This window comes from Streptomyces sp. WAC 06738, from assembly GCF_003945505.1.
In the GTDB taxonomy this organism is placed as follows: domain Bacteria; phylum Actinomycetota; class Actinomycetes; order Streptomycetales; family Streptomycetaceae; genus Streptomyces.
Genome location: NZ_CP029618.1, coordinates 5567809 through 5624094, shown reverse-complemented (window position 1 = coordinate 5624094; position 56286 = coordinate 5567809). Strand labels below are relative to the sequence as shown.

Below are 56286 nucleotides of genomic sequence, written 5' to 3'. Positions count from 1 at the left end.
CTCGCGACCGCGCACCCAAGGCAGCACCCCGGGACGGCGCGGCGCCGAGGCGGGAAGGGGCCCCTACCGCCGCCCGCCGCCGCCTCCGCCCGCGTTCAGCTCGTTGAACCGTCCCAGCAGCCGGGCGAGTTCCGCGACCTCGGCCGGGTCCCAGCCGGCGAGCTGCTGGACGTACTCCGCGTGCCGCGCCCGCCGTACGCTCAGCACCCGCCGCCGCCCTTCCTCCGTGAGCCGCACGAGCGCCGCCCGGCCGTCGGCGGGGTCGGGTTCGCGGTCGACGAGGCCCAGTTCTTCGAGGGCGTGGAGTTGCCGGCTGATGGTCGCCTTGCCGATGTTGAAGTAGCCGGCGAGTTCGGAGGCGCGCCGTCCGCCGCCCTCGAGTTGGGCGAGCAGGGCGTACGCGCCGGGTTCGAGCCCGGGATCGACCTGGCGGGCCATGTCCGCCGCGATGCCGCGGGCCCGGCGGTAGAAGACGGCGAGTTCCCGTTCCAGATCGAGGAAGACGTGGTCCACACCATTTTCCTCGTCCGGCTGTTCGCCTCCGGGGGTTTCGGCCTTGTGCACGTCAGGGGCCCTTCTGGCTTTCCACGAGCTGAAAGTTTTCTTCAGAAGCGACAGAAGCCGCAGCTCCCCCAGTATTTCGCAGGAGTAGACCAAAGGCACCCGCCGGGCCCTCTTTCGCTCCCGCGCGCACAGCGCTTACCTTCGGCGCAGCACGTAGTGACATGGCCACACCAAGGGCCGGGCCCAGGCCCCGCAGGCGTACGAGGACGGGCCACTGCCGCCCCGCCGCTCCCGCCACACCCCAGAGCCGGCCGCACCACACGCCCGGCACCTCCGCCCCTCCGCCTACCGGCACCACCGGAATCACGGCTTACCGGAACCACGGCACCACCGGTACCACCGGCAAAACCGGCACCACCGAGGAACCCCCACACCCGGAGGAACGCATGTCATCCGCAGTCCGCACCCGCCGGCGCATCGGGCGCCGCTCCCTCGCCGCCGCCACCGCCGTCGCGGCCACCTCGCTCTCCCTCGTCGCCGGCCTGACGAGCCCCGCCGCCGCGGCGGGCGACCGGCTCAACCCCAACCCCCGCGACCTGGAGCGCGGCGAGGCGTACATGGGCGCCGGCATCCGCCTCCACGAAGGCACCGGCGCCCCCGCGGGGTCGGCCGGCGCGGCCGGCCAGGAGGCGGGCCCGCTGGCGACCGTCGAGGGCGTCGACGTCTCCAGCCACCAGGGCAACGTCAACTGGTCCACGCTCTGGAACGCCGGCAACCGCTTCGCGTACGTCAAGGCCACCGAGGGCACGAGCTACAAGAACCCGTACTTCACCCAGCAGTACAACGGCTCGTACAACGTCGGGATGATCCGCGGCGCGTACCACTTCGCCCTCCCGAACGGCGCGAGCGGTGCCGCCCAGGCCGACTACTTCGCGAGCAACGGCGGCGGCTGGTCCCGCGACGGCAAGACGCTGCCGGGTGTGCTGGACATCGAGTACAACCCCTACGGCGCCACGTGCTACGGCCTCAGCCAGGCGTCGATGCGGAGCTGGATCAGCTCCTTCCTGACGCGCTACCGCGAGCGCACGGGCCGGTACGCGGTGATCTACACGAACACCAACTGGTGGACCCAGTGCACGGGCAACTACAGCGGCTACGCGGGCAACCACCCGCTGTGGATCGCCCGTTACGCCTCCTCGCCGGGGACGCTGCCGGCGGGCTGGGGCTTCTACACCTTCTGGCAGTACACCTCGACGGGCCCGACGGTGGGCGACCACAACAAGTTCAACGGCGCCTACGACCGGCTCCAGGCCCTGGCCAACGGCTGACCCGCCCCTCGACCCCCGCCGGTCCCTCCGGAGCTGCTCCTCCGGAGAGACCGGCGGTCACCCGTTCCCGGCGGGCAGACACCCGGCGTCCACGAGAGCCTCCCGCAGATCGGCCACCATGCCGGGCGTGACGTCCGCGACGGGGAGCGGAAACCAGAGCAACGCGCCGCCGGCACGCGCGGCGGCCTGGACGCCGTGGGGGAGTTCGGCGCGCTCGATGCCGTCGATGTACGGGGGCCCGAGGTAGGTGATCCACCCGACCTTGGGACTGACCTTCATCCGGTCGCCCTGGGCGTCGCGTTGCGCACGGGTTGCACACAACGCATGTTCCGGCAGCCAGATCCGGGCAAGCCGATGGACCGCATAGCGGAGGCCACGGTCGTCGTAGAGCCCGCTCGGAGCGTCCGCCGGCAAGGGCAGCGGGAGGGACACCGCGTTCCCCAGACGCGGGATCGCACTCTCGCCTGCCCGAAATCTCAGCTTCGACATGCCGTCCGGGCCGGGTCCACTGTGATAGTCGGGGTACTGCTTGCTGTGGAAGCCGATGGAGTAGCCGATGCCCTCCGCTGACGCGTCGTCGGAGTGTCCACGCCGGGCCGCGATGACCGTGTCACGGAACCATGGCGAGCCGGGATCGACGGGCTCCGTGCGGTCTTCCCACCACCAGGATCCGAGCGCCGGATGAACGTCGCCCAACGCCCGCATGGTCTCGCCGATACGCGCGATGACCTGCTCCGCGCTCTCCTGCCGTGCGCCCCAGTACGCCCCGCAGTGGAGGGGGCCGGGTTCTGGTGTCGTCAAGAAGGCACGCCCTTCTCAGGTTTGGTGGACAACGCCGATCGGGAGGCCGTTTTCCCTTGAACAGTTCTCGGTACGTCTGGAAGGCCACCCTGCCCGTGACAACGTAGCGGACCGGCTCCGCACCGGCCGCTTCGAGCGCTTCCTCCGCCTTCGCCACAGCACGCCGAACGGCCCCTCCCGGGTGGGTGGTCGGGAGGGGCCGTGCCTAGGGGCGGGGGGTAGCGGACAGGCTGGCCGAGCCTCAGGCCGCCACCGGGACCTCCGGCTGGGCCGTGGCGGCGGCCGGGGTCAGGGCCAGGTCCAGGACGTGGCGGACGTCGGAGACCGGGTGGACCTCCAGCTTCTCCAGCACCTCCGCCGGGACGTCGTCCAGGTCGGGCTCGTTCCGCTTCGGGATGATCACCGTGGTGACCCCCGCCCGGTGCGCCGCCAGCAGCTTCTGCTTCACGCCGCCGATCGGCAGCACCCGGCCCGTCAGCGACACCTCACCGGTCATCGCCACGTCCGTGCGCACCTGCCGGCCGCTCAGCAGCGACGCCAGCGCCGTCGTCATCGTGATGCCCGCGCTCGGGCCGTCCTTCGGGACCGCGCCCGCCGGCACGTGCAGGTGGATGCCCCGGTCCTTCAGGTCGGCCACCGGCAGTTCCAGCTCCGCGCCGCGCGAGCGCAGGAAGGAGAGCGCGATGTGCGCCGACTCCTTCATCACGTCGCCGAGCTGGCCCGTCAGGGTCAGGCCCGACGCGCCCGACTCGGGGTCGGCCAGCGACGCCTCGATGTAGAGGACGTCGCCGCCCGCGCCCGTCACCGCCAGGCCCGTCGCCACGCCCGGGACCGCCGTGCGGCGCTCCGCGGGGTCGGTGGCGGACTCCGGGGTGTGGTGCGGCCGTCCGATGAGCGGGCGGAGCGCGTCGACGCCGACCGTGTACGGCAGCTTCGCGTCGCCCAGTTCGTGCTGCGCCGCGATCTTGCGGAGCAGCCGGGCGAGGGCGCGTTCCAGGTTCCGTACGCCCGCCTCGCGGGTGTACTCGCCCGCCAGCTTCCGCAGCGCGTCGTCGTCGACGGCGACCTCGCCGGCCTCCAGGCCCGCGCGCTCCAGTTGCCGGGGCAGCAGGTGGTCGCGGGCGATGGTGACCTTCTCGTCCTCGGTGTAGCCGTCGAGGCGGACCAGTTCCATCCGGTCCAGCAGCGCCTCGGGGATGGCTTCGAGGACGTTCGCGGTGGCCAGGAAGACGACGTCGGACAGGTCCAGCTCGACTTCCAGGTAGTGGTCGCGGAACGTGTGGTTCTGCGCCGGGTCCAGGACTTCGAGCAGGGCCGCGGCCGGGTCGCCGCGGAAGTCGGAGCCGACCTTGTCGATCTCGTCGAGGAGGACGACCGGGTTCATCGAGCCGGCCTCCTTGATGGCGCGGACGACGCGGCCGGGCAGCGCGCCGACGTACGTGCGCCGGTGGCCGCGGATCTCCGCCTCGTCGCGGACGCCGCCGAGGGCGACCCGGACGAACGTGCGGCCCATGGCCCGCGCCACGGACTCGCCCAGGGACGTCTTGCCGACGCCGGGCGGGCCGACGAGCGCGAGCACGGCGCCGCCGCGGCGGCCGCCGACGAGGCCCAGGCCCCGGTCCGCGCGGCGCTTGCGCACCGCCAGGTACTCGGTGATGCGTTCCTTGACGTCCTCCAGGCCCGCGTGGTCGGCGTCCAGGATCTCCTTGGCGCCGGTGATGTCGTACGCGTCCTGGGTACGCTCGCTCCACGGCATCTCCAGGACGGTGTCGAGCCACGTCCTGATCCAGCCGCCCTCGGGCGAGGCGTCGGAGCTGCGCTCCAGCTTGCCGACTTCCTTCAGGGCCGCTTCGCGGACCTTCTCGGGCAGGTCGGCGGCCTCGACGCGGGCGCGGTAGTCGTCGGACTCCTCGCCCTCGGGCTCGCCGTTCAGCTCGCGCAGTTCCTTGCGCACGGCTTCGAGCTGGCGCCGCAGCAGGAACTCGCGCTGCTGCTTGTCGACGCCCTCCTGGACGTCCTTGGCGATGGATTCGGCGACGTCCTGCTCCGCCAGGTGCTCCTTCAGCCACTGGGTGGCGAGCTTGAGGCGGGCCACCGGGTCGGCGGTCTCCAGCAGTTCCACGCGCTGCTCGATGGTGAGGAACGGCGAGTATCCGGAGTTGTCGGCGAGCTGGCCGACGTCGTCGATCTGCTGCACGCGGTCGACGACCTGCCAGGCGCCGCGCTTGCGCAGCCAGTCGGTCGCGACCGCCTTGTACTCCTTCGTCAGTTCGGTGACGGCGCCGGGGACGGGGTCGGGGACGGATTCCTCGATCTCGGTGCCCTCCACCCACAGCGCGGCCCCGGGGCCGGTGGTGCCGGCGCCGATACGGATCCGGGCGACGCCGCGGATCAGCGCACCGGGGTCGCCGTCGGCGAGGCGGCCGACCTGCTCGACGCGGCCGAGGACACCGGTGCCCACGTAGGTGCCGTCGACCCGCGGGACGAGCAGGACCCGGGGTTTGCGTCCGCTGCCGCGCGCCGCGGCCTGGGCGGCCTCGACCGCGGCCCGCACCTCGCCGTCGGAGAGGTCGAGCGGCACGACCATGCCGGGGAGCACGACCTCGTCATCGAGCGGCAGGACGGGCAGGGCCAGCGGCGTGCTGGAACCGGACTCAGTAGCCATTGATCTCCCCTTCGGCATGCAAGTTGAGTTACATGCGCTCAACCCGGAGGGGCGCCGGGATGTTCCCGGCGGTCTGTTCGCTGTCAGCGATCGGGCAGGATGGGGGCCATGAGCAGCGAGAACGACGCGGCGGGCGCGGTGACGCTCGACCGCAGGTCCGGCCCGTACGGGGAGGTCGTGCTCCGCCGGCGCGGTCCGCACCACGAGATCATCGCGAACGGCGTCTTCCTCATGGACACCTTCGACGGCCGCTCCGAGCGGCTGCTGATCCGGGCCGCGGCCGGGGCGCTGGACCCGGCGGCGGCGGCGCCCGCGGTGCTGATCGGCGGTCTCGGCGTGGGCTTCTCGCTCGCCGAGGCGGCGGCGGACCCGCGCTGGGGGCGGATCACGGTGGTCGAGCACGAGCCGGCGGTCATCGAGTGGCACACCGGGTCCACTGCCGGCCGGGTGCCCGCGGCCGGCCCGGAGTCCGGGGCCCCGCCCCTCGCGCACCTCAGCGGCGCGGCCCTCGCCGACCGTCGCGTCTCACTCGTCGAGGCCGACCTCCTCGACCACCTCGCCACCGCCTCCTACCGCTACGACGCGGTCTGCCTGGACATCGACAACGGACCCGACTGGACCGTCACCGAGGGCAACTCCGGCCTGTACGCACCCGCCGGCCTCGCCGCCTGCCGGGACCGCCTCACCCCCGGCGGCGTCCTCGCCGTCTGGTCGGCCCGCCCCTCTCCCGCCTTCGAGGCCGCCCTCCGCACCGCCGGCTTCACGGCCGTACGCACCGAGGAGATCCCGGTACGCCGCGGCGCCCCCGACGCCGTCCACCTCGCCGTCCGCCCGCCGGACGGCGAGGTGGAGGACGAGCCGGGCGGCGAGCCGGACCGCGGGGTGGGCGGCGCGTAGGGAACCCCGGGCGGGGGCTCTCCGTTCCGTAGCCGAGGCGTGTCACCTCCCCATACGCTGCTAGCTGAACCGGAGGGCCTACGGGGAAGAGACGGCGAGGGCCACGAACACATGGCAGACAGACAGGGCCTGAACGGCCGCGCCGACCACGCGGCCGCAGTGACGCCCGGTGCCCAGCGCAGGGTGCTGGTCGTGGAGGACGACCCGACCATCGGGCAGGCGATATCGGCGCGGCTGCGCGCCGAGGGCTTCCAGGTGCGTACGGCAGGGGACGGCCCGGCCGCGGTGGCGACCGCCGCGGAGTGGGCGCCCGACCTGCTCGTACTCGACGTGATGCTGCCCGGCTTCGACGGGCTGGAGGTGTGCCGCCGGGTGCAGGCCCAGCGGCTCGTGCCGGTGCTGATGCTGACCGCGCGCGACGACGAGACGGACATGCTCGTCGGCCTCGGCGTCGGCGCCGACGACTACATGACCAAGCCCTTCTCCATGCGCGAGCTGGCCGCGCGGGTGCACGTGCTGCTGCGCCGCGTGGAGCGGGCCACGCTGGCGGCGGGCGCGGCGCGGGACGACACGCTGCGCCTGGGCGAGCTGGAGATCGACCACACCGAGCGGCGGGTGCGGGTCGGCGGGGACGACGTGCATCTGACGCCGACGGAGTTCGAGCTGCTGGCGTGCCTGGCCAACCAGCCGCGGGCGGTGCTCTCCCGCGAGCAGCTCCTGGTGGAGGTCTGGGAGTGGGAGGACGCGTCGGGGACGCGGACGGTCGACAGCCACATCAAGGCGCTGCGCCGCAAGATAGGCGCGGAGCGGATCCGTACGGTGCACGGCGTGGGGTACGCGCTGGAGACCCCCGTCACATGACGGTGCCGGACGGCGGCGGGGAGCCGGGCTTCTGGCGCCGGGTGTGGGACGCGCTGCGCCCGCTGGACCCGGTGCGGTCGGTGAACGCGGCGCTGGGCGCGCTGGTCATCGGCTCGGTCGTGATCGCCACCGGGCTGGTGTGGGTGGCGATCCGCTCCTCCACCGAGGTCCGGCTCATCACGGTCTTCTCGCTCATCGCCTCGCTGCTGATCACCCAGTTCGTGGGCCAGCGGCTGACGTCGCCGCTGGTGCAGATGACCGCGGTCACCCGGGCCATGGCGCACGGCGACTACACCGCCCGGCTGGCGACCCGCCGCCGGGACGAGTTCGGCGAGCTGGCGCAGACGTTCAACCGGATGGCGGCCGACCTGCAGTCCGTCGACCGGCACCGCAAGGAGCTGGTCGCCAACGTCTCGCACGAGCTGCGCACCCCGATCGCCGCGCTGCGCGCGGTGCTGGAGAACGTGGTCGACGGCGTCTCCGAGGCCGATCCGGACACGATGCGCACCGCGCTGCGCCAGACGGAGCGGCTGGGCCGGCTGGTGGAGCAGTTGCTGGACCTGTCGCGGATCGACAGCGGGGTGGTGCCGCTGCGGCTGCGGCGGTTCGCGGTGGAGCCGTATCTCGCGGCCGTGCTGAAGGAGGCGCACTTCGGCACCGGCGCGCACGGCACGGCGGGCGCGCCGGAGGGGGACGGCGACCTCCCCGGCCCCCGCGGGCGGGGCGACGTCCGGCTGCACCTGGACGTCTCGCCGCCGGAGCTGTCCGTACGGGCCGACCCGGAGCGGCTGCACCAGGTGATGGCGAACCTGATCGACAACGCCGTGAAGCACAGCCCGCCCGGCGGCCGGGTCACCGTGCGCGCCCGCGCCGGGGCGCAGCCGGACGCGCTGGAGGTGGAGGTGCTCGACGAGGGCCCGGGCATCCCCGCGGCCGAGCGGCACCGGGTCTTCGAACGCTTCAACCGCGGCCGGGAGAACGGGGTGCTCGGCGGCCACGGGGCGGACGGCGGCGGCACGGGGCTGGGGCTGGCCATCGCGCGGTGGGCGGTGGATCTGCACGGCGGCCGGATCGGGGTGGCCGAATCACCCCGTGGCTGCCGCATCAAGCTCACTCTTCCGGGTTAACGCTCGTTCGGCACTTGACCTACACTTGACCTTGGCCGGGCGCGGTAACGGATCCGCAACGGCGGCGGAGCAGCCGGTGAACGGCCCGGTACGAGGACGGGACGCGGCGCCAGCACCTCGATGCCCCCATGCCGCACGCAGGCAAACTTCCAGTATTTCCCGCCAAATCCGGGGCCCAAACCACGTTCGCATTGTGACTTACGCGACCTCCGGCGGGTGCGGCCTGCACGTTCCTGCTCCAGGGGCGTAGCCTTGTTTTCCGCTGTCCATCACCTTGTGAAGCGGAAGAGGGCGGTTGCCGCCGTGTCGTCACAGTCCCCTAAGAGCAGCTCGTCGAGCGTCCGTACCGAAGAGCCCAGCCAGGGCCGGGACCCTGCTGCCGCCTTCGGTCCCAACGAGTGGCTCGTCGACGAGATCTACCAGCAGTACCTCCAGGACCCCAACTCGGTGGACCGGGCCTGGTGGGACTTCTTCGCCGACTACAAGCCGGGCACCGCCGGCGGGAACCAGGGGGCGGCGACGCAGACGGCGCAGCCCCCGCCCGCCGCACCCCCGGCCCCCGCCCAGGCGGCTCCTGCGGCCCAAGCGGCTCCGGCCCAGGCCCCCGCCGCGCCGCCGCAGCAGGCCCCCGCGCCCGCCGCGCCGCCGGCCGTCGACGGCCGGCCCGTGGCCCGGCCGCCGGCCAGGCCCGCGGCCGCCGCGCCCGCGAAGCCGGCCGCCGAGCCCGCGGCCAAGCCGGCGAAGCCCGCCACCCCGGCGCCCGCCGCCGCGCCCGAGGGCCCCGAGCTGGTCACCCTCCGGGGCCCCGCCGCCGCCGTCGCCAAGAACATGAACGCCTCCCTGGAGCTGCCGACGGCCACCTCGGTCCGCGCGGTCCCGGTGAAGCTCCTCTTCGACAACCGCATCGTCATCAACAACCACCTGAAGCGCGCCCGCGGCGGGAAGGTCTCCTTCACGCACCTCATCGGGTACGCGATGGTCCAGGCGATGAAGCTGATGCCGTCGATGAACCACTCCTTCGCGGAGAAGGACGGCAAGCCCACCCTGGTCAAGCCCGAGCACGTCAACCTCGGCCTCGCCATCGACCTGGTGAAGCCCAACGGCGACCGCCAGCTCGTCGTCGCGGCCATCAGGAAGGCCGAGACGCTCAACTTCTTCGAGTTCTGGCAGGCGTACGAGGACATCGTCCGCCGCGCCCGGTCCAACAAGCTCACCATGGACGACTTCACCGGGGTGACGTGCTCGCTCACCAACCCCGGCGGCATCGGCACCGTGCACTCCGTGCCCCGGCTGATGCCCGGCCAGTCCATGATCCTCGGCGTCGGCGCGATGGACTACCCCGCCGAGTTCCAGGGCACCTCCCAGGACACGCTCAACAAGCTGGGCGTCTCCAAGGTCATGACGCTCACCTCGACGTACGACCACCGCGTGATCCAGGGCGCCGCCTCCGGCGAGTTCCTGCGGATCATGCACCAGTTGCTGCTGGGCGAGAACGACTTCTACGACGAGGTCTTCAAGTCCCTGCGCATCCCGTACGAGCCCGTGCGCTGGCTCCGCGACATCGACGCCAGCCACGACGACGACGTCACCAAGGCCGCCCGGGTCTTCGACCTGATCCACTCCTACCGGGTCCGCGGCCACGTCATGGCCGACACCGACCCGCTGGAGTACAAGCAGCGCAAGCACCCCGACCTCGACGTCACCGAGCACGGCCTGACGCTCTGGGACCTGGAGCGGGAGTTCGCCGTCGGCGGCTTCGCCGGCAAGTCGATGATGAAGCTGCGCGACATCCTCGGCGTACTGCGGGACTCGTACTGCCGCACCACCGGCATCGAGTACATGCACATCCAGGATCCGAAGGAGCGCAAGTGGATCCAGGAGCGCGTGGAGCGCCCGCATGACACCCCGGAGCGCGAGGAGCAACTGCGCATCCTGCGGCGGCTGAACGCCGCGGAGGCGTTCGAGACGTTCCTGCAGACGAAGTACGTCGGCCAGAAGCGCTTCTCGCTGGAGGGCGGCGAGTCCGTCATCCCGCTGCTGGACGCGGTCATCGACGCCGCCGCCGAGTCCCGCCTCGACGAGGTGGTCATCGGCATGGCGCACCGCGGCCGGCTCAACGTGCTGGCGAACATCGTCGGCAAGTCGTACGCGCAGATCTTCCGCGAGTTCGAGGGCAACCTCGACCCGAAGTCGATGCACGGCTCCGGCGACGTGAAGTACCACCTGGGCACGGAGGGCACGTTCACCGGCCTGGACGGCGAGCAGATCAAGGTCTCGCTCACCGCCAACCCGTCCCACCTGGAGGCCGTCGACCCGGTCCTGGAAGGCGTGGTCCGCGCCAAGCAGGACATCATCGGCAAGGGCGGCACCGACTTCACCGTGCTGCCGCTCGCGCTCCACGGCGACGCCGCGTTCGCCGGCCAGGGTGTGGTGGCCGAGACGCTCAACATGTCGCAGCTGCGCGGCTACCGCTGCGGCGGCACCGTGCACGTCGTCATCAACAACCAGGTCGGCTTCACCGCCCCGCCGGAGTCCGCGCGTTCGTCGATGTACGCCACGGACGTGGCCCGCATGATCGAGGCGCCGATCTTCCACGTCAACGGCGACGACCCCGAGGCCGTCGTGCGCGTCGCGCGGCTGGCCTTCGAGTACCGCCAGGCGTTCAACAAGGACGTGGTCATCGACCTCATCTGCTACCGCCGCCGCGGGCACAACGAGGGCGACAACCCGCAGTTCACCAACCCGCAGATGGTCGAGCTGATCGACAAGAAGCGCTCGGTGCGCAAGCTCTACACCGAGTCGCTCATCGGCCGCGGCGACATCACCATGGAAGAGGCCGAGCAGGCGCTGCAGGACTTCCAGGGCCAGTTGGAGAAGGTCTTCACCGAGGTACGGGACGCCACCGAGACGCCCGCGCCGGCCGAGGTGCCGCCGCACGCGCTGCCCGGCTTCCCGGTCGCCGTGGAGACGGCCGTCTCCGAGGAGGTCGTCAAGCGGATCGCCGACTCCCAGGTCAGCCTCCCCGACCAGGTGTCGGTGCACCCGCGGCTGCTGCCGCAGTTGCAGCGCCGGGTGTCGATGGTCGAGGACAACACGATCGACTGGGGCATGGGCGAGACGCTGGCGTTCGGCTCGCTGCTGATGGAGGGCACCCCGGTCCGGCTCGCCGGCCAGGACTCCCGCCGCGGCACGTTCGGCCAGCGGCACGCGGTGCTCGTCGACCAGAAGACCGGCGAGGACTACACCCCGCTCAACTACCTCGCCCCCGACCAGGCCCGCTACAACGTCTACGACTCGCTGCTCAGCGAGTACGCGGCGATGGGCTTCGAGTACGGCTACTCGCTGGCCCGCCCGGACTCCCTGGTGCTCTGGGAGGCGCAGTTCGGCGACTTCGTCAACGGCGCCCAGACCGTCGTCGACGAGTTCATCTCCTCCGCCGAGCAGAAGTGGGGCCAGTCCTCCGGCGTCGTGCTGCTGCTGCCGCACGGCTACGAGGGCCAGGGCCCGGACCACTCCTCGGCCCGTATCGAGCGGTTCCTGCAGCTCTCCGCGCAGAACAACATGACCGTCGCGATGCCCACCCTGCCGTCGAACTACTTCCACCTGCTGCGCTGGCAGGTCCACAACCCGCACCACAAGCCGCTGGTGGTCTTCACCCCGAAGTCCATGCTGCGGATGAAGGCGGCGGCGTCGCGGACGGACGAGTTCACCTCCGGCGGCTTCCGGCCGGTCATCGGCGACGACTCGGTCGAGCCGGCGGCGGTCCGCAAGGTCGTCTTCTGCTCCGGCAAGGTCTACTACGACCTCGACGCCGAGCGGCAGAAGCGCGGCGCCCAGGACACCGCGATCGTCCGGCTGGAGCGGCTGTACCCGCTGCCCGGCGCGGAGATCCAGGCGGAGCTGGCGCGCTACAGCGGCGCTTCGACGTTCGTCTGGGCCCAGGAGGAGCCGGCCAACCAGGGGGCGTGGCCGTTCATCGCGCTCAACCTGGTCGACCACCTGGACCTGATCATCGGCTCCGGCCCGGTGCCGAACGCCGACCGGCTGCGCCGGGTCTCGCGCCCGTCGTCGTCGTCCCCGGCGGTCGGCTCGGCCAAGCGCCACCAGGCGGAGCACGCCCAGTTGATGGCCGAGGTCTTCGACCTCTGAGTCCCCGCGGTGGTACGGGCCGGGCGGCCCCGGTCCGTACCACCGCGCAGAAGGGCCCCGCGCGCGCTGCGCGGGGCCCTTCTCGTCTGCCCGGATCCGCCTGCTTGCACCCCACGCGCAGGGCGGATGCGGGAACCCCGGCAGGTCACACGAGCGGACCAATCCGCCGGGCCACGCGCCCGGCGGCAGCGGCGGTGCCTGCGGGCCCGCGTACGTTCGCCCCATGGCCCCCTTTTCGCCCCGCGAAGCGCACGTGAACGGAGAGGTCGTCGAGTACGTGCGGTCCGGCGACGGACCGACGCTGGTGCTGCTCCACGGCTACCCCCAGACCTGGTACGAGTACCGGGCGGTCATCCCCGGGCTCGCGGAACACTTCACCGTGATCGTGCCGTCGTTGCGTGGCGCGGGAGGTTCGAGTGCGCCATCGGACGGCTACGACAAGAGGACGATGGCCCAGGACCTGCGTGCCCTCCTCACCGACCTCGGCCTGGAGCAGGAGATCAGGCTGGTCGGTCATGACATCGGCAGCATGGTGGCCTACGCCTACGCGGCGCAGTACCGCGACGGCGTGGCCGCACTGGTGCTGAGTGAGGCGCCGATCCCCGACCCGGGCATCTACGAGTTCCCGTCGCTCACCCCGGCCGGACCCGGCCTGTGGAACTTCGGGTTCTTCAGCCTTGCCAACGGACTGCCGGAAGCGATGGTCCAGGGCCGTGAGCAGGTGTGGGTGGAGAGGTTCATCGGCGCGATGGCGGTCCGCCACGAACGGGCCGCCGACCCCGGCGCCGTACGTGAGTACGCCCGGCACCTCGCGGACCCGGACCATCTGCGGGCCAGCTTCGAGTGGTTCAGGACCCTGGCCCAGGACGTGGCCGACAACCGCGCCTTCGCCGAACGGCCACTGTCCATGCCGGTGCTCGCCGTCGGCGCCGAGCAGAGCCTCGGCCAGGCCGTATCCGACCAGGTACGCCGGTACGCGACCGACGTCAGGGGCGAGGTCGTCGCGGACAGCGGCCACTGGATCTTCGAGGAGCGTCCCGAGGAGATGACCCGCCTGCTGCTGGACTTCCTGCGCTGAGCGGGCCGGTACTCCCTGTCCTACGTGGGCTGCGGCTCGAAGTCCCAGTACGGGCGCTCCCGGCGGCGCGACGCCAGGGTGTGCGGGTGGTCGACGCCGAGCGTGTCGCTGAGGTTCTGCATCGCCTCCCGCTCCACCTTCTTCGCCTCCTGCGAGCGGCGCAGCGACCGCAGGTCGTCCGCGAGCGCCATCATCGCCGACAGCGCCATGGGGTGCCGGGCGCCGAGGACCTCCTTGACGGTGTCGACCGTCTGCCGGCTCAGCTCCTCGGCGTGGTCCGGGGCGTCGAGCCGGTTGCGGGCGGCGGCCGCGTTCAGCGCGCAGCCCAGCGTCCACGGGTGCGCGGGGCCGACGGCGGCGGTCATCCGGGTGAGCGCCAGCTCGGCGATCTCGGAGGCCTCCTGCCAGTCGCCGGTGGGCCAGAGGGCCAGCCCGACGTTGCCGAGGGTGCCGGCGGTGTACGGGTGCTGCTCGCCGAGCATCGCCTCGTACCGCCGGTTGACGGACTCGGCCAGCTCCCGGGCCCGGTGCAGGTCGCGGTGCTCGCGCAGGAAGGTGGCGTAGTCGGCCTCGACCATCAGGGTCTCCGGGTGCCGGGGGCCCTGGACCTGGGTGAAGCGCTCGACCACGGACTCCATGGCGCGGTCGGCCTCGGCGAGCTTGCCGAGGCGGCGCAGGCAGAGCGCGAGGTTGTGCTCGGCGCGCAGCGTCTGCGGGTTGTGCTCGCCCATGATCTGGCGGTGCAGCGCGGCGTTGCGCTGCTGCCGGGAGTGGGCCTCCTCGTAGTGGCCGAGGAGGCGGAGCATCCAGGCGTAGCGGGTGCCGGAGGCCATCGTCTGGTGGTGGCGCGTGCGGAGCCGCCGCTCCCGCTCGACCAGCAGGACGCGGTAGATCTCCAGCGCGTCCTCGTACCGGCCGAGCAGGGCGAGGGCGGAGGCGAGGTTGCTCCGCAGCGACATGGTGCGGGGATGGTCGGCGCCGAGGAGGCCGGCGTACTTCTGCCGGACGTCGTCGAAGATCTCACGCGCCGTCTGGTACTCGCCCAGGCCCAGCAGCGCGCCGCCGAGGCCGTTCCTGGCGGACAGCAGGTCGGGGTCCTCCACGTCGCGGACCGGGCTGAGCACGTCCACCAGCCGGCGGCCGACGGCCTCGGACTCGCGGTAGCGCCCGAGGTTGCGCAGCGCCTCGGCGTGCGAGTGCACGAGCGTGATCATCGAGCGGTGCGTGGGTTCGAGCCGGATGGTCCACGGGGCGAGCGTCAGCTCGCACATCTTCAGCGCGGCGCGGTACTCGCCGCGCTGGAGCAGGTAGTTGATGCAGTGCAGGACCAGCTCCTGCACCGCGGGGTCGGCGCTCTCCATCGCGCCGGCCGGCTCCAGATGCGGCAGCAGCTCGGCATACCTCGCCCACTCCCGCGTGTCCGTGGGACGGCGGGGGTCGGCCGCCGCGAGGATCCGGCAGGCGGTCGCCGACATCGCCTCCCGCTCGTCCTCGGGGAGATCACTCCGCAGGAAGCGGTGGTAGAGACGGTGCATTTGAACCTTTTCGACCTCGGTCTCCGGCGAAGGCTCGGTGAGGTAGTCGATCGTCACCGCGGTGGATTCCGACAGGCGGCGCAGGGCGGAGTGCCAGCTGATGGGATCGCCGGCCAGCTCCGCCAGATGGCTCGGCAACTGGTCGCTGCGCTCGACGATGCGGGACACCGGAATGCTGTCCGGGGAGAAGCACGCGAAGAGGTTGAGCATCGCCGCCGCGGCCGGCGTCTTCTCGCGCATCCCGTTCAGCGTTATCGACCAGCTCGTCAGGAAGCCCATGGGGTAGTCGGAGCCGATGCTGATGCCGAACTTGCCGGGCTCCTTCTCGCGCAGCAGCTCGATGTAGTCGGCCGGGGCCATCGTGCTGGAGTCGAGCCACGCCGCCGTCTGGCTCAGCACCAGCGGCAGGTCCTGGACGGCCTCGGCCAGTCCGTCCGCCTCGGTCTCGGTGAGCCGGGGGGCGCGGCGGCGCGCGAAGGCGGTGCTCTCCGCCCGGGTGAAGTGCGGGACCTCGATCTCCTCGGCGCCGCCGCTGACGGCCCAGTCCCGGGTGCGGGTCGTGATGAGCACGTGCCCGTCGCCCTCGGGGATGATGTCGTCGATCAGCTCCATCTCGTCGGCGCTGTCGAAGACCACCAGCCAGCGGCGGTACGGGCGGCCGGAGCGCAGTGCGTCGCGGACCCGGCGGAGCCGGTCGCCGATGTTGCTGCCGACCGGGAGGTTCAGCCGTACGGAGAGGTCGGCGAGCTGCTCGCGGGCGGTCATGCGGTAGCTGGCGTTGACGAACCAGACGACGTCGTAGTCGTTGCCGAACCGGTGGGTGTACTCGACGGCGATCTGGCTCTTGCCGACGCCGGAGATGCCGGACAGCGCGATCCTGGCGCCCTGGCCGGCGGCGGAGAGCGTGCCGTGGAGCTGTTCCAGGATGTCGTCGCGGCCGGTGAAGCGGTAGTTGCGGCGGGGGGTGTTGAAGACCACGGGCGGGTCGTTGGGGAACCGCGGGGCACGCTCGGGCTCGCGGTCGGGGCGCACCGGCGCGTCCGGGTCGATGCCGAGCCGGGTGAGGACGCGGCGCCGGGCTTCGACGGTGCCGAGATCGCGGAGGTCCACGGGCGCCAGTGCCGCGGCGGCGACCGGCATGTCGGTGGCCACGCTGGCGGCGGCGAACCGGTGCCCGTGCTGGGGGATGATCGTCCGCAGCGCTTCGTTCCACTCGTCCTCGCCGCGCGGGCCGAGGCCGAAGAACCAGTCGTCGAGCACGAGCAGGATGCGGTCGGGCGCCGCCAATAACCCCGCCAGCTCGTCGGTGAGGGGGCGCCCGGCCTCCGGACTCCAGCGCAGCATCGAGGTGGGCTGTCCGAGCAACTCCAGCTGATGGGCGATCCAGGCCGCCCAGGGCCGGTTGAAGCCCGCGTAACTGATGCTGATGGGCTTGGCCATACGACCGTCTCCCTCCCGTGCCGAGGCAGGCCGTCCTCGTGGCACAGTACCCCATCTGGTGGCCCGTCAGCTCACGCACGGCGGGCCCGCCGTCACCTTCCGCTGCCCCTCGACCGCGGCCGCCAGACGCTGGGCGACGTGCCTGATGAGCCGCTCCAGATCGGCGCAGTACACGGAGGGGTTGCGGAACCCCTCGCCGGCCCGGAAGCGGTGCGCGTAGTTGCCCCCGCCGCACACCCCGACGACCGCGCAGCTCCGGCACTGCGCGGACAGCGCCCGCAGGCCCAGTTGCCGGGCGGCGATGCCCGGGTGGTTGAGCGCCTCGTCGAAGGAGTTGCGGAAGACGTCGAGACCGGTGCCGGCCGCGTCCTCGTATACGGACTTGAGCGAGTCGATCTGCTCGATGGCGCCGTCGGTCTCGACCACGAGCGCCGTGACCGGCGAGAGGCCCACGGACTCGGTGCCGCTCGGCCGGCCCAGCAGCAGCCCGAGGATCTCGGTGAACATCCGCACCCGGGGCGACGGCCGGGGCAGGTTCCACCACAGGTCGAAGACCTCGCAGAGCCAGTCGCCGTACGGGGTGGGGCCGCGGCCCGGCACCGGGGCGGGCGGCGCCGACCAGTTGGCGTGCGGAAGCAGAAAGTCGATGACCGGCGGCTCCAGGGCGCACAACGAGTCCAGCACCGCGCGCGGGGAGGCGGTGACGTCGACCGTGCACAGGATGCCGCCGTAGCTCTCGGGATGCCGGCGCAGGAGCCGGGCCGCCCGCTCCAGGGCGGGCCAGGCGGGCCGCCCGGCGTGGTCGACGCGGCGGCTGTTCAGCTCGGGCGTACCGCCGTCGGCGCTGAGGCCGACGCGGATGCCGCCGGCGGCGAGCGTCTCCAGCGCGGACTCGGTGAGCAGCGTGCCGTTGGTCTGCACGCCGGCGACGACGGCGCATCCGGCCGGCAGCGCCGCGCGCACCGTCGTCGTCTGCCGGACCAGCGAGGCGGCGCCCGCGAGCAGGGGTTCGCCGCCGTGCAGCTCGACGCGGATACGTTTCAGCTTGTGGGTGCGTACGTGCTCCGCGATGCGCTGGGCGGTGCGGCGGGCGGTCGCCTCCGGCATCATGGCGGGCCGGCCGCGCCAGCCGCTGTCGGCGCCGTGGTAGACGTAGCAGTAGGTGCAGGAGAGGTTGCACCGGCTGTGCACCTTCAGGATGAACTGCCGGAACGGCACCGCCGGAACCCCGGCGGCGCGCAGCCGGTCGATGTCCAGCAGCCGACCGGGCCAGGGCGCCTCCTCCGCGCCCGTATCTCCGTAGTCCATGCGGCTCCCCGGCTCCCCCGAGTCCGGGCGGTGACGAACCACCGCCCCTGAATGCATGGCGCACAAGTCACATGGGTGAAACCAGACAGAAGCCCAACTGACTGTTTCTGTACGGAATCTGCCGCAATCCGGCCGCCCGGCTTCGTCGGCGGGCTTGAGGTGGTGTCGGCCGGAGCGTGCGCCCTGATGTGGTCGGCCGGCGGCTCAGTTGCCGCCGGTAACGGGCTGGCCGGCGTCGGGGGGCCCGTTCTCGAAGCAGGCCCCGGCATCGTTGTCGGAAGGCCAGTTGCGGAGCAGGTGGGCGACGGCTCCCGCGAGTACCGGCGGCTCGCCTCGGGCGGCCACCGCGTACACGTCGACGTCGCTGAAGTCGGGCAGACGGACGGCCGAGCCTGCGGCTGACGGTATCCCGTCCGGCTTCGCCGACAGGGGGTTCTCCACGCTGTTCTCCTCCGGAAGGGTGTGAGAGTCCTTCCCCGAACAGTCGTGCAGCAAAACGGAGGCGGGTCAGCCGCCGGCTTCGAGGGCGCGGATCTGCTCACGGGTCACCAGCGCCCCCTCGCTCTCCGTCTGCTCCGCGCGGCTCCACTGCTCCCAGGCGTCCCGGTACGCCCTGAGCGCCACCGCGCGCCCCGCGGTCGGCTCCAGCATCTGCCCGCGCCGGTGGTGCGCGCGGGCGGCTTCCGCCGCGTCGCCGGCCTCCTCGGCCAGCAGCGCCGCGCGCCGGTAGCAGTCCGCCGCCCGCTCCTGCCGCTGCCGGAACTCGGTCCTTATGTCGATGAGGAGCTGCACGTCACCCAGCTCCAGCCACGCCTGCGCCCGCACCCGTGCGGGCGCGTCGTCCTCCCGCGCGGCCCGGTCGAGCACCCACTCCGCCTCGTACAGGTCGGTGCGGGTGCCGGACGCCTCGTAGCGCAGGCGCAGGGCCCGGCCGAAGAGCAACTGCCGCCGCGGCAGGTCCGGATGGCGCTGCGGCGTCTCGGCCAGCACCTCGCGCAGCACCGGCACCGCCCGGCCGCGCAGCCCGGCGTCCTCCGGCGCCAGCCGGCCGCGGCGCAGCAGCAGCTCGCCGTGCTCGGTCAGGACCTCGCCGTAGAGCGCCGCGCCGGGCGGCAGCAGCGCCAGCGCGTCCGTCAGCCAGCCGTCGGCCTCGACCAGCAGCTCGGCGGCGCCGCCGCGGGTGAACTCCGCGATCCGCACCCGGGCCTTGCGGCGCAGGCTCTCGGCCTGGAGCCGGTAGTCGTCGAGCGCGGCGGCCAGCCGCCCGGCGCGGTCGAGCGCGGCGAGCGCGCGGGCGGCGCCCGCGTCGCCGGCCGCGGTGGTGTTCGCCTCCGCCAGGTCGAGCAGCGCCTCGCACTCCTGGCGCCGCAGCTCCGGGCCGCCCTCCATGCGCAGCAGGTCGACGCCGGTACGCAGATCGGCCGCGGCGCGCAGCCCGTACGCCCGGGTCTCGTCCACCGTGTGCTCCGCCTGGGCGCGGCCCAGGGTGACCCGGCCGCGGGCGAGGAAGAGCCGCGCGGGCACCAGCTCTTCGTCGGGCCAGCCGGCCAGCAGCTCGTCTATCGTCTCCTCGGCCTCGTGCAGCGCCGCGCCGTCGCCGGTGAGGGAGTGCAGCCGGCGCAGCACCTCGGCGAGGAGGCCGCCGCGCTCGCGCCGGGCGGCGTGGGTGGTGGCCAGGGCGCGGCTGTCGCGCAGTTGGGCGGCGGAGGCGCGGAGCGCCGCGACGGCCTGTTCGTGCTCGCCGTCGGCCACGCGCTCGCGGGCCACCTCCCACATCACCTCGGCGTACGTGAGCCGCTCGCGCAGCGGCGGCGCCCCCGCCGCCGGCACGCCTCCGCCTGCCGGCGCTCCCGGGCCGTCCGCGGCCAGGGCGCTACGGGCCCACTCCTCGGCCTCCGCCAGCGCGTCCGGCTCGCGCAGCCGCTGCCAGTGCAGTAGCAGCGCCCGGGCCAGCAGCCCCTGCTGCGCGGTGTCGCGGTCCTCGACGACGGCGCGGCGCAGGGCCCGTACGGCGTCCAGCAGGTCGCGGACGCTGCGGGTCTCCTCGTACTGCCGCAGCAGCTCCGCGCCGCCGGCCGCGGCCGGGCCGCGGTAGGCGGGCTGGAAGGCGCGCAGCACCTGCTCGGAGACGCGCGCGAACTGGTCGGGGACCTTGGCGCCGCCGAGGTCGGGCTCGCGGTCCTCGCCGGAGAGGTACGCGACCGCGACGGCGGGGAAGTTGCGCGCGCCCTGCCCGAAGGTCCGCTCGATGTAGAGCGAGCAGTGCTTGAGCACGAGCGCCGCCTCGCCGTGGCTGAGCCGGCGCAGCAGCAGTTCGCGCACGCCGGGGCGGAAGTCGAACCACGGGTCGTCGCCCACGGGTTCGCGCGCCGGCTCACGCCCCGCTCCACGCGCCGGGTCGCGCGCCACGACCAGCTCGCTGAGGAGGATCTCGGCGGTCTCCGCGGGCCCGGTGTCGGGGAACAGCGCGCGCTGCACCAGCCGGATGACAGGCAGGACGAGCGGCACGGCGGCCAGGTGGATGGCCAGCAGCCGGGCCGCGGGCGAGGCCGTCGCGTCGAACGCGGCGAGCGTGGCCGCCGGATCGGGGCGTACGTCCGCGGGGCGGGCCACCGCGGCCGGGGCGGCGGTGTGGTCGCGGCGCACCCAGCCGGCGGCGCCGGGCAGCGACAGCCCCTCGCCGGCGGCCAGCAGCCGGGCCCAGGTGCCGACGGCGGCGGGCTCGGGCGCGAGCACGGGCAGCGCGCGGGCGCCGGCCGGGGGCACGTCGCCGCGGGTGCCGGGGCGGAACTCCAGCGTCGGGTACGGTCCCGGGTGCCGGACGAGGAGCCCGGGCAGCGCGGCGAACGGCATCTCCCGCCACCGCCGGTGCGGCAGCGGCTGGACGACGGCGACGGGGGCGGTGCCGAGCCAGCCGTGCAGCATCCGCTGCATCCGGCCGTCGTGCCACATCGGGCCCGCGCAGTCGCTGAGCACGAGCGTCAGCCGGCGCCCGCCGGGGTCGTGCAACTGGCCGGCGTCCTGGAGCATCGAAGGCCGCCCCGCCTCGCCCGTGCAGCCGACGCCGCCGTCCGGCAGCGGATGCAGGCGGTGCACGGTGACGTCACGGAACGCACCGGAGCGCTCGGCGACCGTACGCAGGTCCTCCAGCAGCCGGCTCCACACCTCCATGGCGGGCGAGGCGTCCATGAGCAGTTGGAGGGTGGCGCGCCGCCGGGGCGTCCGCAGCACGGGGATGACCAGGTCGGCCCGCGCGCTCAGCTCCGCGGTCTCCTCCTCGTCCAGTTCGCCGGGCGCCACGGCCGCGACCCGCGGCTGGTAGCGCCGCAGCGGGCGCAGCGCGCGCTGCAGGGGCACCAGGGCGGGCAGCGCCGCGGGCTCCGGCACGCCGACGCGGCCGACCTGCCGGTAGGCGGGGGTGTCCACGGCGTCGGGCACGGGCGTACGCGGCAGCAGTCCCGGCCCGGCCGCCAGTCCCACGCGCCGCTCGGGCGCGGCCTGCGCCCCCGCGCCCGTCCCGTCGGTGCCGTCGCCCTCGGCGGGCGCGGAACCGGGGTCCTCTGCAGCGTCGGCGGCTTCGGGAAAAGTGGCTGATTTCATGCGGTTCGCCGGCCCCGGCGCGTCGGCGCGCGCCTCGGCGCCGCCGGCCGCCTCCGCGCTGCGCGCGAGCTCCTCCGCGAACCACAGGACGTCGGCGAGGCCGCGGGCGTCCGGCGGCAGACCGGCCGCCAGGAGCCGGCCCACCAGCTCCTCGGCCTTCCCCTGCCCGCCCGCAGCAGCCCCGCGCCCGGCCATCGTGCTCACCGCGGCCTGTTGATGGGCCGCATCAGCTCCTCGGTCACGCGCCGGGCGGAGCCGTCCGCCTGGTCCCAATCGGCCTGCCGGGTCAGCTCGATGGCGTTCAGCAGTTGATCCACGGCCCGTACGTCGCCGGGGCCCGCGGCCAGGAAGCGGTCGATCAGCTCCGTGAACCGCTCGTCGTCGCCCTCGGGGAAGTGCGCCCGGACCATCCCCGTCAGCCGCGCCCGGTCCGGCACCGGCAGTTGCAGCTCGATGCAGCGGCGGCGCAGCGGCGCCGGGAACTCGCGCTCGCCGTTGCTGGTGAGCACGATGAACGGGAAGGCGCCGCAGCGGACCCGGCCGCCGCGCACGGGCACTTTCGTACCGTCGTCGCTGAGCACCTCGACGACCGGCGCACGGTCGGCGATCCGCTCCAGCTCGGGGATCGTGAACTCGCCCTCCTCCAGCACGTGGAGGAGGTCGTTCGGCAGGTCGATGTCGCTCTTGTCCAGCTCGTCGACGAGCAGCACGCGCGGGCGCGCGGAGGGCAGCAGCGCGGTGCCCAGCGGCCCGAGGCGGATGTAGCGCCCGATGCCGCCGCCGGGCTCCTCGGCGGCACCCTCCGTGCCCGGGGAGCCGGCGCTGTCGGCCCGGCGGGCGGCGCGGTCGAGCTGGGCGTCCTGGAGGCGGCCGATGGCGTCGTAGGCGTACAGGCCGTCGCGCAGGGTGCTGCGGCTGACGATGGGCCAGGTCAGGACCCGGCCGAGGCCCAGCTCGTACGCCACGGAATGCGCGAGCGTGCTCTTGCCGCTGCCTGCCTGCCCGGTGACGAGCAGCGGGCGGCGCAGGTAGAGCGCGGCGTTGACCATCTCGCACTCGCGGGTGCTGGGCCGGTGGTGGCTGGCCTCGCGGCGCCGCTGGCCGAGTCTGCGCTCGGAGGAGGGCTCCAGCGCGGCCGGCGGAGGCACCGGTGGACCGCCGTCGAATTCTCGCCACGGAGGCGGTGCCGGCAGTCTCTCCATGCCTTCGTGGGGGGCGCCGGTGCCTCGGTAGATGAGCCACTCGCTCACGTCGTAACCCCTTTGTCGCCGACCGGGCAGCGGGCTTGCCCCACTGTCTGCCCGGCGACGGACGAGGGCAACCCTCACGGGGGTAAGAGGCTAGCCAAGAGCGCTGACGCCCGGTGCCGAATCGGCCAATCCGCGTGGTGGCGGGCCCGTTTCGTCCAACTGCGCAACCGGTGCGCGAGGTTCGTCCGGGACGCCCCCGGACGCCCGCGCACCGTTCACCCGTTCACCGGCCCGCTCACCCATTCACCACCACCCGTACGCCGTTCACGCCCCCTGCGGCAGGGCGCACCGGCGTGCTGGTCCGGGCCCGCGTACGTCGCACCACGCGCCACACCGGTCACGACGGCACCCGAGAGGCGCCGATCCGTCGTCCGCGTACCCGCGCCGACTCGGCCACATCGCGCCGAGCCCCGCGACCGACCGCTCCTCCACCGCCGCTCAACCACCCGCGCCGATCGTGTCGTCCGCGTCGTCGTAGAAGAGGATCACGTCCGCCGCGCACCCGCGCCCGGCCTCCAGCGCCTCCCGGCGTACCTCGTGCAGCCGCTCCGGCAGATCGCGCACGACCGTTCCTGCACCGTCCGCCAGCAGCGCCGCCAGCTCCTCGTGGTACGCCGCGCACTCCTCGCCGCACTCCTCGCCCTGGTGGCCCCCCGCGCGCCACAGCGCGACCGCCGTGCCCTCGTCGAGCAACTGCCCCACGACCGCCGCCCGCCCGCTGCCGTCGCCCAGCGCGTGGCAGAAGACCGGCACCCCGCCGTCGCCCGCCCCGCGCCCCCAGCCCGGCGGCGCGGCCCGTACCAGCCGCTGCCGCGGCGCCCTGCTCATCCGCCGCCACCGGTCGCGCCACAGCGGCTCCGGCTCGGGACCGGCGCGCGCCGCGTCCCGGTGCACCACCGGCCGCACCGTGCCCGCCGGCGGCCGGGCCGCGGTCGCCCGGCCGGACGCCGGCAGCTCCCAGCGGTACGTGGGGTGGGCCTGCCGCTCCTCCGGCAGCGCCACCTCCAGCCGCACCCGCGTCTGCGCCTCCGCGTCGGCCCCGAGCAACTGCGGCGCCAGCGCCTGGAGCACCTGCGCCTCCGCCTCCTCGAACGAGCCCCCGGCGTACGACTGGTCGAGCGCGACGTGCTCCCACTCCCCCTTGCCGTAGCCGCGCCGCACGGTCCAGTTGTAGCGGGGCACGGATCCCGCGGCGGGGTCGAGGAACGGCAGCTTGTCGAACGTGACGAGGACGCTCACCGGCGCCCGCCGCACCGCGCGGATCTCCTGCCGCTGGCGCGGCGGCAGCTCGCCGGCGCGCTCCGCGACCCACGCTTCGAGGGACTCGACGGCCGTACGCGCCCCCGCGCCCTCGCCCGCGTCGGGTCCCGCGCCGATCCCGGCGGCGGCCTCGCGGGCCACGAGCTTCAGGTACAGCAGCATGTCGCGCAGCGCGCGCTCCGGCGCGGCGTGCCGGTGCAGCAGCCCGTGGCCGTCGCGCCAGTCGCGCAGCCGCCGGGCGCCCAGCGGGCGGCCCTGGATGTCGAGCACCTGGTGCACCAGCCGCTCGACGACCTCGGGGTCGCGCGGCGCGGGCAGGTCGGCGAGGCGCCACAGCGCGCTCAGCCGGTCGAGCGCGCCCCAGGCGCCGAACCGCGCGGGGCCCAGCGCGCGCTGGAGGTCGGTCCAGGAGGTGCGTTCGTCGTCGATGCCGTGGTGGCGGTGCCAGTGCCAGGCGTCGTGCAGCCGCATCAGCTCGCGGTACGGCTCGGGGCCCAGGCCCGTCGCGCCGGGCAGCAGGTGCTCGGGCGAGAGCGCGTGGAGTTCGTCGAGGGACACGGCGGTGCCGCCGCCGGTGCCGCTGCGGTAGCGGGCCTTGACGACGCCGACGACCTCGCCGCGGCCCAGGTGCAGTACGGGCCCGCCGGAGGCGCCCCGGCGGATCGGGGTGGGGGTGCCGAGCAGGATCTGCTGCCCGTTGCGCCCGGCGAACTCGGCGCTGAGCAGCGCCGCGTCGACGTCCTCGCCGCTCCCGGCGGCGGCCCGCCCGTGGGCGCTGAGGAGGACGGCCTGGTCGAGGAAGTCGTCGTAGCGGTCGCCGAGCCAGACGGGCTCGCTGCCCGCCGGGGGCCGGGCGGGGTGCCCGCGGTCGGCCACGGGCTGCGCGCCGGAGCGGGCGCCGGGCAGGGCGCCGGGCTGACCACCCGGCTGAACGCCCGTCTGCGCACCGGACAGGGCCGCGTACGGGAGCCCGTACCGTGCTTCGCCGCCCGGGGCACCCGTGTCCGCCCCTTCGGTCCGCAGCGGCAACAGCCGCACCAGGGCCAGATCCGGCCCCACCTGCATCACCGCTTCCGCGAACGTCTCGTCCCGTACCTCCGGGTCGCGGCCCATCCGCGCGGCGGTGCCGTCCGGCGACGGCATGCTGTACTCCACCCGCCCCGGCACCGTACGCCCGCCCACGACCACGCCGATCAGCTCGCCCGGCGCCGTACCGCGCCGCCAGCCGTCGGGGTGGACGAAGACGTGCGCGCAGGTGAGCACCCACTCCGGCGCGACGAGGAACCCGCTGCCCCACAGCGACCCGTCGTCGGCACCGGGCGCCGCCCGGATGTCGACCGTCGCCGCGGCGGCCAGTTTGCAGAGCTGGTAACGCGCGTAGTCCGCGGCCTCGCTGCTCTCGATCGGAACCCTCATACCGGTGCAGACGCAGTGGAAGACGTGCCGGATGCACCAGATGCAGCCGTATCGGACGAGGCGGTCGATGCGGCGGGGGGCTCGGCTCCGGAGGGGCCGGCCGGGCGCGAACCGGGCTGCCAGGTCAGGGTGACGGAGAGCTGGGCCGTGGTGTTCGCGTCGGCGAGCAGCGCGATCGCCTTCCCCGTCCCCGCGGAGATCTCGACGCCGAACGTCACGCTCACCTCGTCCGGCGCGGCGGCCGCGGCGGCGGCCCGTACGGAGGCGGCCACTCCGCCGACGAGGGGCGTGAGCCCGGCGACCCGGGAGGCCAGCCGGCCCCAGTCGGCGACGGGTTCGAGGTCGGCATCGTCGTCGCCGTCCGCGATGCCCCCGCCGGCGTCCCCACCGCCACCGGGTCCGCCGTCCGGCCCGGCACCGCGGCCGGCACCCGCGGGCGCCGGCACCCGCGTCCCCGCCGCGACCCGCTCGTCGAGCGGCGTCGCCCGGACCCACACCTCGGTGCCGTCCGGCAGAGTCACGCGCTGCGGCAGGTTGCTGCTCATCCGGTTCCCCCGACTACGCTCGGTGCCCAATGCACCGACATTAGTCCGCGGACCGCCGCCCCGCGACGGTATCCGCGGCTGTCCGCCGGTCATCGGCCGCGGTGAGCGATACTGAACCGGTCACTTCCCCCTTCCGGAGCACCCACCATGTACTTCACCGACCGCGGCATCGAGGAGCTGGAGAAGCGGCGCGGCGAGGAGGAGGTCACCTTCGAGTGGCTGTCCGAGCAGTTGCGCACCTTCGTCGACCTGAACCCGGAATTCGAGATCCCGGTCGAACGCCTGGCCACCTGGCTGGCCCGCCTCGACGACGAGGACGAGGAGTAGGCCCAGCAGCAGCCCCCACCCTCACCACCCGCCGCACGCACCCCCTGCCACGTCCACCCGCTTCCCGGGGTTCACGCTTGACTTCCGCGTGCCGCGATATATCGTGTCTTGGCAGAGACGCGATATGTTGCGTTGGGTGTGAGCGCTCGCCAGAGCCCGAGTCAGGAGGCCGTGGATGTCGGTGCAGCTTGTGGCCGATCCCCAGACCCTCGCTTTCGAGGAGCCGGTCACGGCCCTGAAGGTGCGGATCGTCAACGGAGCCGTGCACGTCGTCGGGACCCACGACGACGCCGGCCTGCCGGGTGCGCGCCTGGAGGTCAGTGAGATCGAGGGCCCGCCGCTGCGCGTCTCGCTGGAGAACGGCGAGCTGACGGTCGCGTACGAGGACCTGCCCTGGCGCGGCTTCCTGAAGTGGCTCGACCGCAAGGGCTGGCGCCGCCGCGTCGTCGTCTCCCTCGCCGTGCCGGCCACCGCCCGCGTCGAGGTCGGCGTCGTCGGCGCCGACGCCGTCGTCTCCGGCATCGCGGGCCGTACGGACGTACGCGGCGTCAGCGGCGGCGCCACCCTCGTCGGGCTCACCGGGCCGGTCCGCGCCGACACGGTCTCGGGGGAGCTGGAGGCCCAGGCCCTCGAGGGCGACCTGCGCTACAACTCCGTCTCCGGCCCCCTCACCCTCATCGACGGCGCCGGCGGCAGCGTCCAGGCCGACACCGTCAGCGGCGACATGGTCATCGACCTCTCCCCCGCCGCCCGCGCCGCGGACGTGCGGGTCAACACGGTCTCCGGCGAGATCGCCGTACGGCTGCCCGAGGAGCCGGACGTCGAGGTGCACGCGAGCACGACGAGCGGTGCCGTCTCCAACGCCTTCCCGGCGCTGGACGTCAGCGGCCAGTGGGGCGCGAAGTCCGTCGACGGCCGCCTGGGGGCGGGCAAGGGCTCGCTGAAGGCGACCACCGTCTCGGGCGGCCTCGCCCTGCTCCGCCGCCCGGAGGGTGTGGACGACGAACCGGAGGACGCGCCGCCGGGCGCGGGTCCGGCCGGCTCCGCCGGCCCGTCCGACAAGAAGGTGCTCTGACATGCCCCCCGTCTTCGCCCACGGCCGGCTCCGGCTCTACCTGCTCAAGCTGCTCGACGAGGCCCCCCGCCACGGCTACGAGGTGATCCGCCTCCTCGAGGAGCGCTTCCAGGGCCTGTACGCCCCCTCCGCCGGCACCGTCTACCCCCGGCTCGCCAAGCTGGAGACCGAGGGCCTGGTCACGCACACCTCCGAGGGCGGCCGGAAGGTCTACGCCATCACCGAGGCCGGCCGCGCCGAACTCGCCGCCCGCCAGGCGGAGCTGGCGGAACTGGAGCTGGAGATCCGCGAGTCCGTCGCCGAACTCGCCGCCGAGATCCAGGCCGACGTCAGCGGCACGGCCAGTGATCTGCGCCGCGAGATGCGCCAGGCCGCCAAGGAGGCCCGCACGTCGGGCGGCGCGAGCGCCGGCGAGAAGGAGTCCTGGCGGCAGGCGAAGGAGGACTTCAAGCGGGCGAAGCAGGAGTTCAAGGAGCAGGCGAGGCGCGCGAAGGACGAGACGCGGCGGGCCCGGCAGGACGCGGAGCAGGCGCGCAAGCACGCGCGTGAGACGCAGGAACGGGTGCGCAGCGAGGCGGAGCGGATCGCGCGGCAGGTGCAGGAGCAGGTGCAGACGCGGGTCCGTACGGGCGACTGGCAGGGCGGCCTCATGGACGGCCTGGCGGAGCTGACGCGGGAGTTGGGCAACCTGGGCGGCTTCGGCGGCCGCGGCGCGGGCACGGAGACGGAGACGCAGGCGGGGACGGGGAAGAAGGCGGGCGCCGGGACGGGGGCGGAAGCGGGCGCCGGGCCGGAACCCGCGTCTCCGTCCGACACGATCGCCGACGCGGCCACCGCTCCCGCCCCGCCCCCCGCCGGGATGCACACCGCCGCGGGAACCGCCGGGATGGGCGGCGTCAGGACACCCTGGCCGTCGTACATCAAGCCGGACCCCGCCGACACCCCGGAGTGGGCCGACGAGGACACCCCGCAGGACGCCACCCCCGCCGAGCTGGCCCGCGAACTGGAGCGCCTGCTCGACCGGTTCCGCGACGACGTCCGCGACGCCGCCCGCGACAACGGCGTCTCGCCGGACCAGCTCCGCGAGGCCCGCCGCCATCTCTCCACGGCGGCGGCACACCTCACGGCGCTGCTGCGCATCGGCGGCGGGAGCGGCGGCAGGGGCGGCAGGGACAGCGACGGAGGCGGCGCGGAGGACTGAACTGCGGGGCGCTGCCGACGTCTTGAAATGTACGCGGTGAGTGTGCGAAAAAGGTCTGGACCTTTGCTTCGCACGATGAGAGGCGTCCCTGTGAGGCCCACCCCCACGCTCGCCGCGCTGAGCACCACCGCCGCCTGCCTCCTGGCGCTGACCGCCACCTCCTGCGGCTCGGACGGCGAAGCCGCCGCCGAACCGCCGGAGACCCCCACCGTGCCGACCGGCGTGACCGTCTACACGAGCACGTCCACGTCCGTGCACGTCATGTGGAACAAGGCGGCGGAGGCGGAGAACGTCCGGCGCTACGAGGTGTATCGCAACGGCAAGAAGATCCAGAACGTGCCGGCCGAGAAGCACATGATCGACATCACCGGCCTCAAGCCGTCGTCCTCGTACACCTTCGCCGTACGGGCACGGGACGCCGACGGCAAGCTCTCGGGCCCCGGTCAGGCGCCCGCGGTCACGACTCCGTCGGCGGACGCCGACGACAGCAAGCCGCCCACGCGGCCGGAGAGCCTCAAGGCTCGTGCGGACGGCCCGCGTTCGGCGACGCTGACCTGGACGAGGTCGGAGGACGACAAGGAGGTCACGTCCTACGACATCTACCAGGAGGGCACCAAGATCCACAGCGTCGGCGGCACGGAGACCACCGCCTCGGTCACCACCCTGCGCCCCGACACCCCCTACACCTTCACGGTCAAGGCCCGCGACGCCGCCGGCAACTCCGGCCCGGCCAGCCCGTCCGCGAGCGTCACAACGGAGCCCGAACCGGGCGGCAAGGCAGGCGCGGAGATCCCGACGGACCTCCAGGCGACGGCCCGCAAGGACGCGGGCGCGTGGAACCTCGACCTGGTGTGGAATGCCCCGAAGGCGGGCGGGGACATCACGGAGTACGAGGTGTACGTGGACGGGAAGTTCGCCTCGAAGCTGGTCCTGGGCGAGTCGGCGCCGAAGGACACGGGGCGGATCAGCCTGCCGCTGGAGAAGTCGGGGAAGGCGACGTACGCGGTGAAGGTACGGGCGAAGCTCCCGGACGGGAAGTGGGGCCCGTTCACCAAGGACGTGACGGTGCGGGCGGGCGGATAGCGCCCGCACGCCCGCAGCCCCCTCACCCCGCCAGGTCCCTCGCCGCCAGTGCCGCCTGGACCCTGTTCGCCACCCCCAGCTCCGCCAGAATCCTGCTCACGTGCGCCTTCACCGTCGACTCCCGCAGCCCCAGCATCGCCCCGATCTCCGCGTTCGTCATCCCGTCCGCCACCGCCGACAGCACCTGCCGCTCCCGCGGTGTCAGGCGTGCCGCCGCCTCCCGCGCCGCCTGGCTGCGGGCGGCCTCCGGGTGGTGGAAGCGGCTGATGACCGTGCGGGTGACCGTCGGGGAGAGCATCGCGGCGCCCGCCGCGACCACGTGGATCGCCTGGAGGATGGCGTCCGGCGGGGTGTCCTTGAGGAGGAAGCCCGCCGCGCCCGCCGCCAGCGCGCCGTAGACGTACTCGTCCAGGTCGAACGTCGTGAGCACGATGACCGCCGGCGGGTCCGGCAGCCGGCAGAGCGCGGCGGTGGCGGCTATGCCGTCCATGCCCGGCATGCGGATGTCCACCAGGGCCACGTCGACCCGCCGGCCGCGCGCCGCCGCCACCGCCGCGGCGCCCTCCGCCGCCTCCCCGGCGAGTTCCAGCCCGTCGTCCGTGGCGATGAGGTCCCGCAACCCCGCGCGCACGAAGGCGTCGTCGTCGACGACCAGGACGCGGATCACCGCGCCACCGCCGCGCTCAGCGCGGGCGGTTCCTCCACCGGATGTACGGGCACGGGCAGGTCCGCGGTGAGCACGAACCTGCCGTCCCCCGTACGCCCCGTGGTGAGTTCGCCGTGCAGGGCGGCCACCCGCTCGGCTATGCCCACCAGGCCGTAGCCGCGCGACGGGCCGTCCCGCGGCTCCGGCGCCGCCCCGCACTCGTTCTCCGCGCGTATCGCCACCCGCGTCCTCGTCACCGTCACCGTGAGGTCGACCGGCGTGCCGGGCGCGTGCTTGCGGGCGTTCGTGAGGGCCTCCTGCACGATGCGGTGGGCGGCGAGGCGGACGGCGGCGGGCAGGCCCGCGAGGTCGTCGGTGCGGGCGCGGACCCGGGTGCCGGCGCGCTCGGACTCGGCGATGAGGGCGGGCAGGTCGTCGGCGGTGGGGGCGAGCGGGACCGGGCCCTCGTGGTCGCGGAGCGCGCCCAGCAGGTCCCGCAGGTCGTCGAGGGCGTGGGCGCTCGTCGTACGGAGGAGGTCGAGGCGTTCGCGTACGGGCTCGGGGACCGTGTCGCCGCGGCGCTGGAGGACGCCGGTGTGCAGGACGAGCAGGCTGAGCCGGTGGGCGAGCACGTCGTGCATCTCGCGGGCGATCCGCGCCCGTTCGGCCATCCGCACCTGCTCGTCGCGCAGCCGGTTCGCCGCCTCCAGGTGCTCCAACTGCCGCGCAAGCGAGCCGGCCAGGTCGCGCTGGCCGCGCACGGCCAGGCCGACGGCCAGCGGCACGGCGAGGATCGCGCAGGGGAAGAGCACGACCTGCGGCATGTTCACCAGCTCGCGGAACGGGCCGAACGCAGCCGGTACGAAGACGGCGCCGGTCAGCGCTATCGCCGTGCCCCGCGGCCGCCACAGCGTCACCCCGTAGAGCGCGAGGAAGACCGGCCAGACCTGGCTCTCCAGCAGAAACCCGGCGCCGGTCACCGCCGCCACGGCCACCGGCATCCGGCGGCAGAGCGGCAGCACCGCGCAGAGCGCACCGGCCACGACGGCGCTCGCCGCCGGCGACGTGAGGAGGCCCGCCTGCTCGGTGAGCGCCGCGCGCAGCGACTTGAACACGACGAAGACGAACCCGGCCGCCAGCAGCAGCCGGAGCTGCGGGGGCGTCAGCAGTGCGCGGCGCACGAACCGTTCGGCGGTGGACATACCGGCATCGTAAACAGCCCGGCTGACACGCACATTCGACGAAAGTCGGGGGTCGGCCCCGGCCCGCCACCGCCGTTGGTCGGTGCGCGCCGTCGCCGGGCGGCGGATGCGGAGCGCGGCGTACGGGCCGGAGGGTGGAGCCGTACCGCAGGTTGAGGAGGGACAGCACATGCAGGACGGCAGCAGCGGGTCGGTGGGACGGCGGCACGTACTGGGCGGGGCGGCAGCGGCGATGGCCGCCGCGGGGGTGGGCCTCGGGGCCGGCGCCCGGACGGCGTCGGCGCAGGAACAGGGGCAGCGGGCGAAGGGCGGGAGGTACGCCGGGAAGACGGTCCTCGTCACCGGCGCCACCTCGGGCATCGGGCGGGCCGCGGCGATCGCGTTCGCCGCGGAGGGCGCGCGGGTCGGTTTCTGCGGGCGGCGCCGGGACCTGGGGCAGGACGTGGAGCGGCAGATCCGCCGGGCGGGCGGGGAGGCGACGTACCTCAGGGCGGACGTGCGCAGGCCGGAGGAGGTGCGGGGGTTCGTCGACGCGGTGGCGCAGAAGTACGGCGGCCTCGACATCGCCCTCAACAACGCGGGGATCCAGAAGCCGTTCACCGACCTGCACGAGGTCTCGGTGGCGGACTGGGACGACGTCACGCTCACCAACACCCGCGGCATCTTCCTGGCGATGAAGTACGAGATCCCCCACCTGCGGGCGCGCGGCGGCGGCGTCATCCTCGTCACCGGATCGTCCAACCAGTACGCGACGCGCCCGGGCCTCGGCTCGTACACGGCGAGCAAGAACGGCGTCACGGGCCTGGTGCAGGCGGCGGCGATCGAGAACGGCACGCACGGCATCCGCGTGGTGGCGCTGGCGCCGGGGATGACGGACACGCCGATGCTGGACGTGCACCGGCCGCCGGGCGACACGGACGAGCAGTGGGCGGCGCGGAAGGCGGAGTTCGGCCGGCAGGGGATCGACGCCTTCAAGCGGATGGCGACGCCGGAGGAGATGGCGTCGGCGGCGCTGGCGCTGGCGTCGGACGACATGGGGTTCCAGACGGGTACGACGGTGGTGGTCGACGGCGGGCAGTTGGCGGGCATGTGACCGCCCGGCGGGGCGGGTGACCGCGGGTGACCGCGTACGGAACGGGTAGCGCGGGCCCGGCGCACACGGCCGGACCCGCGCTACCCGCGCACGCCGGTCAGCCGAACGCACCCATCAGCGCCACGACATACGCATCCAGCCGCCCCTCCACCGCTCGGGTCGTCAGCTCCGTCCGCCCCGCCTGCCGCCACGGCTCCGACACCACCTCGACTTCCTCCGAGAACGACAGCGCGTCCCGCACCAGCCAGTACCGCCGCGCACTCCGCTCGGCGGCCGGCGTCCCGCCCGCCTCCTCGTACGCCCCGGCGAACCGCAGCCCCCACTCGGGGCCGTGCAGCAGCGCGAGATTGGCGGCGCAGTGCGCCACATCGAGGTCCGCGGGCCCCCAGGAGGGCTGCGCCCAGTCGACGACGCCGGTGATCCGGACGGGGCCGGGGCCGCCGGGCGTTGCATCGAACAGCACGTTGCCGGGCTGGAAGTCCCGGTGCAGGAAGCGCCCTTCGCCGGGCGGCGGGGGTTCGCGGATCACGTCGATCGCCGCGGCCCAGGCCGCTCTGTCGGCGCCGTCCGGCACGACGACGGTCTCGGCGGTCGTCGACGTCTCGTACGCCACGGGCCGCTCGGCGGGCCGCAGCGCGTGGATCGCCACGAGCTGGCGGGCGAGCAACGGAACGCGCGCCTCGAGCCCTTCGTCGTCCAGGGCCGTGCGGCCCGGCAGATGCGTCATCAGCAGCGACGGGTGCTCGCAGTGCGCGGCTGCCGGATCCACCGCGACCAGCCGGGGAGCCGGCACACCGGTCCCCGCGAGCAGGGTCAGGGCGGCGGCCTCCCGGACCAGCCACTCGGGGGCGCGCTCCCGGCCGGCGAAGGTCCGCAGCACGAGGTCGCGGGTGCCGCCGCCGGCCGTGGCGATGGTCAGCCGCCGCACCTCGGCGCTGATGCCGCCGTGCAGCGCCTCGGTACGGACGATCCGTTCCCCCGCGGCGAGGTGCCCGCGCACCCAGGCGAGGGTGGACGGCCGGACGGCGGTGTCGTGGTGGTCGGTCATCGCGCCAGCTCACCACCGGCGCGGCGGCGGGCGCAAAGGAGATTGCGGCGAGAGGGCGGTGCTGCCGCCCCCTACCCCGCGCGCTGTACGGCCGGCAGGGCGGCCTCGATGGCGGCGTACGTGGCGCCGTGGTCGGCCAGGACCTCGGCGGGTATGCCGGGGGTGGCGGCGAGGGCGAGCAGGATGTGCTCGTCGCCGATGGCCTTGTCGCCGCGGACCAGGGCGATCCTGAGGGACCGTTCGAGCACGGCCTTGGCGCCGGCGTCGAACCTGGTACGTCCCCGCCGCCACGCGCGCCGCCGGGCGAGGGCGCCGGGGCCGTGGGCGGACTCGACGCGGTCGACGACGGCGGCGACGTCGATGCCGATGCCGGCCAGCGCCTCGGCGTCGGACTTGGTGAGCCCGCCCCGCCGCCGCGCCTCGTCCAGCCCCCGGAGGACCCCGGCCCGCCGCGCCTCGCCGTCGACCCCGGCGGCGGCCAGCGCGACCGCCCCGGCGGTCCCGGACCCGGCGAGGAGCTGCCGGAGCAGGTGCTCGGGGGCGACGTGGGAGTCGCCGTCCCGCTCCGCGCGCTCGGCCGCACCGCGGACGAGTTCCCTGGCGGCCTGGGTGAACCGTTCGAACATCAGCGCCTCCCGTGCTTCTTGTGTACCGCCTGCCTGCTGACCCCGAGCTCGGCCGCGACCTCCTGCCACGACCAGCCCTGATTCCGCGCGCTCCGCACCTGCACGGCCTCCAACTGCTCCAACAGCCGCCGCAACGCGGCCACGGCCCGCAACCCCTCCCGGGGATCGGCACCTCCGGCCCGCTCGGCAAGCTCGGTCGCCTCACTCATGACGTCAACCTACGTTGACATCCGAGAGATGTCAACCAAAGTTGACGTGGGCGAGCTCGCTTCGAGTGGACTTCGGAACGTATTCCGAAGTATCCTGCCGACATGTCTGCCCCCACCGTGTCCTTCTCGGAGCTGTCCAAGAACTCGAAGCAGGTCGCGCAGACCGTGGACCAGGCCAGGCGGGTGCACGTGACGCGGCGCGACGGGGAGGACATGTACCTCGTCGCCGCCCGGCACGATCAGCAGCGCGAGGAGACGGCGGACATCACCGCCCGTCTCCTCACCGCGCTCATCGGCACCCGGGACGGCAGCAGAGCCATACGGCACGCACTGCCGAGCGTCTTCCCCTGGGTACGGCACCTGTCCGCCGACGAGGTCGGGGAGTTCGTCGGGGACCTGGTCGCCGCCACCCACGACGCGGCCGAGCTCGACGTGCACGCCAACCTCCACCGCGTACTCGTCGAGTGGCGCGCCACCGCGCGCATCCTGGCCGACCCCGAGCTCACCGCGCAGCTCACCCGGCCCCTTCCGGACGAGGACCACGGCGAGGTGACCGCGCCGTGACGCCCAAGCGCGGCGACGAGGTGGCGCCCCCCGCCGCCGGCGAGGAGTGGTGCCTGCGATTCGCGACCAACGAGGCGGCCAAGGGCTGGGGCGAACTGTGCGCGGCGGCGCCGGCCAACACCCGTCGCTGCTACGAGGCCCTGCGCAGCGCCCCCGTGTCCCTGCGCCACCCCGACCGGCAGCACCGCCTGCGCGGGCGGCTGGCGGAAGGCGTCCTCGGCGGGACCGCGTACCCGCAGTGGGAGTACGAAGTCACGTCGGGCGGACGCGTCCGCTACCTGGTCGACGAAGCGCGTCGCACGGTCCACTTCGTGTACGCCTCACCGCGCCACCCCAAGGACACGGACGTCTAGCCGGCCCCGCGCGGAGCGCGGTCAGCGGGTGAGGACCACCTTGCCGAACAGGTCGCCCGTCGCCATCTTCGCGAAGCCCTCCCGGGCGCGGTCCAGTGGCAGCACCGTGTCGATCACCGGGCGGACGCCCTTCGACGCGCAGAAGTTGAGCAGGCCCGCCAGTTCCTCCTTGCTGCCCATCGTCGAGCCGACCACCTTCAGTTCCAGGAAGAAGATCCGCTGCAGCTCCCCCGCCGCCGGGTTCGGGCCGCTCGTCGCGCCGGAGATGACCAGGGTGCCGCCCGGGCGGAGGGACTTCACCGAGTGCGACCACGTCGCCGCGCCCACCGTCTCCAGGACCGCGTCCACCCGGTGCGGCAGGCGGGTGCCCGGGGGCACCGCGGCTTCCGCGCCGAGGTCTTCCGCCCGCTTGCGCTTCGCCTCGTCGCGGCTCGTCGCGTACATCCGCAGTCCCGCCGCCGCGCCCAGCACGATCGCCGCCGTGGCGACGCCGCCGCCCGCGCCCTGGACCAGGACCGAGTCGCCGGGGCGTACGCCCGCGTTGGTGAAGAGCATGCGGTACGCCGTGAGCCAGGCCGTCGGCAGGCACGCGGCCTCCTCGAAGCTCAGCTCCTTCGGCTTCGGCAGGACGTTCCAGGCCGGGACGGCGACCTGCTCCGCGAACGTGCCCTGGTACCGCTCCGTCAGCAGCGACCGCGGCTCGTCGGGCCCCACCCCGTGGCCGGTCTGGCCGATGACGGAGTGGAGGACGACCTCGTTGCCGTCGGCGTCGACGCCCGCCGCGTCGCAGCCGAGGATCATCGGCAGGGCGTCCTCGCCGAGACCGACGCCGCGCAGGGACCACAGGTCGTGGTGGTTGAGGGAGGCGGCTCTGACGTCGACGACGGCCCATCCGGGCGGGGCCTGCGGGGCGGGCCGCTCCCCCAACTCCAGGCCGTTCAGGGGCTCGTCACGGTCGATGCGGGCTGCGTAGGCGGCGAACATGACCATGAAGTTACGCCCCGGGGCGGGGGCCGTACCAGCCCCCGCCCCGCCGAGCGAAATTTCTCACCCGGGTCCCGGGACCCGGAAGCGGCTCACAGCACCTTCGACAGGAACGTCTTCGTCCGCTGGTGCTGCGGGTTCGTCAGGACGTCCCGCGGGTGGCCGGACTCCACCACCACGCCGTCGTCCATGAACACCAGCGCGTCCCCGACCTCGCGCGCGAATCCCATCTCGTGCGTGACGACGATCATCGTCATGCCCGACTCCGCGAGGTCGCGCATCACGTCCAGCACCTCGCCGACCAGCTCCGGGTCGAGCGCCGAGGTGGGCTCGTCGAAGAGCATCAGCTTCGGCTCCATCGCCAGCGCCCGCGCGATGGCGACGCGCTGCTGCTGGCCGCCGGAGAGCTGCGTCGGGTAGCCGGCCGCCTTGTCCGCGAGGCCCACGCGGTCCAGCAGCCGCAGCGCGCGCTCCCGCGCCGTCGCCTTGGACTCCCGCTTCACCTGGACCGGCGCCTCCATGACGTTCTCCAGCGCGGTCATGTGCGGGAAGAGGTTGAAGCGCTGGAACACCATGCCGATGTCCTTGCGCTGCGCGGCGACCTCCCGGTCCTTCAGCTCGTAGAGCTTGTTGCCCTGCTGCCGGTAGCCGACGAGGTGGCCGTCGACGTACAGCCGGCCGGCGTTGATCTTCTCCAGGTGGTTGATGCACCGCAGGAAGGTCGACTTGCCGGAGCCGGAGGGGCCGACGAGGCAGAAGACCTCGCGCGGCGCGACCTCCAGGTCGATGCCCTTGAGGACGTGGGTGAGCCCGAAGGACTTGTGGACGCCCTCGGCCCTGACCATTGCCGTCATGGCGGCGCTCACCTCGTTCCCTTCAGCCGCGGCCCGGAGAAGATGCTCCGCCGGATCTTCTGCCACGGGGTCAGCGGCAACTGGCGCACGGAGCCCTTGGCGTAATGCCGCTCGATGTAGTACTGGATGACGCTGAACACGCTGGTCATCGCCAGGTACCAGATGGCGACGACGATGTACATCTCCATCGGGTTCAGGTTGGTCGCGGAGATCTCGTTCGCCACGAACGTCAGCTCGGTGTACTGGATCACCATCGCCAGCGACGAGGTCTTGAGCATGTTGATGAACTCGTTGCCCGTCGGCGGCACGATGACCCGCATCGCCTGGGGCAGCACGATGCGCCGCATCGTCTTCCCCCGGCTCATGCCGAGCGCGTGCGACGCCTCCGTCTGGCCCTCGTCGACCGACTGGATGCCGGCCCGGACGATCTCGGCCATGTACGCGGCCTCGTTGAGGCCGAGGCCGAGGAGCGCCGCCACGAACGGGGTCATGACGTCGGTCATCTCGTTCTTGTAGAGCGGACCCAGGTTGAGGGTCTGGAAGACGAGACCGAGGTTGTACCAGAGCAGCAGTTGCAGCAGCACCGGGGTGCCGCGGAAGAACCAGATGTAGAGGTTGGCGAACGCCGAGGTCACCGGGTTGTCCGAGAGCCGCATGATCGCGAGCACGATGCCGAGGACCACGCCGAGGAGCATGGCGAGCACGGTGATCAGCAGCGTGTTCCCGGCGGCTTCGACCACCCGGTCGGAGAACAGGTACTCGGGGACGTCGCCCCACTCGATCTTGGCGTTGGCGAAGGCGTAGACGAGCAGCCCGAGGAGCGCGAGGACGACCGCGGCGCTCACCCAGCGCCAGGGGTGGCGCACGGGTATCGCCTTGATCGCCTCGGGCGGCACCGCGGTCGCGGTGCCGGTCTTCGCGAGGTCGGGCCCGGCCGGCCGCTTGTCGGCCGGGCCCGGTGAGGTCGGGTCGGTCACGGGAGGACTTCTCTCTGGAACGGCTGCGGGCGCTGGTTACTCGTTGCCACCGTTGACGGTGGCCTTCTCGACGCCGCCCTGCTGGACGTCCCACTTCTCCAGTACCTTCTGGTACTCGCCGTTCTCGATGATCGCGTCCAGCGCCGCGGCGAGCGCGTCGCGCAGCTCGGCGTTGTCCTTGGAGACCGCGATGCCGTACGGGGCGGCGTCGATCTGCTCGCCGACGACCTCGAAGTCGTCACCGCCGCCGGACTCGCGGGCGTTGTACGCGGCGACCGGGAAGTCGTTCAGGTCGGCGACGGCCCGGCCCTGCTTCACCTGCTGCAGCGCCTCGGTGTCCTTCGTGAACGGCAGCGTCTTGATCGGCTTGTCGCACTTCTCGTTCTGCGCCTTGGCGATGTCCGCGCTGACCGTGCCCCGCTGGAAGGCGACGGTCTTGCCGCACAGGTCGTCGAGCGTGGAGATGCCCTCGGGGTTGCCCTTCTGGACCAGGATGGAGACGCCGGCGGAGAAGTAGTCGACGAAGTCGACCTCGGCCTGGCGCTCCTTGTTGTCGGTCATCGACGACATGATGATGTCGAAGCGGCCGGAGTCGAGCGACGGGATCAGGTTGTCGAAGACGTTGTTCTGGAACTGGAACTCGACGCCCAGCTCCTCGCCGAGCGCGTTGGCGATGTCGATGTCGACGCCGGCGGGCTTGCCGCCCTGGTCGAACTCCATCGGGGCGTACGCGATGTCGGAACCGACCTTGATCACGCCGGCGTCCTTGATCGCCTTGGGCAGCGCGCCGGGCGCCGCGTTCGACGAGGTCTTGGACTCGCCGCCGTCACCGCTGTCGCCCCCGTCGTCCGTCTGGTCGCCGCAGGACGAGAGCACGAGGGCCCCCGCGGCGGCGAGTGCCCCGACGGCCACCAGTCGAGACTTGGCTGCTCCGGTGCGCCGGGTGGTGCGAGGGCTCATTGCGGGATCCTCCTGCGGGGGGTGAACGGGGGTCAGAAGTTCACGGCCCCGGACGCGGCGGTTTGGTGCGCCTGGGGCGGATGTCGACGACTGCCGACGACGGCATCTTTGCATCCGGAAGACACGGCTCAGGAATGCTGCCGGGTCAAAATCCGATAACAGGTTCGGTAATGAGACGTAGCTCACGTTTAGGCATTCCGCCTAAAGGCCCGCGAATCGCACCATTTCGCAGTATGCAAGCGTCCGCATGGCTATGCGATTCGGCTCCGCTCAGTCTCGAGAAGTTGCTCGCACGGGGCGCTCGGCTTCCTGTACAACGGACACTTACACCCCAAATCCGGGGCCCAGGGCGCGAGTGCGGCGCGCCCGGTGTCCGGGCCTCACCGTGGCCATGGCGCTCACTCCGCGGCCAGGCGGCCGGACACGTGCCCGCCCACCCCTCGACCGAGAGGGGTGGTTCCTCTTTCTATGACTGTGACTAAGGGGTCAACAACGTGGCAGCGGAGATCGTCAACCCTCCGAGCGGGACGGATACGTCCGACAGCCCAGACGACGACTACTTCGATCCGGCCTTCGCGCTCCACCGGGGCGGCAAGATGGCCGTCCAGGCGACCGTGCCGGTCAACGACAGGGACGACCTGTCGCTCGCCTACACACCGGGCGTCGCCAAGGTGTGCACCGCCATCGCGGAACAGCCCGAGCTCGTCCACGACTACACCTGGAAGTCCCAGGTGGTCGCCGTCGTCACGGACGGCAGCGCGGTCCTCGGCCTCGGCGACATCGGGCCGGAGGCGTCTCTTCCGGTGATGGAGGGCAAGGCCATCCTCTTCAAGCAGTTCGGCGGCGTGGACGCGGTCCCCGTCGCGCTGGACTGCCGCGAGGTCGACGAGATCGTCGAGACCGTGGTGCGGCTGGCGCCCTCCTTCGGCGGGGTGAACCTGGAGGACATCTCCGCCCCCCGCTGCTTCGAGATCGAGCGCAAGCTCCAGGAGCGCCTGGACATCCCGATCTTCCACGACGACCAGCACGGCACCGCGGTCGTCACGCTCGCCGCCCTGCGCAACGCGACGAAGCTCAGCGGCCGGTCGCTCGGCGAGCTGCGCGCGGTGATCTCCGGGGCCGGCGCGGCCGGCGCGGCGATCGCGAAGATCCTCGTGGAGGCCGGCATCGGGGACGTGGTCGTCGCCGACCGCAAGGGCATCGTCTCCGCGGACCGCGAGGACCTGACCGACGCCAAGCGGGAGCTGGCGGAGCTCACCAACCGCGCGGGGCGTACCGGCTCGCTGGAGTCGGCGCTCGCGGGCGCGGACGTCTTCATCGGCGTTTCCGGCGGCACGGTGCCGGAGCGGGCGGTGGCGACGATGGCGGAGGGCGCGTTCATCTTCGCCATGGCCAACCCGAACCCGGAGATCCACCCGGACGTGGCGCACAAGTACGCGGCGGTCGTCGCCACCGGCCGCAGCGACTACCCGAACCAGATCAACAACGTGCTCGCGTTCCCCGGCATCTTCGCCGGGGCGCTCCAGGTACGCGCCTCGCGGATCACCGAGGGCATGAAGCTGGCGGCGGCCGAGGCGCTGGCCGACGTGGTCGCGGCCGAGCTGAGCCCGGAGTGCGTGATCCCGTCGCCGTTCGACGAGCGGGTGGCGCCGGCCATCACGCGCGCGGTCGCCGCGGCGGCGCGCGCGGAGGGCGTGGCGAGGCGGTAGCAGGCACGCGGCCCCGTACGGCGCACGCCCGGCGGCGCCCGTACGGGCCGCGGAGAACCGTGAGCGGGGCCGTCCGGCAGTGTGCCGGGCGGCCCCGCTTCGTGCCGTACGGAGGCGCCGTCGGGCCGTGCCGTGCGCGGTGGGCCTATGGGTGGTGGGCCTACGGGCGGTGGCGTACGGCCCGTACGCCTCAGGCCGCCACGCGCTCCGCCGGCGCCCTGCGCCGCAGCCCGGCGTGGAGGATCGCCGGCGGGTCGTACGCCATGTCCAGCCGCCCGACCTCCGTCCCCGGCGGCACGATGGCGTCGATCTCGTCCAGCACGTCGTCGCCGAGGACCGTCCCGGCGCCCGCGAGCAGGTCGTCCAACTGCTCCATGGTGCGCGGCCCGATGATCGCCGACGTGACGCCCGGGTGGGAGATCACGAAGGCCAGCGCCATGTGCGTCAGCGACAGGCCCGCCTTCTCCGCGAGCGGAAGGAGCCGTTCGACGGTGTCGAGCCTGCGCTCGTCGGCGAGGTGCCGGAAGCCGTAGCCGCCGCGGAAGGTGGTGGGCTCCTGGCCCTTGCGGTAGCGGCCGGTGAGCATGCCGCCGGCCAGCGGGCTCCAGACCAGCGTGCCCATCCCGTACCGCTCGCAGACGGGCAGCACCTCGCGCTCGATGCCGCGGTCGAGGAGCGAGTAGTTCGGCTGCTCGGTGCGGAACCGCACCAGGCCGCGCCGCTCGGCGGTCCACTCCGCCTCGACCAGGTCGGAGGCGGGGAAAGCGGAGGTGCCGACGGCCCGTACCTTCCCGGCGCGCACCAGGTCGGTGAGCGCGGACAGGGTCTCCTCGATGTCGGTGTCGGGGGCGGGCCGGTGGATCTGGAACAGGTCGACGTGGTCGGTGCCGAGCCGGCGCAGCGAGTCCTCCAGGGCGCGGACGAGCCAGCGGCGGGAGTTGCCCTGCCGGTTGGGGTCGTCGCCCATGGGCAGGTGCGCCTTGGTGGCGAGCACCACGTCGTCGCGGCGGCCCCTGAGGGCCTTGCCGACGATCTCCTCGGACTCGCCGTGGCCGTAGATGTCGGCGGTGTCGACGAAGTTGACGCCCGCGGCCAGCGCTTTGTGGATGATGCGGACGGACTCGTCGTGGTCGGGGTTGCCCTGGGCGCCGAACATCATCGCGCCCAGGCAGTAGGGGCTGACCTTGATCCCGGTCCGGCCCAGCGTGCGGTACTGCATGGCTCTCCTCCTGCGTGGACTGCGGGTCGTACGCACCGGTAAAGTGAATACGGAACATCGTTCAGTCCGAGAATACGGAACACCGTTCCGTTTTTGCAAGGGGTCCGCGCATGCCTGAGCGCAGCACCACGGGGGAGCCGGCCCCCGGCCGCCGCATGCGGCCGGACGTCCGGCGCAGCCTCGACGCGCTGCTGACCGCGGCCGCCGAGGTCTTCGAGACGGAGGGCGTGGACGCGCCCGTACGCCGCATCACGGCGAAGGCGGGAGTGGGGGCGGGGACGCTCTACCGGCACTTCCCGCAGCGCTCGGACCTCATCACGGCCGTCTTCCGCAAGGAGGTCGACGCCTGCGCCGCGGCCGCCCCCGCCCTGGCCGCGCAGTACGAGCCGGTGGAGGCGCTGACGCGGTGGCTGCACCGCTTCACCCGGTTCATCGCCGCCAAGCAGGGGCTGAAGGCCGCCCTCCACTCCGGCGACTGCGCGTACGAGAGCCTGCCCGGGTACTTCCAGGAGCGCTTCGTCCCCGCCCTGACCGACCTGCTGGACGCCGCCGCCGCGGCCGGCGGCATCCGCTCCGACGTGACCCCCGACGATCTGCTGCAGGCGCTCAGCAGCATCATCGACCCGGACGACCAGGAGTACACGCGGCGCATGATCGGGCTGCTCGTCGACGGGCTGCGCTACCGCGGCTGACGCTACCCGCCGGCGAGGCCGGGGTCAGCGCAGCGCCAGCACCGCCGCGTCCCGCGCGGACGCCCAGACCGTACGGGCCTCGGCGAAGCCGGCCGCGCGCAGCGTCTCGGCGTGCCAGGCGGGCGCCTGGACGTCGCCGTCGGCGTGGCCCTCGTTCGGGTCGTTCGGGTCGCCGAATATCGCGAAGCGCTCGGCCGCGGGGCCGCCGAGCACCGGGTCGGCGGCGACCACGCGCCACCAGTCCGCCCAGTCCAGCACACCTTCGGCCCGCTCGCGGTCCTGGCGGACCTTGCTCCAGTTGCGCACGGCCTCGTTGATGGCCGGCGTGGCGGGGTCGGGCATGTGGTCGGCGTTGACGAAGATCCCGCCCTCGCGGACGACGCCGGCGATCTGCCCGTAGAGCGTGGCGAGCTGGTCGGAGAAGAGCCAGTGCAGCGCGGTGGAGGTGAGCACCGCGTCGTACGAACCGTGCGGCAGCCGCGCCGCCCAGTCGGGCTTGGCGAGGTCGGCGGTGACGAACTCGGCGCGGGCGTCCTGGGCGAAGGTGCCGCGCGCGATGGTGAGCAGCGCGGGGTCGAGGTCGACGCCCGTGGTGCGGGCGCCGGGGAAGCGGCGCAGCACCCGGGCGCTGATGCTGCCCGTACCGCAGGCCAGGTCGAGCACCCGGGGCTCGGATCCCACGAGGGCCTCGACGGCGTCGAGCATCACCCGGAAGCGGTCCTCGCGATCCGGCATGTACCACTCCTGCTGGCGGTCCCAGCTCGCCTGCCAGCCCTGCCAGTCGGCACCCACGGGCGTTGCGGCGGCGGTCGTTCCGGCCATTGCTGCCTCCCCTGCCTCTGCTGCGTAATACCCTCTATACGGGGTCGTCCATTACGGCCCCGCCGCGTCAGCATAAGCCGAGCCCGTAAGGATTCCAAGTGGAACTGGCCTATTACTCAGATATGGCCGTGCGCCTCGTCAACACCGAGGAACCGGAGCGCGGCACCGACTCGCTGACCTCGCTGGACGCGGCCAAGGAGCTCTTCCGGGACAGCGGCAACTTCACCCGGCGGGCCACGGACGCCGACGTCAGCAGGCTGCGCCAGGTGCGCGGGCGGCTGCGGGGGATCTTCGAGGCAGCCGACGAGGGCGACGAGGTACGCGCCGTCGACATGCTCAACGCGCTGCTCATCGACTTCCCGGTCAGCCCGCAGGTCAGCGGGCACGACTTCCGCGACGAGGACGGGCGGCCCAAGTGGCACCTGCACATCGCGGAGCAGTCGGCCAACTCGGGAGCGGGCTTCGCCGCCGCGGCGTGCATGGGGCTGGCCGTGCACCTCACCGACTACGGCGTCGACCGCCTGGGCCTGTGCGCGGCTCCGCCGTGCCGCAACGTCTTCCTCGACACGTCGACGAACCGCTCCCGCCGCTACTGCTCCGACCGCTGCGCCACCCGCGCGAACGTCGCGGCCTACCGCGCCCGGAAGCGCCAGGCCAACGGCCGCACCGCCGAGGCGGCCCAGGAGACCGCCGCCGGGACCGAGCGGACCGAGCGCTGAAGGCCGCGCGGGGGGCGCAGGCGCAGGAGGGCGCGGGCGACGACCAGTTCGTCCGGTACGGCGCCGAACTCCCGGCTGTCGTTCTCCACGAACCGGTTGTCGCCGAGCACCCACCAGCCGCCGTCGCGGCGCTCCACCACCCGTTTCACGATCAGCAGATCCTGCTGGAACGGATGACACAGCACCGCCACGTCACCGGGCCGCACCTCCACCCCGTACTGCACGACAAGCTGATCCCCCGGACGCAGCGTCGGCACCATCGACGGACCGTCGACCGCCGCGAGGCCGAGGCGCTGCAGCCCCCGGCGCCCGGCGTCGTGCCCGCGCTCGTTCACCTGGCCCTGCATCGGGCATGCACCTCCGGCCTGTCGTCCACAAGGCCCAGCCTTCCACTGGACTTTTGACCTAAGCCCTCCGGGGCACTCGCGAATTTTCGTTCCCCACGGAGTAATGTCCCACCTGGAAGACGATCACGAGGAAGGACGGCTGCTTTCCATGTTTTCTCGCCTGTTCGCCCCCAAGGTGACGGTCAGTGCCCACTGCGACCTCCCCTGCGGCGTCTACGACCCGGCCCAGGCCCGTATCGAGGCCGAATCGGTCAAGGCCATCCAGGAGAAGATGCAGGGCAACGACGACCCGCACTTCCAGGCGCGGGCCACCACCATCAAGGAGCAGCGCGCGGAGCTTGCCAAGCACCACGTTTCGGTGCTGTGGAGCGACTACTTCAAGCCCCCGCACTTCGAGAAGTACCCTGAGCTGCACCAGCTCGTCAACGACACGCTCAAGGCCCTCAGCGCCGCCAAGGGCTCCACCGACCCGGCCACGGGCCAGAAGGCGCTGGACTACATCGCCCAGGTCGACAAGATCTTCTGGGAGACCAAGCAGGGCTGAGCCCCTTACGGGCTACGGTCACCCGCGCGCCCGTACCGTCACGGACGGTACGGGCGCGTTCCGGTCTCCGGGCCGCCCCGGCGCGCATCGGCCCGCATCGGCCGGCCCGCCCGTGGCAGTTCCCTGCTACACCCGCGTGGCGGCAACTTCTTGCCGCCACGCGCGCGTTGTCCCGGCGGCCGGTTACTTCTTGAGATCGGCGAGCGCCGTCTCCGTCTCGTCCTTCAGCATCTGCTCCACCTCGTCGGGCGACGGCGGGTCGGTGGAGTCGGTGCCTCCGTAGTAGCTCCAGTCCATCTGGTAGGTGAACCAGCCGTCGCGCACGGCCAGGCTCATGGAGCGGCTGCTGCTGTCGCCCTCGCCGTTCTCCCGGACGAGGTACGCCTCCTCGCCGAAGCCCTTCACCGGCTCGGTCTCGTACTTGTAGTCCGCGTCCGAGCGGTCCTCGAAGCCCTTGTACGTCGGGGCGAACTCGCCGGTGGGGTCCGACGCCCCGTGCCAGATGGCGGTCACGGAGACGTACGAGCTGGAGTAGTCGTCCGGGTCCTGCTCGCGGTCCGTCAGGCTCCAACTGCAGAAGCTCTGGGACAGCGCGTCCTGCTCCGAGCCCCAGCCGGTGGCGTCGGACGCGTCCGGGATCTCGTACCGCTCCTCGAACGCCTTGAGCTCGGTGTTCTCGCAGAGGTCCTTCTCGAACCCGTAGCCGAGGACCGGCTCGGGGTCCTCCGACGAGTCGAACCCGCCGGTCGCGAAGAGCGCGCCCGCCCACACCGCGGAGGCGACCACGACGCCCCCGAGGCCCCACAGCCAGGCCGGCACGCCCTTCTTCTCCACGGCGCCGAAGCCGGGCGGCGCCCCCGCGGGCTGGCCGGGCGGCTGGCCCGGCGGGCCGCCAGGAGGCTGGCCGGTGATCGGGACACCGGCGGGCATCGTCGGCTGTGCGTACGGGGACTGCTGCGGCACCGAGCCCTGGGGCTGCTGCTGTGCGTAGGGGTTGGGGTTGTTCTGCTGGTACGGATTCGGCGGCGGGCCCGGCGGTATCGACATGAGCGCAATGTACCGCCTGGAGGCGACAGCGGCCGGGCCGTTCCACCGGCGCCCCCGGACGGGGACGGGGTGCGCCGGCCGGACGGTCCCTCAGAGCGGGAGGCTCCAGGTGGCGGGCTCCTTCTCGAAGTCGCCCACGACGACCTCGACATCGAGGTTCTTCGCGCCGTCGGGGACGAAGAAGGCGAACTTCTGCGTGGCCTTCTTGCCGGGCAGGAGGGTGCCGGCGAAGCCGCCGCCGACCTGCCCGTCGAAGATCTCCTCGGCCTCGTTGCCCTCCTCCCCCGCACGGGCCATGAGCAGGGTCATGGCCGGGTCGAACTTCGCGTCGCCGACGTTCTCCAGCGTCACCGTCACCTCGTACGGCTTGTGGCCGGCCGGGACCTCGACCATCTCGTCGATGGCGTACGGCGACGCCTCCGAGACGGTGGCCTTGAGGTCGTCGTAGGCGGCGGTGTCGCCCGGCGCCAGCGCCCCGCCCTGCTCCTCCGGCGCGTCCTCCCCCTTGGCGCCCTCCCCGGCGCCGTCGCCCTGGGAGGCGGAGCCGGCCTTCTCGGTCTTCGGCTCCTCGGAGCCGCAGGCGGTGAGACCGCCGAGGGCGAGCACGGCGGCGATGGCGCCGGCGACGGCGAGAACTCCGCGGCGGGGCGCGGTGACGGATGCGGACATGGGTCCCTCCCCTGATCGGCGAACCCCCCGTTCGGGGCTCTGGGGGCAACATTAGAGATGACTGTGAACGTCGTCAACACAAGAATCCATCGAGCATTCATTCACGCCGTGGACATGTCTCCGCAGCCGTGTGGATATGCTGTGGCTCACAACTCCGGGCCGCAGCAGGGCCGAACCACGCGAGGAGGCGCCGTGCCGGACGAGCACACCGCCGTGACCGCCGCCGGCATCGCACGCCTCGCCGGCGTCGGCCGGGCCGCCGTCAGCAACTGGCGGCGCCGGCACGCGGACTTCCCCCGCCCCGTCGGCGGCACCGAGGCCAGTCCCACCTTCGACCTCGCCGCGGTCGAGGAGTGGCTGCGCGACCAGGGGAAGATCCGCGCCGTGCCGCTGCGCGAGCGGGTCTGGCAACAGGTGGCGGCGCACCCCGACGGCGCTCCCGCCGGGCTCGCCCTCGCGGGGGCGGCGCTGCTCGTCGTACGGGAACGGCCCACCGAATGGCTGGCCCTGGCCGAGGGGACCGACGCGTCCCGCGCCGCGGGACTGCCGCCCGCGCTGCGGGAGGTGCTGGCCGCACGGCTCGGTTCACAGCATCCTGTGAACATCCCCGACGACGTCTCCGCCGCCCTGCCGCTCCTGCGCGGCGCGGGCGAGCTGGCCGCGGAGACGGGCAGCGCCCCGCGCGCGTACGAGTTCCTGCTCACCCGCTATCTGGAGGCCAACCCCCGGCAGCACACGCTCACTCCGCCGGAGCCGGCGTCCCTGATGGCTGCGACCGCCGGCGTCGACCGGCGGGCGGCCGTGCTCGACCCGGCGTGCGGTGCGGGCACCCTGCTCACCGCCGCCCCCGGCGAGGGCCCCCGCTACGGCCAGGAGGCCGACCCCGACCTGGCCGCGCTCGCCGCGCTGCGGCTCGCGCTGCACACCGGCGCCGAGGTGAAGGCCGCGGCCGCCGACAGCCTGCGCGCCGACGCCTTCGCGGACCTCGCCGTCGACGCCGTGCTCTGCCACCCGCCGTTCAACGAGCGCAACTGGGGCCACGACGAACTCGCCTACGACCCCCGCTTCGGCTACGGGCTGCCCGCCCGCACCGAGTCCGAGCTGGCCTGGGTGCAGCACGCGCTCGCCCGGCTGCGCGACGGCGGCACCGCCGTCCTCCTGATGCCGCCCGCCGCCGCGTCCCGCCGCTCCGGCCGCCGCGTCCGCGCCGAGCTGCTGCGCCGCGGTGCGCTGCGGGCCGTGGTCGCGCTGCCGGCCGGCGCGGCGGTGCCGTACGGGCTGCCGCTGCACCTGTGGGTGCTCCGCAGGCCCGGCGCGACCGCGCCCGCGGGCGGGCTCCGGCTGCTGGTCGTGGACGCCGCCGAGCGCTACGGGACCGGCCGGGACCGGATCCGCTGGGCGCCGCTGCACGCCGACGTGACCGCCGCCTGGCGCGCGTTCGACCGCGGCGGCGAGGTCGCGGAGGAGCCGGGGGCGGTGCGTACCGTGTCGGTCGTCGACCTGCTCGACGACGACGTGGACCTCACCCCCGCCCGGCATCTGCCGCCGGCCGCCGCGGACGGCTCCGCGGCCGCGCTCGGCGACGTACGGGAGCGGCTGGCCGAGGCCCTGCGGCTGAGCGTGGACCGCACGCCGCCGCCCCCGGCCAGGGCCGCGGCCCGGGAGGCGCCGCTGACCACGGTCGGCGAGCTGGCCAGGGCGGGCGCGCTGAAGCTGCGGATGGGCGGCGCGGGCGCGGTGCCGCCGGGCGGCACGGCGCCGCCGGTGCTGACCGAGCACGACGTCGCCGGGGGCACCGCGCCCTCCGGGCGGCTGCCGGAGGGCGCGGCGGAGGAGCCGCTGCTGATCGCGGCCGGGGACGTGGTGGTGCCCGTGCTGGGCGGCGGGCGCGTCGCCCGGGTCGTCGACGAGGACACCGCGGGCGCCGCGCTCGGCCGCAACCTTGCGCTCCTGCGGCCCGACGCGGCGGCCGTGGACCCCTGGTTCCTCGCCGGCTTCCTGCGCGGTACGGCCAACGCCCGGCAGGCCAGCAGCCACGCCTCCACCGCCACGCGCCTCGACGTGCGCCGGCTCCAGCTCCCCCGGCTGCCGCCCGCGGAACAGCGGCGCCACGGCGAGCTGTTCCGGGCGCTGGCCGCGTTCGAGGACGCGCTGCGCGAGGCGGGACGGCTCGGCGGCCGGCTGGTGCAGGGGCTGTACGACGGGCTGGCCGAGGGCAGCGTCGAACCCTGGTAGGACCGCGGGGCACGCGCGCGCGCCCGCGTAGGTACGCTTTTCTCCGCCTTTTCCGCACACCTGCCCGCACCCGGCGGCGGCTCTCCCGCCGCCGGGATCCGCACCCCCACCGGTCCCGCACAGGAGCACCCGCATGTACGGCCCTCCGGAGCCGCGTTCCGCCTCTCCCGCGCTGCGCGTCGTGCTGCGCGTGGTCTTCACCGTCGTGGCCGTCGCCGGCCTCGGCCTGCTCGCCTGGGCGCCGATGCTGCGGCTGGCGATCCTGCGGCGTACGCGCCTGGACTGGGTGCTGTTCTGGGCCTCCGCCGCGGTCGCGGCCGGCGCGCTGGCGATGCTGGCCACGGTGGACGGCCAGGAGCTGCCGGCGTGGCGGGAGAACACGGGCGGGATCCTGCTGATCGTGCTCATCGTGTCGGTCGTCCCGTGGTTCCTCACGGTCGACATCCGGCACCACCGGGAGGCCGCGGGGCGGCCGTTCGGCGCGGGCGCTCCCGCGGCGGGCGGCCCTGTGCCGCCGTACGGGCACCCGGGCGGGCCCGTCCCGCCGCCGTACGGGCCGCACCCGCCGCCGTACGCGCAGGGCCCCGCGCCGTACGCGCACGACACCCCGCCGCCCCCGCCGGGGGCCGGGCCGCCCCGGCAGGCCACGCCCCGGCCGCCCGTGCCGGACGCGCCCCGCGCCGCCCGGGTCCGCGCCGAACTCGACGAGCTGAGCGACCTCCTCCGCCGCGAGCAGGAAGGCGGCCGGTGAACGGCCGTCTCGTCGCGGGCCGTTACGAGCTGTCCACCCCGATCGGCAAGGGCGGCATGGGCCAGGTCTGGCAGGCGTACGACCGGACGCTCGACCGCCGCGTCGCGGTGAAGCTGCTCCGGGTCGAGACGATGACGACCGGCTCCCAGGCGGACGAGCTGCGCCGCCGCTTCACCCGCGAGTGCCGCACCACCGCGCAGGTCGACCACCCCGGGCTCGTCACCGTGCACGACGCGGGCAGCGACGCGGGCGAGCTCTACCTGGTCATGCAGCACGTCGGCGGCGCCGACCTCGCCGACCACCTCGCGGAGCACGAGCCGTACCCCTGGCAGTGGGCCGCGGCGGTCGCCGCGCAACTGTGCGCGGTGCTCTGCGCCGTGCACGCGGTGCCGATCGTCCACCGGGACCTCAAGCCGCGGAACATCATGGTCCGGCCGGACGGCACGGTCACCGTGCTCGACCTCGGCATCGCGGCCGTCCTCGACGCCGACACCACCCGCCTGACCCGCACCGGGGTGCCGATCGGCACCCCCGCGTACATGGCGCCCGAGCAGGCGATGGGCGGTGCCGTCGGCCCGTATACCGACCTGTACGCGCTCGGCGTGGTGCTGCACGAACTCCTCACCGGCGGCGTGCCCTTCGCCGGCTCCACCGCCCTCGGCGTGCTCCACCGCCACCTGTACGAACCGCCCGCGCCGGTGGGCCTGGTGCGCCCCGAGGTACCCGGGGAGCTGGCGGACCTGGTGCTCTCCCTGCTGGCCAAGGATCCGCAGGACCGGCCGGCGACCGCACACGACGTGTACGAGGCGCTGGTGCCGCTGCTCCCCGCGCCGGACGCCGCCCGCCCCGGGGGCGTGCTCGACCCGACCCGGCCCTTCCGCCGTCCGCACGCCCCCTGGCCGGACCGGGCCGCGACGCCGGCCGGAGGCCGCGCGGCCGGGCGGGGCGGCGCGCAGGAGGCGCTCGGGGCACCCGGGGGCCCGGTCATGCCCGCGCCCGCCGGTCCGTCCTCCGCCACGCCCGCGGGCGCGCCGCCCGCGCGGGCGGGCACCGACCTCGCCGCCGCCGTGGACGAGGTCAAGCAGCTCCTCGACGCCGGCCGGATCACCCAGGCCGTCGACATCCTCGGCGGCATCCTGCCCGAGGCGAGCGCCCGCCACGGCGAGGGCTCCACCGTGGTCCGCATGATCCGCAGGCACTACGCGGCCTCGCTCATGGACGACGGCCAGTACCGGCGCGCGCTGCCGGAGCTGCGCCGGCTCGCGGACGAGCGCGCCGCGGAGGCCGGCCAGGCCGACCCGCAGGCGCTCCGCTACCGCTACGAGGCCGCCCAGTGCCTGGAGCAGATCGGCGAGGCCGCGGCGGCGCTCGCCGAGTACCGCGCGCTGCTGCCGTACTTCACGAACCCGTACGGGGGACTCGATCCGGCCGACGCCCTCGGCCTGCGCCACCGCACCGCCCAGCTCCTGCTCGCGCTCGGCGACCACACGGCGGCCGGCGGCGAGCTGTCCGCGCTCCTGCCCGAGCTGGAGCACGCCTACGGCCCCGCGCACCCTTTGGCGGAGTCGGCACGGCGGGCGCTCGCGAGCCTCACCCGGTTCGGCGCCCGCTGACCCGGCGGCCGGACGCCGGCGCGGCCGTCCGTCAGCGCAGCCGGGCGGCGCGCAGTTGGAGGTAACGCTGCTCGGGCACGCTCAACGTGCGCTCCGCCGCGCGCCCGTACGCCTCCTGCGCCGCCCCCGTCTCCCCCGCCAGCTCCAGCAAGTGGGCCCGTACGGCGTCGAGACGGTGGTGCTCCGCGAGCCGCGGGTCGTCCGCGAGCTTGTCCAGCAGGTCGAGCCCGGCGCGCGGCCCGTCGGCCATCGCCACGGCCACCGCCCGGTTCAGGCTGACGACGGGGCTCGGCGCGAGGCTCTCCAGCAGGTCGTACAGCCCGAGGATCTGCCGCCAGTCGGTGTCCTCGGCGCGCTCCGCCTCGTCGTGCACGGCGGCGATGGCGGCCTGCACCTGGTACGGGCCGAGGGCGCTGGTCGTCAGGGCGCGGCTGACGAGGGCCACGCCCTCCTCGATCTGCGCGCGGTCCCAGCGCCCGCGGTCCTGCTCGCCGAGCGGGACCAGGACGCCGCCGGGACCGCTGCGGGCGTCGCGGCGGGCGTCGGTGAGCAGCATCAGCGACAGCAGCCCGGCGGCCTCGCCGCTGTCCGGCACGAGCGCGTGCACGGCGCGGGCGAGGCGGATCGCCTCGGCGGCCAGGTCGGCACGGCGCAGGGCGGCTCCGGAGGTGGCGGTGTAGCCCTCGTTGAAGATCAGGTACAGCACGTGCAGCACCGCGGTGAAGCGCCCCGGCAGCTCCCCGGGCTCGGGACGGCGGAAGCGGGCGCCCGCGTCCTTCAGGTTCTTCTTCGCCCGGCTGATCCGCTGCGCCATCGTCGCCTCCGGCACCAGGAAGGCGCGGGCGATCTCCGCGGTGGTCAGACCGCCGACCGCGCGCAGCGTCAGCGCGATGCGGGACGGCTGGGTGAGGACGGGGTGGCAGCAGAGGAACAGCAGGGTGAGGGTGTCGTCCTCCGAGGGGTGGCGCGCCTCCCCCGGCGGCGGCGCGCGGAAGTCGTCGCGGGGCGTGAGCGCGGCGGCGGACTCCTCGCGGCGGCGCCGGGCCTCCTCGCTGCGCAGCTCGTCCGTCAGCCGGCGGGAGGCGACGCGGATGAGCCAGCCGCGCGGGTTGTCCGGCACCCCCTGCGCCGGCCACTGGCCGGAGGCGGCCAGCAGGGCCTCCTGCACGGCGTCCTCGGCGGCGTCGAAGTGGCCGTAGCGGCGGACGAGGGCGCCGAGGACCTGCGGCGCGTGGCGGCGCAGCAGGTCCTCGACAGGGGCGCTCACTTACCCGGTGCCTGTTCCAGGATGGGGCGGATCACGACGTCGGAGACCGGCGAGCCCTCGGGGGCGGGGCACTGGTGGACGCGCTTGGCGATCTCGGTGACCCGCTCGTCGCTGGCGCAGTCCAGCACCCAGTAGCCCGCGAGGACCTCCTTGGTCTCGCCGAACGGGCCGTCGGAGACCACGGACGCGCCGCCGGGCCCGCCGGTGACGACGATGGCCTGCTTGGGCGCCGACAGCCCGTTGCCCTCCAGCACCTCGCCGGTCTCGGCGAGGTCGTTGTTGATCGACTCCATGTGCTGGAACATCGCCTGCAGGTCCTTCTCGGTCCACGCGGGGCGGCCCTCGGAGCCGATGCCGTTCATGGCGTCGTAGTCGGCCTGCGAACCGTAGATCATCACCAGGTACTTCATGGTTCTCACTTCCCGTGTTCCCGGCACCCGGTGCGGGCGCCTCTCACAGGAGACGTCGGGGCCGGCCGGCGGTTCTCGACATGCTCCGCCAAAGATTCTTGCGGGAATTTCGCCGGGCCGCCCGTTCTCTTCCCCAGGGAGGAGGCGTAATCTCGATTACATGATTACATCCCAGGATACGGACGAGATACGAGGATGGCTTACCGGGCGGCTGCCCGACGGCCTGTACGCCTCACCGGTCGAGGTCACCGTCGACCGCGAGGAGATCTGCGTCGTCGGCTCGATCCCCGGGCCCGCGGGGCTCGCGAAGGACGCGACCCCCGCCGAGCGCGACGCGGCGCTGGACGGCCGCATCGCCGAGTTCCGCGAGCGCACGCGGAAGGAGCGCATGGCGGTGGCGCGGGCGGCCGAGCGGCGCTACCGCAGGAAGGTCTCCTGGGGCGCCGAGTGCGGTGGCCGGCGGGAGATCTTCACGAACGTCTCCGCGCCCGTGATGACCCGGCTGCGGCAGCCGCAGCGGCAGGTGCTCGACACCCTCATCGCGGCGGGCGTGGCGCGCAGCCGGAGCGAGGCGCTGGGGTGGTGCGTACGGCTGGTGGAGAGCCACGCGGACGACTGGCTGCGGGAGCTGCGGGACTCGCTGGAGCACGTACGGCACGTACGGGCCCAGGGTCCCGACCGTCCGGCGGACGGGGCACCGGCCGGCGGGCCCGATGCCGAAGGGGGAGGGCAGACGCTGCCCGGGCAGCCGGGCGGCTGAGCGGCGGGGCCGGTTCCGGGCGCAACTGACCTTGGTGGTCTGGACATTGGCACACGCGGTCGGATAAACAGGGTGTCCGTTGCACATACGTACACGGAGCAGCGTGCCGACCCCCCGCAATCCGCACCGTGAGAGGACCGCCATGCGACCTGGGCCCGTGTATGTCTCCCGGCGAACCGCGCTCAAGGCCGGCGCGGGGGCCGTGCTCGTCGCCGGCGGGGGCGCCGCGCTGCTGCTCGGCGGCAGCGCCGCGGCCGACGGCGGCACCTCGCTGCGCCGGACGGCTGACGACCCGTCATACGTGATCGGCACCGGGGACTGGGGCGCCCGGCCGCCCAGCGGCACTGTCTCCGTCTCCTCCGGCACCACCACGAAGATCGTCGTCCACCACACCGCCTTCCCGAACACCACGGACTACTCGTACGAGGCCGCGGTCTTCATGGCGCGCAAGATCCAGGATCTGCACATGGACGACAACGGCTGGATCGACAGCGGCCAGCACTTCACGATCAGCCGCGGCGGCTACGTCCTGGAGGGCCGCCACGGGAGCCTGGAGGCGCTGGCCGACGGCGGCCACCAGGTCGTCAGCGCGCACGCGGTCGGCGAGAACAGGCGCGCCATCGGCATCGAGAACGACGGCCACTACGTCAACGACACCCCGACGCCGGCGCTGGTGTTCTCGCTGCAGCGGCTGTGCGTGACGATCGGCACCCAGTACGGCTTCGGTGCGGACCGCATCTTCGGCCACTGGGACTTCAACGACACGCAGTGCCCGGGCGCGCTCTTCTACCGCGAGTTCCCGGCGCTGCGCCGGCAGGTGGCGCAGGTGCTCGGCCAGGGCCCGGACGAGATCCCGGAGCGCACCTGGCCCGACACGTACACGTCCAGCAAGGGCGGCACGGTCGAGATGGCGCAGCGGCTGCTGCGCGCGTACGGGTACGAGCTGAAGGCGGACGGCGTGTACGGGCCGGCGACGCTGGAGGCGGTGCACACCTTCCAGCGCACGATGGGGCTGCCGACCGCGGACGACGGCACGCTGGACAACGCCACGTGGGAGGCCCTGACGGTGCCGGTGAGCACGGGCCACAGCGGGGAGGCGGTGCTCGCGGTGCAGCAGATGCTGGTGCGCAAGCTGCATCTGGCGAAGGCCACGGGCAAGTACAACGGGCCGACGACGAAGGCGGTGGCCGAGATGCAGGAGCTGCACGGGCTGCCCGCGACGGGCGCGATGGACGTGGCCACGTGGTGCGCGACGGCGGGCGGGATCGTCCGCGAGGAGTTCATGACCGCCTGAGGCGGGGCGGCCTAGTCCGGGGCCGCGAACCTGACCTCCGTCTTCTCCGCCTCCGGGGCGGCGAAGGCCAGCAGGTCCGCGGCCGCCGCCGCCAGCCGGTCCTTGTCGGCGCCGGACAGGGCCGTGAACGGGCGGAGTTCGACGGCGGCCGAGGTCCGCTTCAGCTCCGGCTGCCAGACGCCCGCGACGCGGCCGTCGAGCAGCATGGTGCCGCGGACGAGGCCGTTCACGGTGAACACCCGGCGCTCGTCGGCCTTGTCGATGATCCGCGTGCGGTCCGCGTGCGCGAGGAGCACGTTGTCGAAGGGGCCGAGGAGCAGCGGCGGCACCGGGGCGGCGGGGTCGGGCAGTTCGGTGCCGGCGAGGTCGAACAGCTCCCGCCCCGTCGTGTCCCGGTACGTCACCAGCCGCGGGCGGAGCCGGTCGAAGACCGGCTTGAGCCGGGTCAGCGACAGCCACTTCTGCGCGTCGGCGACCGACGCGGGCCCGTAGGCGGCGAGGTAGCGCAGCACCGTCTCGTCCGCCGCGGGGTCGGTGGCGGAGGGGGCGCCGAGCCACTGGTCGGCGTGCGCGTACACGAGCCCGCCGCTCGCGCCCCAGACGCCCCGCGGCGGCACCTGCACCAGCGGCAGGAGCGAACGGGCGAGGTACGCCAGGTCGTTCGGCTCGGCGTCCGGCCAGCGGGCGGCGAGCCTGGCGCCCAGCTCGTCGTTGTGCAGCGGCCCGGCGGCGAGCGCCGTGCGGGCCGCGTCGGCCAGTTCGGCCGGATCGAGGCCGGGGACCTTGCGGCCCGCGGTGGTGGCGGGCAGCGTCCTGTCGAGGTACGGCTGCACGACGGCCCGCAGCCGCAGCGCGTCGCGGGCGCTGACGAGGTGGATCGTGCCGCGCATCATGACCACCCGTACCGCCTGCCGGCCGGTGAGCAGCGCCGACAGGTCACCGGTGGTGAAGCCCGCGAGCCGGCTCCAGAGCTGGTAGTACGGGGCATCGCCGGACTGCGCCTGGAGCGCCACGAGGTGCTCGACGGCGTCCAGCGGCGGCGCCTGGTGCCGCTCGACGAGCCACTGCCGGTGCAGCAGGGCGCGGCCCAGCGCGCGGGCGTCGAGGACGGTGCCGGGCGAGGTCATGCGCGTTGCCTTTCGTCGTGCAGGTGTACGAGCATGCCACCCGTGATCCGCGGCGGCCCGGCCGCCCGCCGTACCCGGGGCGACGAGGCGCGCCG

The 56286-nt window shown here is 73.6% G+C and carries 48 protein-coding genes and 1 pseudogene; 22 read left to right on the top strand and 27 right to left on the bottom strand.

What is annotated here, in order from left to right:
• Nucleotides 1-63: 63 nt before the first annotated feature.
• Nucleotides 64-513, bottom strand: coding sequence for a MarR family transcriptional regulator (locus DMB38_RS24970; RefSeq protein ID WP_125939254.1), 450 nt, complete (start codon nt 511-513; stop codon nt 64-66).
• A 437-nt stretch (nt 514-950) separates the two neighbouring features.
• Between DMB38_RS24970 and DMB38_RS24965 the strand changes: the two genes are divergently transcribed.
• Nucleotides 951-1832: a lysozyme gene (locus DMB38_RS24965; RefSeq protein ID WP_047018013.1), complete on the top strand. Its 882-nt coding sequence runs from the start codon at nt 951-953 to the stop codon at nt 1830-1832.
• Between the two features lie 57 nt (nt 1833-1889).
• Here the strand turns inward: DMB38_RS24965 and DMB38_RS24960 are convergent, their stop codons facing one another.
• The gene (locus tag DMB38_RS24960) at nt 1890-2633 is read right to left on the bottom strand and encodes a hypothetical protein (protein ID WP_125937030.1); all 744 of its coding nucleotides are present in this window, start codon (nt 2631-2633) and stop codon (nt 1890-1892) included.
• A gap of 241 nt (nt 2634-2874) precedes the next feature.
• Nucleotides 2875-5298 (bottom strand): endopeptidase La, encoded by a 2424-nt coding sequence (lon, locus tag DMB38_RS24955; protein WP_125937029.1) that lies wholly within the window; start codon nt 5296-5298, stop codon nt 2875-2877.
• Nucleotides 5299-5406: 108 nt separating this feature from the next.
• Between lon and DMB38_RS24950 the strand changes: the two genes are divergently transcribed.
• The 5 genes and pseudogenes from DMB38_RS24950 (at nt 5407) to DMB38_RS24930 (ending at nt 13410) form a co-directional block, all read left to right on the top strand.
• Nucleotides 5407-6195, top strand: coding sequence for a spermidine synthase (locus tag DMB38_RS24950; RefSeq protein WP_125937028.1), 789 nt, complete (start codon nt 5407-5409; stop codon nt 6193-6195).
• A gap of 111 nt (nt 6196-6306) precedes the next feature.
• Complete coding sequence (locus DMB38_RS24945) at nt 6307-7056, top strand: response regulator transcription factor (RefSeq protein WP_047018007.1); 750 nt, start codon at nt 6307-6309, stop codon at nt 7054-7056.
• A complete protein-coding gene (locus tag DMB38_RS24940; protein ID WP_125937027.1) occupies nt 7053-8183 on the top strand; it encodes a HAMP domain-containing sensor histidine kinase in 1131 nt (376 codons plus the stop codon). Before DMB38_RS24945 ends, DMB38_RS24940 begins: the two co-directional genes overlap by 4 nt.
• A 429-nt stretch (nt 8184-8612) precedes the next feature.
• Nucleotides 8613-12332 (top strand): annotated as a pseudogene (locus tag DMB38_RS24935) (multifunctional oxoglutarate decarboxylase/oxoglutarate dehydrogenase thiamine pyrophosphate-binding subunit/dihydrolipoyllysine-residue succinyltransferase subunit); the annotation flags it as partial.
• A 223-nt stretch (nt 12333-12555) separates the two neighbouring features.
• Nucleotides 12556-13410, top strand: a complete 855-nt coding sequence (locus DMB38_RS24930; RefSeq protein WP_125937026.1) for an alpha/beta hydrolase — start codon at nt 12556-12558, stop codon at nt 13408-13410.
• 20 nt (nt 13411-13430) lie between these two features.
• On the opposite strand, the gene fxsT is transcribed toward DMB38_RS24930, so the two are convergent.
• From fxsT to DMB38_RS24895, 7 genes are all read right to left on the bottom strand, one after another.
• Complete coding sequence (fxsT, locus tag DMB38_RS24925; RefSeq protein ID WP_125937025.1) at nt 13431-16385, bottom strand: FxSxx-COOH system tetratricopeptide repeat protein; 2955 nt, start codon at nt 16383-16385, stop codon at nt 13431-13433.
• A gap of 66 nt (nt 16386-16451) precedes the next feature.
• Entirely contained in the window at nt 16452-17693 is a 1242-nt protein-coding gene (locus DMB38_RS24920) for an FxsB family cyclophane-forming radical SAM/SPASM peptide maturase (protein WP_125937024.1), read from the bottom strand.
• Nucleotides 17694-17897: 204 nt separating this feature from the next.
• A complete protein-coding gene (locus DMB38_RS24915) occupies nt 17898-18134 on the bottom strand; it encodes a hypothetical protein (RefSeq protein ID WP_125937023.1) in 237 nt (78 codons plus the stop codon).
• Nucleotides 18135-18200: 66 nt separating this feature from the next.
• Entirely contained in the window at nt 18201-21488 is a 3288-nt protein-coding gene (locus tag DMB38_RS24910; protein ID WP_240662742.1) for an SAV_2336 N-terminal domain-related protein, read from the bottom strand.
• 5 nt (nt 21489-21493) lie between these two features.
• Nucleotides 21494-22543: a MoxR family ATPase gene (locus DMB38_RS24905; RefSeq protein WP_125937022.1), complete on the bottom strand. Its 1050-nt coding sequence runs from the start codon at nt 22541-22543 to the stop codon at nt 21494-21496.
• Between the two features lie 438 nt (nt 22544-22981).
• On the bottom strand, nt 22982-25219 hold the full coding sequence (locus DMB38_RS24900) for a trypsin-like peptidase domain-containing protein (protein ID WP_125937021.1): 2238 nt from the start codon (nt 25217-25219) through the stop codon (nt 22982-22984).
• Nucleotides 25216-25764, bottom strand: coding sequence for a CU044_2847 family protein (locus DMB38_RS24895; RefSeq protein ID WP_125937020.1), 549 nt, complete (start codon nt 25762-25764; stop codon nt 25216-25218). Before DMB38_RS24895 ends, DMB38_RS24900 begins: the two co-directional genes overlap by 4 nt.
• 147 nt (nt 25765-25911) lie before the next feature.
• On the opposite strand from DMB38_RS24895, the gene DMB38_RS24890 reads away from it, so the two are divergent.
• The 4 genes from DMB38_RS24890 to DMB38_RS24875 all read left to right on the top strand — a co-directional run bounded on the left by DMB38_RS24890 (nt 25912) and on the right by DMB38_RS24875 (nt 29450).
• Entirely contained in the window at nt 25912-26091 is a 180-nt protein-coding gene (locus DMB38_RS24890) for a DUF6104 family protein (protein WP_125937019.1), read from the top strand.
• Between the two features lie 175 nt (nt 26092-26266).
• On the top strand, nt 26267-27166 hold the full coding sequence (locus DMB38_RS24885) for a DUF4097 family beta strand repeat-containing protein (protein WP_125937018.1): 900 nt from the start codon (nt 26267-26269) through the stop codon (nt 27164-27166).
• Between the two features lies 1 nt (nt 27167).
• Nucleotides 27168-28367, top strand: a complete 1200-nt coding sequence (locus DMB38_RS24880) for a PadR family transcriptional regulator (RefSeq protein ID WP_125937017.1) — start codon at nt 27168-27170, stop codon at nt 28365-28367.
• A gap of 90 nt (nt 28368-28457) precedes the next feature.
• The gene (locus DMB38_RS24875) at nt 28458-29450 is read left to right on the top strand and encodes a fibronectin type III domain-containing protein (RefSeq protein WP_125937016.1); all 993 of its coding nucleotides are present in this window, start codon (nt 28458-28460) and stop codon (nt 29448-29450) included.
• A 22-nt stretch (nt 29451-29472) separates the two neighbouring features.
• Here DMB38_RS24875 and DMB38_RS24870 read toward each other — a convergent pair whose 3' ends face one another.
• Nucleotides 29473-30117 carry a response regulator transcription factor gene (locus DMB38_RS24870; protein WP_125937015.1) on the bottom strand — a complete coding sequence of 215 codons (645 nt, stop codon included), beginning with the start codon at nt 30115-30117 and terminating at the stop codon, nt 29473-29475.
• A complete protein-coding gene (locus tag DMB38_RS24865) occupies nt 30114-31298 on the bottom strand; it encodes a histidine kinase (protein WP_125937014.1) in 1185 nt (394 codons plus the stop codon). Before DMB38_RS24865 ends, DMB38_RS24870 begins: the two co-directional genes overlap by 4 nt.
• Nucleotides 31299-31467: 169 nt before the next feature.
• Here DMB38_RS24865 and DMB38_RS24860 point away from each other — a divergent pair, with 169 nt between their 5' ends.
• The gene (locus DMB38_RS24860) at nt 31468-32391 is read left to right on the top strand and encodes an SDR family oxidoreductase (RefSeq protein WP_125937013.1); all 924 of its coding nucleotides are present in this window, start codon (nt 31468-31470) and stop codon (nt 32389-32391) included.
• A gap of 97 nt (nt 32392-32488) precedes the next feature.
• Here the strand turns inward: DMB38_RS24860 and DMB38_RS24855 are convergent, their stop codons facing one another.
• The 3 genes from DMB38_RS24855 to DMB38_RS24845 all read right to left on the bottom strand — a co-directional run bounded on the left by DMB38_RS24855 (nt 32489) and on the right by DMB38_RS24845 (nt 34274).
• The gene (locus DMB38_RS24855) at nt 32489-33439 is read right to left on the bottom strand and encodes an aminoglycoside phosphotransferase family protein (RefSeq protein ID WP_125937012.1); all 951 of its coding nucleotides are present in this window, start codon (nt 33437-33439) and stop codon (nt 32489-32491) included.
• A 71-nt stretch (nt 33440-33510) separates the two neighbouring features.
• Nucleotides 33511-34065 carry a Clp protease N-terminal domain-containing protein gene (locus DMB38_RS24850; protein WP_125937011.1) on the bottom strand — a complete coding sequence of 185 codons (555 nt, stop codon included), beginning with the start codon at nt 34063-34065 and terminating at the stop codon, nt 33511-33513.
• Entirely contained in the window at nt 34065-34274 is a 210-nt protein-coding gene (locus DMB38_RS24845) for a helix-turn-helix domain-containing protein (protein ID WP_125937010.1), read from the bottom strand. Before DMB38_RS24845 ends, DMB38_RS24850 begins: the two co-directional genes overlap by 1 nt.
• 102 nt (nt 34275-34376) lie before the next feature.
• Between DMB38_RS24845 and DMB38_RS24840 the strand changes: the two genes are divergently transcribed.
• Both DMB38_RS24840 and DMB38_RS24835 read left to right on the top strand, forming a co-directional pair.
• Nucleotides 34377-34838: a prevent-host-death family protein gene (locus tag DMB38_RS24840; RefSeq protein WP_125937009.1), complete on the top strand. Its 462-nt coding sequence runs from the start codon at nt 34377-34379 to the stop codon at nt 34836-34838.
• Nucleotides 34835-35191: a hypothetical protein gene (locus DMB38_RS24835; protein ID WP_125937008.1), complete on the top strand. Its 357-nt coding sequence runs from the start codon at nt 34835-34837 to the stop codon at nt 35189-35191. The genes DMB38_RS24840 and DMB38_RS24835 overlap by 4 nt, the downstream gene beginning before the upstream one ends.
• A gap of 21 nt (nt 35192-35212) precedes the next feature.
• On the opposite strand, the gene DMB38_RS24830 is transcribed toward DMB38_RS24835, so the two are convergent.
• From DMB38_RS24830 to DMB38_RS24815, 4 genes are all read right to left on the bottom strand, one after another.
• Nucleotides 35213-36175, bottom strand: coding sequence for a zinc-binding dehydrogenase (locus tag DMB38_RS24830; protein WP_125937007.1), 963 nt, complete (start codon nt 36173-36175; stop codon nt 35213-35215).
• Nucleotides 36176-36267: 92 nt separating this feature from the next.
• Nucleotides 36268-37020, bottom strand: coding sequence for an amino acid ABC transporter ATP-binding protein (locus DMB38_RS24825; protein WP_125939251.1), 753 nt, complete (start codon nt 37018-37020; stop codon nt 36268-36270).
• Nucleotides 37021-37037: 17 nt separating this feature from the next.
• Nucleotides 37038-38006: an amino acid ABC transporter permease gene (locus tag DMB38_RS24820; RefSeq protein WP_047017987.1), complete on the bottom strand. Its 969-nt coding sequence runs from the start codon at nt 38004-38006 to the stop codon at nt 37038-37040.
• Between the two features lie 36 nt (nt 38007-38042).
• Nucleotides 38043-38966, bottom strand: a complete 924-nt coding sequence (locus tag DMB38_RS24815; RefSeq protein ID WP_164716096.1) for an ABC transporter substrate-binding protein — start codon at nt 38964-38966, stop codon at nt 38043-38045.
• Nucleotides 38967-39460: 494 nt separating this feature from the next.
• Between DMB38_RS24815 and DMB38_RS24810 the strand changes: the two genes are divergently transcribed.
• Nucleotides 39461-40675: an NADP-dependent malic enzyme gene (locus DMB38_RS24810; RefSeq protein WP_047017985.1), complete on the top strand. Its 1215-nt coding sequence runs from the start codon at nt 39461-39463 to the stop codon at nt 40673-40675.
• A 190-nt stretch (nt 40676-40865) separates the two neighbouring features.
• Here DMB38_RS24810 and DMB38_RS24805 read toward each other — a convergent pair whose 3' ends face one another.
• A complete protein-coding gene (locus tag DMB38_RS24805; protein ID WP_125937006.1) occupies nt 40866-41894 on the bottom strand; it encodes an aldo/keto reductase in 1029 nt (342 codons plus the stop codon).
• 110 nt (nt 41895-42004) lie between these two features.
• On the opposite strand from DMB38_RS24805, the gene DMB38_RS24800 reads away from it, so the two are divergent.
• Complete coding sequence (locus DMB38_RS24800) at nt 42005-42586, top strand: TetR/AcrR family transcriptional regulator (RefSeq protein ID WP_125937005.1); 582 nt, start codon at nt 42005-42007, stop codon at nt 42584-42586.
• A gap of 24 nt (nt 42587-42610) precedes the next feature.
• Here DMB38_RS24800 and DMB38_RS24795 read toward each other — a convergent pair whose 3' ends face one another.
• Nucleotides 42611-43408 carry a class I SAM-dependent methyltransferase gene (locus tag DMB38_RS24795; RefSeq protein WP_125937004.1) on the bottom strand — a complete coding sequence of 266 codons (798 nt, stop codon included), beginning with the start codon at nt 43406-43408 and terminating at the stop codon, nt 42611-42613.
• Between the two features lie 122 nt (nt 43409-43530).
• Between DMB38_RS24795 and DMB38_RS24790 the strand changes: the two genes are divergently transcribed.
• Entirely contained in the window at nt 43531-44127 is a 597-nt protein-coding gene (locus DMB38_RS24790) for a CGNR zinc finger domain-containing protein (protein ID WP_125937003.1), read from the top strand.
• Here DMB38_RS24790 and sodX read toward each other — a convergent pair.
• Nucleotides 44040-44474 carry a nickel-type superoxide dismutase maturation protease gene (gene sodX, locus DMB38_RS24785; RefSeq protein WP_125937002.1) on the bottom strand — a complete coding sequence of 145 codons (435 nt, stop codon included), beginning with the start codon at nt 44472-44474 and terminating at the stop codon, nt 44040-44042. The genes DMB38_RS24790 and sodX overlap by 88 nt on opposite strands.
• 148 nt (nt 44475-44622) lie before the next feature.
• Between sodX and sodN the strand changes: the two genes are divergently transcribed.
• Entirely contained in the window at nt 44623-45018 is a 396-nt protein-coding gene (sodN, locus tag DMB38_RS24780; protein ID WP_047020362.1) for a superoxide dismutase, Ni, read from the top strand.
• A gap of 183 nt (nt 45019-45201) precedes the next feature.
• Here sodN and DMB38_RS24775 read toward each other — a convergent pair whose 3' ends face one another.
• Complete coding sequence (locus DMB38_RS24775) at nt 45202-46065, bottom strand: hypothetical protein (protein WP_125937001.1); 864 nt, start codon at nt 46063-46065, stop codon at nt 45202-45204.
• 90 nt (nt 46066-46155) lie between these two features.
• A complete protein-coding gene (locus DMB38_RS24770) occupies nt 46156-46734 on the bottom strand; it encodes a DUF4352 domain-containing protein (protein ID WP_125937000.1) in 579 nt (192 codons plus the stop codon).
• Between the two features lie 192 nt (nt 46735-46926).
• Here DMB38_RS24770 and DMB38_RS24765 point away from each other — a divergent pair, with 192 nt between their 5' ends.
• The 3 genes from DMB38_RS24765 to DMB38_RS24755 all read left to right on the top strand — a co-directional run bounded on the left by DMB38_RS24765 (nt 46927) and on the right by DMB38_RS24755 (nt 51333).
• On the top strand, nt 46927-48969 hold the full coding sequence (locus DMB38_RS24765) for an N-6 DNA methylase (RefSeq protein ID WP_240662451.1): 2043 nt from the start codon (nt 46927-46929) through the stop codon (nt 48967-48969).
• A gap of 133 nt (nt 48970-49102) precedes the next feature.
• Entirely contained in the window at nt 49103-49720 is a 618-nt protein-coding gene (locus DMB38_RS24760; RefSeq protein WP_125936999.1) for a hypothetical protein, read from the top strand.
• Complete coding sequence (locus tag DMB38_RS24755) at nt 49717-51333, top strand: serine/threonine-protein kinase (RefSeq protein ID WP_125936998.1); 1617 nt, start codon at nt 49717-49719, stop codon at nt 51331-51333. The genes DMB38_RS24760 and DMB38_RS24755 overlap by 4 nt, the downstream gene beginning before the upstream one ends.
• 31 nt (nt 51334-51364) lie before the next feature.
• Here DMB38_RS24755 and DMB38_RS24750 read toward each other — a convergent pair whose 3' ends face one another.
• Nucleotides 51365-52600, bottom strand: coding sequence for a sigma-70 family RNA polymerase sigma factor (locus DMB38_RS24750; RefSeq protein WP_125936997.1), 1236 nt, complete (start codon nt 52598-52600; stop codon nt 51365-51367).
• Nucleotides 52597-53010: a YciI family protein gene (locus DMB38_RS24745; protein ID WP_125936996.1), complete on the bottom strand. Its 414-nt coding sequence runs from the start codon at nt 53008-53010 to the stop codon at nt 52597-52599. Before DMB38_RS24745 ends, DMB38_RS24750 begins: the two co-directional genes overlap by 4 nt.
• Before the next feature lie 160 nt (nt 53011-53170).
• On the opposite strand from DMB38_RS24745, the gene DMB38_RS24740 reads away from it, so the two are divergent.
• Complete coding sequence (locus DMB38_RS24740) at nt 53171-53770, top strand: hypothetical protein (RefSeq protein WP_125936995.1); 600 nt, start codon at nt 53171-53173, stop codon at nt 53768-53770.
• Nucleotides 53771-53912: 142 nt separating this feature from the next.
• Complete coding sequence (locus DMB38_RS24735; RefSeq protein WP_240662450.1) at nt 53913-55064, top strand: peptidoglycan-binding protein; 1152 nt, start codon at nt 53913-53915, stop codon at nt 55062-55064.
• A gap of 11 nt (nt 55065-55075) precedes the next feature.
• Here the strand turns inward: DMB38_RS24735 and DMB38_RS24730 are convergent, their stop codons facing one another.
• Nucleotides 55076-56191 (bottom strand): winged helix DNA-binding domain-containing protein, encoded by a 1116-nt coding sequence (locus DMB38_RS24730; protein WP_125936994.1) that lies wholly within the window; start codon nt 56189-56191, stop codon nt 55076-55078.
• Between the last annotated feature and the right edge of the window lie 95 nt (nt 56192-56286).

Bases quoted from the DNA above. Each gene is read 5' to 3' on its own strand.
- DMB38_RS24900 (WP_125937021.1), bottom strand. From the start codon at position 25,219: ATGAGGGTTCCGATCGAGAGCAGCGAGGCCGCGGACTACGCGCGTTAC.
- DMB38_RS24890 (WP_125937019.1), top strand. From the start codon at position 25,912: ATGTACTTCACCGACCGCGGCATCGAGGAGCTGGAGAAGCGGCGCGGC.
- DMB38_RS24790 (WP_125937003.1), top strand. From the start codon at position 43,531: ATGGCCGTGCGCCTCGTCAACACCGAGGAACCGGAGCGCGGCACCGAC.
- DMB38_RS24775 (WP_125937001.1), bottom strand. From the start codon at position 46,065: ATGTCGATACCGCCGGGCCCGCCGCCGAATCCGTACCAGCAGAACAAC.
- fxsT (WP_125937025.1), bottom strand. From the start codon at position 16,385: ATGGCCAAGCCCATCAGCATCAGTTACGCGGGCTTCAACCGGCCCTGG.
- DMB38_RS24745 (WP_125936996.1), bottom strand. From the start codon at position 53,010: ATGAAGTACCTGGTGATGATCTACGGTTCGCAGGCCGACTACGACGCC.
- DMB38_RS24885 (WP_125937018.1), top strand. From the start codon at position 26,267: ATGTCGGTGCAGCTTGTGGCCGATCCCCAGACCCTCGCTTTCGAGGAG.
- DMB38_RS24920 (WP_125937024.1), bottom strand. From the start codon at position 17,693: ATGGACTACGGAGATACGGGCGCGGAGGAGGCGCCCTGGCCCGGTCGG.
- DMB38_RS24895 (WP_125937020.1), bottom strand. From the start codon at position 25,764: ATGAGCAGCAACCTGCCGCAGCGCGTGACTCTGCCGGACGGCACCGAG.
- DMB38_RS24800 (WP_125937005.1), top strand. From the start codon at position 42,005: ATGCCTGAGCGCAGCACCACGGGGGAGCCGGCCCCCGGCCGCCGCATG.
- DMB38_RS24845 (WP_125937010.1), bottom strand. From the start codon at position 34,274: ATGAGTGAGGCGACCGAGCTTGCCGAGCGGGCCGGAGGTGCCGATCCC.
- DMB38_RS24855 (WP_125937012.1), bottom strand. From the start codon at position 33,439: ATGACCGACCACCACGACACCGCCGTCCGGCCGTCCACCCTCGCCTGG.
- DMB38_RS24735 (WP_240662450.1), top strand. From the start codon at position 53,913: ATGCGACCTGGGCCCGTGTATGTCTCCCGGCGAACCGCGCTCAAGGCC.
- DMB38_RS24760 (WP_125936999.1), top strand. From the start codon at position 49,103: ATGTACGGCCCTCCGGAGCCGCGTTCCGCCTCTCCCGCGCTGCGCGTC.
- DMB38_RS24865 (WP_125937014.1), bottom strand. From the start codon at position 31,298: ATGTCCACCGCCGAACGGTTCGTGCGCCGCGCACTGCTGACGCCCCCG.
- lon (WP_125937029.1), bottom strand. From the start codon at position 5,298: ATGGCTACTGAGTCCGGTTCCAGCACGCCGCTGGCCCTGCCCGTCCTG.
- DMB38_RS24740 (WP_125936995.1), top strand. From the start codon at position 53,171: ATGATTACATCCCAGGATACGGACGAGATACGAGGATGGCTTACCGGG.
- DMB38_RS24880 (WP_125937017.1), top strand. From the start codon at position 27,168: ATGCCCCCCGTCTTCGCCCACGGCCGGCTCCGGCTCTACCTGCTCAAG.
- DMB38_RS24830 (WP_125937007.1), bottom strand. From the start codon at position 36,175: ATGTTCGCCGCCTACGCAGCCCGCATCGACCGTGACGAGCCCCTGAAC.
- DMB38_RS24850 (WP_125937011.1), bottom strand. From the start codon at position 34,065: ATGTTCGAACGGTTCACCCAGGCCGCCAGGGAACTCGTCCGCGGTGCG.
- sodX (WP_125937002.1), bottom strand. From the start codon at position 44,474: ATGCAGGGCCAGGTGAACGAGCGCGGGCACGACGCCGGGCGCCGGGGG.
- DMB38_RS24805 (WP_125937006.1), bottom strand. From the start codon at position 41,894: ATGCAGTACCGCACGCTGGGCCGGACCGGGATCAAGGTCAGCCCCTAC.
- DMB38_RS24940 (WP_125937027.1), top strand. From the start codon at position 7,053: ATGACGGTGCCGGACGGCGGCGGGGAGCCGGGCTTCTGGCGCCGGGTG.
- DMB38_RS24910 (WP_240662742.1), bottom strand. From the start codon at position 21,488: ATGGCCGGGCGCGGGGCTGCTGCGGGCGGGCAGGGGAAGGCCGAGGAG.
- DMB38_RS24730 (WP_125936994.1), bottom strand. From the start codon at position 56,191: ATGACCTCGCCCGGCACCGTCCTCGACGCCCGCGCGCTGGGCCGCGCC.
- DMB38_RS24860 (WP_125937013.1), top strand. From the start codon at position 31,468: ATGCAGGACGGCAGCAGCGGGTCGGTGGGACGGCGGCACGTACTGGGC.
- DMB38_RS24815 (WP_164716096.1), bottom strand. From the start codon at position 38,966: ATGAGCCCTCGCACCACCCGGCGCACCGGAGCAGCCAAGTCTCGACTG.
- DMB38_RS24945 (WP_047018007.1), top strand. From the start codon at position 6,307: ATGGCAGACAGACAGGGCCTGAACGGCCGCGCCGACCACGCGGCCGCA.
- DMB38_RS24965 (WP_047018013.1), top strand. From the start codon at position 951: ATGTCATCCGCAGTCCGCACCCGCCGGCGCATCGGGCGCCGCTCCCTC.
- DMB38_RS24825 (WP_125939251.1), bottom strand. From the start codon at position 37,020: ATGGTCAGGGCCGAGGGCGTCCACAAGTCCTTCGGGCTCACCCACGTC.
- DMB38_RS24840 (WP_125937009.1), top strand. From the start codon at position 34,377: ATGTCTGCCCCCACCGTGTCCTTCTCGGAGCTGTCCAAGAACTCGAAG.
- DMB38_RS24930 (WP_125937026.1), top strand. From the start codon at position 12,556: ATGGCCCCCTTTTCGCCCCGCGAAGCGCACGTGAACGGAGAGGTCGTC.
- DMB38_RS24770 (WP_125937000.1), bottom strand. From the start codon at position 46,734: ATGTCCGCATCCGTCACCGCGCCCCGCCGCGGAGTTCTCGCCGTCGCC.
- DMB38_RS24950 (WP_125937028.1), top strand. From the start codon at position 5,407: ATGAGCAGCGAGAACGACGCGGCGGGCGCGGTGACGCTCGACCGCAGG.
- sodN (WP_047020362.1), top strand. From the start codon at position 44,623: ATGTTTTCTCGCCTGTTCGCCCCCAAGGTGACGGTCAGTGCCCACTGC.
- DMB38_RS24795 (WP_125937004.1), bottom strand. From the start codon at position 43,408: ATGGCCGGAACGACCGCCGCCGCAACGCCCGTGGGTGCCGACTGGCAG.